At 59.3% G+C, this 57,671-nt stretch carries 39 protein-coding genes (2 of these 39 only partly in view); 21 read left to right on the top strand and 18 right to left on the bottom strand.

Annotation, left to right across the window (positions count from 1 at the left end; all coding sequences use genetic code 11):
• Positions 1–1,734, top strand: partial view of a pyruvate dehydrogenase (acetyl-transferring), homodimeric type gene (gene aceE, locus AC56DI_RS16750; protein WP_496347162.1) — the 3' portion only. 912 nt of this gene lie to the left of the window's left edge; only the last 1,734 of its 2,646 coding nucleotides appear in the window; its start codon lies beyond the left edge, outside the window; the stop codon is at positions 1,732–1,734.
• Positions 1,735–1,745: 11 nt separating this feature from the next.
• Positions 1,746–3,416 carry a dihydrolipoyllysine-residue acetyltransferase gene (gene aceF, locus AC56DI_RS16745; RefSeq protein ID WP_496347161.1) on the top strand — a complete coding sequence of 557 codons (1,671 nt, stop codon included), beginning with the start codon at positions 1,746–1,748 and terminating at the stop codon, positions 3,414–3,416.
• A 202-nt stretch (positions 3,417–3,618) separates the two neighbouring features.
• Here the strand turns inward: aceF and AC56DI_RS16740 are convergent, their stop codons facing one another.
• Positions 3,619–4,110 (bottom strand): hypothetical protein, encoded by a 492-nt coding sequence (locus tag AC56DI_RS16740; protein ID WP_496347160.1) that lies wholly within the window; start codon positions 4,108–4,110, stop codon positions 3,619–3,621.
• Between the two features lie 141 nt (positions 4,111–4,251).
• Here AC56DI_RS16740 and AC56DI_RS16735 point away from each other — a divergent pair, with 141 nt between their 5' ends.
• The 4 genes from AC56DI_RS16735 (at position 4,252) to AC56DI_RS16720 (ending at position 11,371) form a co-directional block, all read left to right on the top strand.
• Entirely contained in the window at positions 4,252–6,945 is a 2,694-nt protein-coding gene (locus AC56DI_RS16735) for a putative bifunctional diguanylate cyclase/phosphodiesterase (protein ID WP_496347159.1), read from the top strand.
• Between the two features lie 100 nt (positions 6,946–7,045).
• Positions 7,046–7,693, top strand: coding sequence for a peptide-methionine (S)-S-oxide reductase MsrA (gene msrA, locus AC56DI_RS16730; RefSeq protein ID WP_496347158.1), 648 nt, complete (start codon positions 7,046–7,048; stop codon positions 7,691–7,693).
• Between the two features lie 106 nt (positions 7,694–7,799).
• Positions 7,800–9,074, top strand: coding sequence for a cyclic di-GMP phosphodiesterase (locus tag AC56DI_RS16725; RefSeq protein ID WP_496347157.1), 1,275 nt, complete (start codon positions 7,800–7,802; stop codon positions 9,072–9,074).
• Complete coding sequence (locus AC56DI_RS16720; RefSeq protein WP_496347156.1) at positions 9,071–11,371, top strand: response regulator; 2,301 nt, start codon at positions 9,071–9,073, stop codon at positions 11,369–11,371. Before AC56DI_RS16725 ends, AC56DI_RS16720 begins: the two co-directional genes overlap by 4 nt.
• Here the strand turns inward: AC56DI_RS16720 and AC56DI_RS16715 are convergent.
• Positions 11,368–12,219 carry a 23S rRNA (adenine(2030)-N(6))-methyltransferase RlmJ gene (locus AC56DI_RS16715; protein WP_496347155.1) on the bottom strand — a complete coding sequence of 284 codons (852 nt, stop codon included), beginning with the start codon at positions 12,217–12,219 and terminating at the stop codon, positions 11,368–11,370. The two genes, AC56DI_RS16720 and AC56DI_RS16715, sit on opposite strands and share 4 nt — an antisense overlap.
• 163 nt (positions 12,220–12,382) lie before the next feature.
• Here AC56DI_RS16715 and AC56DI_RS16710 point away from each other — a divergent pair, with 163 nt between their 5' ends.
• Positions 12,383–14,200, top strand: a complete 1,818-nt coding sequence (locus AC56DI_RS16710) for an acyl-CoA dehydrogenase (RefSeq protein WP_496347154.1) — start codon at positions 12,383–12,385, stop codon at positions 14,198–14,200.
• A 298-nt stretch (positions 14,201–14,498) separates the two neighbouring features.
• On the opposite strand, the gene AC56DI_RS16705 is transcribed toward AC56DI_RS16710, so the two are convergent.
• Positions 14,499–15,374, bottom strand: a complete 876-nt coding sequence (locus tag AC56DI_RS16705) for a LysR family transcriptional regulator (RefSeq protein ID WP_496347153.1) — start codon at positions 15,372–15,374, stop codon at positions 14,499–14,501.
• Between the two features lie 118 nt (positions 15,375–15,492).
• On the opposite strand from AC56DI_RS16705, the gene AC56DI_RS16700 reads away from it, so the two are divergent.
• From AC56DI_RS16700 to AC56DI_RS16655, 10 genes are all read left to right on the top strand, one after another.
• Complete coding sequence (locus AC56DI_RS16700) at positions 15,493–16,683, top strand: tetratricopeptide repeat protein (protein WP_496347152.1); 1,191 nt, start codon at positions 15,493–15,495, stop codon at positions 16,681–16,683.
• A 15-nt stretch (positions 16,684–16,698) separates the two neighbouring features.
• Positions 16,699–17,661, top strand: a complete 963-nt coding sequence (locus AC56DI_RS16695; protein WP_496347151.1) for a DMT family transporter — start codon at positions 16,699–16,701, stop codon at positions 17,659–17,661.
• Between the two features lie 244 nt (positions 17,662–17,905).
• Entirely contained in the window at positions 17,906–19,651 is a 1,746-nt protein-coding gene (locus tag AC56DI_RS16690) for a potassium/proton antiporter (RefSeq protein WP_496347150.1), read from the top strand.
• A gap of 37 nt (positions 19,652–19,688) precedes the next feature.
• Positions 19,689–23,033 carry a mechanosensitive channel MscK gene (mscK, locus tag AC56DI_RS16685; RefSeq protein ID WP_496347149.1) on the top strand — a complete coding sequence of 1,115 codons (3,345 nt, stop codon included), beginning with the start codon at positions 19,689–19,691 and terminating at the stop codon, positions 23,031–23,033.
• Positions 23,034–23,090: 57 nt separating this feature from the next.
• The gene (selO, locus tag AC56DI_RS16680) at positions 23,091–24,551 is read left to right on the top strand and encodes a protein adenylyltransferase SelO (protein ID WP_496347148.1); all 1,461 of its coding nucleotides are present in this window, start codon (positions 23,091–23,093) and stop codon (positions 24,549–24,551) included.
• Positions 24,552–24,746: 195 nt separating this feature from the next.
• A complete protein-coding gene (locus tag AC56DI_RS16675) occupies positions 24,747–25,724 on the top strand; it encodes a sulfite exporter TauE/SafE family protein (protein WP_496347147.1) in 978 nt (325 codons plus the stop codon).
• A 178-nt stretch (positions 25,725–25,902) separates the two neighbouring features.
• Positions 25,903–27,180 carry a bifunctional O-acetylhomoserine aminocarboxypropyltransferase/cysteine synthase gene (locus tag AC56DI_RS16670; protein ID WP_496347146.1) on the top strand — a complete coding sequence of 426 codons (1,278 nt, stop codon included), beginning with the start codon at positions 25,903–25,905 and terminating at the stop codon, positions 27,178–27,180.
• A 66-nt stretch (positions 27,181–27,246) separates the two neighbouring features.
• Positions 27,247–27,681 carry a thioredoxin TrxC gene (trxC, locus tag AC56DI_RS16665; protein WP_324517091.1) on the top strand — a complete coding sequence of 145 codons (435 nt, stop codon included), beginning with the start codon at positions 27,247–27,249 and terminating at the stop codon, positions 27,679–27,681.
• An 89-nt stretch (positions 27,682–27,770) separates the two neighbouring features.
• Positions 27,771–28,214, top strand: coding sequence for a YiiD C-terminal domain-containing protein (locus tag AC56DI_RS16660; protein WP_496347145.1), 444 nt, complete (start codon positions 27,771–27,773; stop codon positions 28,212–28,214).
• Positions 28,215–28,290: 76 nt separating this feature from the next.
• Positions 28,291–29,106: a universal stress protein gene (locus AC56DI_RS16655; protein ID WP_496347144.1), complete on the top strand. Its 816-nt coding sequence runs from the start codon at positions 28,291–28,293 to the stop codon at positions 29,104–29,106.
• A 63-nt stretch (positions 29,107–29,169) separates the two neighbouring features.
• Here the strand turns inward: AC56DI_RS16655 and AC56DI_RS16650 are convergent, their stop codons facing one another.
• The 12 genes from AC56DI_RS16650 to AC56DI_RS16595 all read right to left on the bottom strand — a co-directional run bounded on the left by AC56DI_RS16650 (position 29,170) and on the right by AC56DI_RS16595 (position 45,749).
• Positions 29,170–29,943, bottom strand: coding sequence for a ParA family protein (locus AC56DI_RS16650; RefSeq protein WP_496347143.1), 774 nt, complete (start codon positions 29,941–29,943; stop codon positions 29,170–29,172).
• Between the two features lie 150 nt (positions 29,944–30,093).
• Positions 30,094–31,161 carry a uroporphyrinogen decarboxylase gene (hemE, locus tag AC56DI_RS16645; RefSeq protein ID WP_496347142.1) on the bottom strand — a complete coding sequence of 356 codons (1,068 nt, stop codon included), beginning with the start codon at positions 31,159–31,161 and terminating at the stop codon, positions 30,094–30,096.
• A 218-nt stretch (positions 31,162–31,379) separates the two neighbouring features.
• A complete protein-coding gene (locus AC56DI_RS16640) occupies positions 31,380–32,798 on the bottom strand; it encodes an FAD-dependent oxidoreductase (RefSeq protein WP_324517086.1) in 1,419 nt (472 codons plus the stop codon).
• Positions 32,799–32,912: 114 nt separating this feature from the next.
• Positions 32,913–37,358, bottom strand: coding sequence for a glutamate synthase large subunit (gene gltB / locus AC56DI_RS16635; RefSeq protein WP_496347141.1), 4,446 nt, complete (start codon positions 37,356–37,358; stop codon positions 32,913–32,915).
• A gap of 238 nt (positions 37,359–37,596) precedes the next feature.
• The gene (locus AC56DI_RS16630; RefSeq protein WP_496347140.1) at positions 37,597–39,198 is read right to left on the bottom strand and encodes an SPOR domain-containing protein; all 1,602 of its coding nucleotides are present in this window, start codon (positions 39,196–39,198) and stop codon (positions 37,597–37,599) included.
• A gap of 10 nt (positions 39,199–39,208) precedes the next feature.
• Positions 39,209–40,312 carry a 3-dehydroquinate synthase gene (gene aroB / locus AC56DI_RS16625; RefSeq protein ID WP_496347537.1) on the bottom strand — a complete coding sequence of 368 codons (1,104 nt, stop codon included), beginning with the start codon at positions 40,310–40,312 and terminating at the stop codon, positions 39,209–39,211.
• 49 nt (positions 40,313–40,361) lie between these two features.
• Positions 40,362–40,880, bottom strand: a complete 519-nt coding sequence (gene aroK, locus AC56DI_RS16620) for a shikimate kinase AroK (RefSeq protein WP_496347139.1) — start codon at positions 40,878–40,880, stop codon at positions 40,362–40,364.
• A 5-nt stretch (positions 40,881–40,885) separates the two neighbouring features.
• Positions 40,886–42,916, bottom strand: a complete 2,031-nt coding sequence (locus AC56DI_RS16615; protein WP_496347138.1) for a type IV pilus secretin PilQ — start codon at positions 42,914–42,916, stop codon at positions 40,886–40,888.
• A 52-nt stretch (positions 42,917–42,968) separates the two neighbouring features.
• A complete protein-coding gene (gene pilP / locus AC56DI_RS16610; RefSeq protein ID WP_496347536.1) occupies positions 42,969–43,493 on the bottom strand; it encodes a type 4a pilus biogenesis lipoprotein PilP in 525 nt (174 codons plus the stop codon).
• Positions 43,493–44,116: a type 4a pilus biogenesis protein PilO gene (gene pilO, locus AC56DI_RS16605; RefSeq protein ID WP_496347137.1), complete on the bottom strand. Its 624-nt coding sequence runs from the start codon at positions 44,114–44,116 to the stop codon at positions 43,493–43,495. The genes pilP and pilO overlap by 1 nt, the downstream gene beginning before the upstream one ends.
• Positions 44,113–44,685, bottom strand: coding sequence for a PilN domain-containing protein (locus AC56DI_RS16600; RefSeq protein ID WP_496347136.1), 573 nt, complete (start codon positions 44,683–44,685; stop codon positions 44,113–44,115). The genes pilO and AC56DI_RS16600 overlap by 4 nt, the downstream gene beginning before the upstream one ends.
• Positions 44,685–45,749: a pilus assembly protein PilM gene (locus AC56DI_RS16595; RefSeq protein WP_496347135.1), complete on the bottom strand. Its 1,065-nt coding sequence runs from the start codon at positions 45,747–45,749 to the stop codon at positions 44,685–44,687. The genes AC56DI_RS16600 and AC56DI_RS16595 overlap by 1 nt, the downstream gene beginning before the upstream one ends.
• Positions 45,750–45,933: 184 nt before the next feature.
• Between AC56DI_RS16595 and AC56DI_RS16590 the strand changes: the two genes are divergently transcribed.
• The 4 genes from AC56DI_RS16590 to AC56DI_RS16575 all read left to right on the top strand — a co-directional run bounded on the left by AC56DI_RS16590 (position 45,934) and on the right by AC56DI_RS16575 (position 52,954).
• On the top strand, positions 45,934–48,351 hold the full coding sequence (locus tag AC56DI_RS16590) for a penicillin-binding protein 1A (protein WP_496347134.1): 2,418 nt from the start codon (positions 45,934–45,936) through the stop codon (positions 48,349–48,351).
• A gap of 223 nt (positions 48,352–48,574) precedes the next feature.
• A complete protein-coding gene (locus AC56DI_RS16585; protein ID WP_496347133.1) occupies positions 48,575–50,305 on the top strand; it encodes a type I secretion system permease/ATPase in 1,731 nt (576 codons plus the stop codon).
• Between the two features lies 1 nt (position 50,306).
• Complete coding sequence (locus AC56DI_RS16580; protein WP_496347132.1) at positions 50,307–51,632, top strand: HlyD family type I secretion periplasmic adaptor subunit; 1,326 nt, start codon at positions 50,307–50,309, stop codon at positions 51,630–51,632.
• A complete protein-coding gene (locus AC56DI_RS16575) occupies positions 51,629–52,954 on the top strand; it encodes a TolC family outer membrane protein (protein ID WP_496347131.1) in 1,326 nt (441 codons plus the stop codon). Before AC56DI_RS16580 ends, AC56DI_RS16575 begins: the two co-directional genes overlap by 4 nt.
• Before the next feature lie 10 nt (positions 52,955–52,964).
• On the opposite strand, the gene AC56DI_RS16570 is transcribed toward AC56DI_RS16575, so the two are convergent.
• The 3 genes from AC56DI_RS16570 to AC56DI_RS16560 form a co-directional block, all read right to left on the bottom strand.
• Positions 52,965–53,804, bottom strand: coding sequence for a hypothetical protein (locus tag AC56DI_RS16570; RefSeq protein ID WP_496347130.1), 840 nt, complete (start codon positions 53,802–53,804; stop codon positions 52,965–52,967).
• 84 nt (positions 53,805–53,888) lie between these two features.
• On the bottom strand, positions 53,889–55,727 hold the full coding sequence (locus AC56DI_RS16565) for an O-linked N-acetylglucosamine transferase, SPINDLY family protein (protein ID WP_496347129.1): 1,839 nt from the start codon (positions 55,725–55,727) through the stop codon (positions 53,889–53,891).
• Positions 55,728–55,810: 83 nt separating this feature from the next.
• Positions 55,811–57,671, bottom strand: partial view of an SPM autocatalytic domain-containing protein gene (locus AC56DI_RS16560; RefSeq protein ID WP_496347128.1) — the final stretch only. 17,399 nt of this gene lie beyond the right edge of the window; the window shows 1,861 of its 19,260 coding nt (coding positions 17,400–19,260); its start codon lies beyond the right edge, outside the window — the gene reads right to left on this strand; it ends in the stop codon at positions 55,811–55,813.

Here is a 57,671-nt window from a genome sequence, read left to right as displayed (position 1 = left end):
CTGCAACGGCGTATGGACGAAGTCATCGACGGCGAATACCAGAACTACAAGGCCAAGGACGGCGCGTTCGTCCGTGAGCACTTCTTCAACTCGCCAGAACTCAAGGCCATGGTTGCCGATCTGTCCGACGACGAGATATGGAAGCTCAACCGTGGCGGCCACGACCCCTACAAGATGTATGCGGCCTATCATCAGGCGGTCAACCATAAAGAGCAGCCGACCGTGATCCTGGCCAAAACCGTCAAAGGTTATGGCACGGGTGCGGGTGAAGCGAAGAACACCGCGCACAACACCAAAAAGGTGGATGTCGACAGCCTCAAGCAGTTCCGCGACCGTTTCGACATTCCGGTACAAGACGAGGAACTGGAAAACCTGCCGTTCCTCAAGCCGGAAGAAGGCAGCGCCGAAGCGCGCTACCTGAGTGAACGCCGCGCCGCGCTGGGCGGTTTCGTACCGCAGCGCCGCACCAAGAGTTTCAGTATCCCGACGCCACCGCTGGAGACCCTCAAAGCCATCCTCGATGGCTCCGGTGACCGCGAAATCTCCACCACCATGGCCTTCGTGCGCATTCTCGCGCAGCTGGTCAAGGACAAGGACATCGGCTCACGCATCGTGCCGATCATCCCGGACGAAGCCCGTACCTTCGGTATGGAAGGCATGTTCCGCCAACTCGGCATCTACTCCTCGGTCGGCCAGCTGTATGAGCCGGTTGATAAAGATCAGGTGATGTTCTACCGCGAGGACAAGAAGGGCCAGATCCTCGAAGAAGGCATCAACGAAGCTGGCGCCATGAGTTCGTTCATTGCGGCGGGTACCTCGTACTCCAGCCACAACCAGCCGATGCTGCCGTTCTATATCTTCTATTCGATGTTCGGCTTCCAGCGCATTGGCGACCTGGCCTGGGCTGCTGGCGACAGCCGCACCCGTGGTTTCCTGATCGGCGGCACCGCCGGCCGTACCACGCTGAACGGCGAAGGCCTACAGCACGAAGACGGCCACAGCCACATGCTGGCCGCCACTATCCCGAACTGCCGCACCTTCGATCCAACCTACGGCTATGAGCTGGCGGTGATCATTCAGGACGGCATGAAGAAGATGACCGAGCAGCAACAGGACGTCTTCTACTACATCACCGTGATGAACGAGTCCTACCAGCAGCCGGCGATGCCGGCCGGTATCGAGGAAGGCATCATCAAGGGCATGTACCTGCTCGAAGAGGACAAGAAGGAAGCCGCGCACCACGTGCAGCTCCTCGGTTCCGGCACAATCCTGCGTGAAGTGCGCGAGGCGGCGAAGATTCTGCGTGACGAGTTCAATGTCGCTGCAGACGTATGGAGCGTCACCAGCTTCAACGAACTGCGCCGCGACGGCCTGGCCGTGGAGCGCAGCAACCGCCTGCACCCGGGTCAGAAGCCCAAGCAGACTTACGTGGAAGAGTGCCTGAGCGGCCGCAAAGGCCCAGTGATTGCCTCCACCGACTATATGAAGCTGTTCGCCGAACAGATTCGTCAGTGGGTACCGAGCAAGGAATTCAAAGTTCTGGGTACCGACGGCTTCGGCCGCAGCGACAGCCGCAAGAAGCTGCGCCACTTCTTCGAAGTGGACCGCAACTGGGTTGTTCTGGCTGCCCTGGAAGCACTCGCCGACCGTGGTGATATCGAACCTAAGGTGGTGGCTGAAGCCATCGTCAAGTTCGGCATCAACCCGGAAAAAACCAACCCACTGGACTGCTAAGGAGCGAAACGATGAGTGAATTGATTCGCGTACCCGACATCGGCAGCGGTGAGGGTGAAGTAATCGAGCTGTTCGTCAAGGTTGGCGATCGCATCGAAGCTGATCAGAGCCTGCTGACCCTCGAGTCGGACAAGGCCAGCATGGAAATCCCAGCGCCAAAAACCGGCGTGGTAAAAAGTCTGAAAGTGAAACTGGGCGACCGCCTGAAAGAAGGCGACGAACTGCTGGAGCTGGAAGTAGAAGGCGCTGCCGACGCAGCACCAACACCCGCTGCGGCACCCGCTGCGGCACCCGCTGAAGCACCCAAAGCGGCTGCGGCTCCCGCGCCAGTAGCAGCGCCGGCACCCGCCGCACAGGCCTCCAGTAGCGTGCAGGACGTGCATGTGCCGGATATCGGCTCGTCGGGCAAAGCCAAGGTCATCGAAATCCTGATCAAGGTCGGCGATACGGTCGAAGCCGACCAGTCGCTGATCACTCTGGAGTCGGACAAGGCCAGCATGGAAATCCCCTCGCCGGCTGCCGGCGTGGTGGAAAGCATCCGCGTCAAACTGGAAGACGAAGTCGGCACCGGCGATTTCATCCTCACGCTAAAAGTCGCAGGCGCAGCTGCTCCGGCCGCGGAACCCACCGCTGCCGCACCAACTGCAGCAAGTGATGTGCACAAGGTCCCGGCCGGCGCGCATCCGGCGGTCGCAGCTGAAGTCAGCGCAATTGCCTCTCTGGCGGCAGCCGCCGCCAAGGTCGTAGACGCCCCTGTTCGCCCTGGCAGCAAAGTGCACGCAGGCCCAGCGGTGCGCCTGCTGGCGCGCGAGTTTGGTGTCGAGCTGTCCGCTGTAACGGGCTCCGGGCCGAAAGGTCGCATCCTCAAAGAAGACGTGCAGATTTACGTCAAAGCGATGATGCAGAAGGCCAAGGAAGCCCCGACTGCCGGCGCAACCGGTGGCGCAGGTATTCCACCGATCCCGGTGGTGGACTTCAGCAAGTTTGGCGAAGTCGAAGAAGTGCCGATGACTCGCCTGATGCAGGTCGGTGCCAGCAACCTGCATCGCAGCTGGCTCAACGTGCCCCACGTGACCCAGTTCGACAGTGCCGACATCACCGAGCTGGAAGCCTTCCGCATCGCGCAAAAAGGCGCGGCGGAAAAAGCCGGGGTCAAGTTGACCGTCTTGCCGCTGTTGCTCAAAGCCTGCGCCCACCTGCTCAAAGAGCTGCCGGACTTCAACAGTTCGCTGGCGCCTTCAGGCAAGGCGCTGATCCGCAAGAAGTACGTGCACATCGGCTTCGCGGTCGACACCCCGGACGGCTTGCTGGTGCCGGTGCTGAAAAACGTCGAGCAGAAGAGCCTGCTGCAACTGGCTGCAGAGGCGGCGGCCCTGGCGGAAAAAGCCCGGACCAAAAAGCTCTCGGCGGACGACATGCAGGGTGCCTGTTTCACCATCTCCAGCCTCGGCCACATTGGCGGCACCGGCTTCACGCCGATCGTCAACGCACCGGAAGTTGCGATCCTTGGGGTCAGCAAGGCAACCATCCAGCCGGTCTGGGATGGTCAGGCGTTCCAGCCAAAACTGATGCTGCCGCTGTCGCTGTCCTACGACCACCGGGTCATCAACGGCGCCGCCGCTGCACGCTTTACCAAGCGTCTGGGGGAAGTGCTGGGGGATATCCGTACGTTGCTGCTCTAAGGCTGGCGGGCCTTCGGCCCACGCCTGTGCAACCGAACGCCCCGCCTTGCGCGGGGCGTTTTGTATGCGCTAGACAACCGTAGGTTGGGTTGAGGCGCAACGCGACGAAGCCCAACAAACCCTGCTACCTGCTGTTGGGCTTCGCTGCGCTCAACGCCAACCTAATCGTGCGGGTCGCACGCCGCGAGGCATACCGCAAGGACTAGTTCTGCTGCAGGTTACGCAGCAAAAACGACAACGCCTTGGCCAACTCCTCGGCACCCTGCTGGTCGCGCAAGACGCTCAGCAGGGGCGAGCCATCCGCCGGATTGTTCAAGACACAACGAATGCCGCTAAGGGGGCAGTCATAACGAATATAAGGGTCCAGACCAAACACCGAGAGACGACGGTTACGCACACTGACATCGGTGCCCTGCTGAGCGCGAGACTCTTCGCGCAGCAACAATTCGCCCGGCCCGCCGATACTCAGCTGATAAAGCAGATCCCGCGGTGCGGCCTGCCCCACCTGGTAGCCGGCGCGCAAGGCGTAGGTCTGCAGCAGCTGGTTGCAGTGTTCCAGCAACGCCTCGCGCTCGCTCTTGGCCAAATAAAGACGCTTGATTCCAGACAGGTAACGAGCCTGTTCGCTACCGCTCAGACCACTGTCCGAAACGCCCTCAGCGGGTGCTGCCACGGCACTGCCCAGCAGCGCCATCAAGATTATCCCGCTCAGTTGCCTTGTCAGTCTGATCCGCATCATGCACCCTTGCGCAGCGCTAATAAGAGGTGGGTTTAGGCGCCTGTCGGCCAGGCTCTTAAACCCAACTCGGTCAGCATACTTGAAGCGAGTCATTCGATGAAAATCCATACCGATACCGCCAGCCGTTCGGCGGTCGAGGTTGTGACCCAGTTGCCAGTCCCCGGCAAGCTGGGACTATTGCGTTTCGAGCGGCTGGACGAAGCCAGTTGGGCCTTGCTGTACCTGGACCCTGCCTGCGCGCAGGCCTTCGGCCAGCCGGCCACTGAACTCTGCGCGCTGATCGGCGCGCCCTATGCCAGCCTGATGGAACCCCAGGCGCGCTATCAACTGCATGCCCAGATCCAGCAGCAACTGAGCAAAGCGCCTCAGTATCAAGTGCGCTACACCCTGCATACCGAGGTCGGGCCGTTGCAAATCCTCGAATGCGGCGAGCGCTTTCAGCAGCGCCAGCGAGCCTTGCTGCGTGGCTACCTGCTGATCGACCAGCACCCCGCCGAGCACCAGGACAGCGCCCAACTCAGTGAACTAAAAGCGCAAAACGCCCGCCTGCAAACGTCCCTGGAACTGCATGAGGACGCCCAGGAAGAACACCTGCAGCACCTGCTGCGCTCACGCACCCAACAGAGCCTGATCGTACGTTTGGCGCGCCATCGCTACGCCTCGGGCAACCCGCTGCAAGAGGCCGCCGAACTGATCACCCAGGCGGCCTGCGAGGCCTACGGTGTGGCCCGTGCCGGCATCTGGCTGCTGCAAGGCGAACACCTGCAGCCGCTGGCCCTGTATCGCCGCGACCTCGACCAATACGAAAGCCTGGCCGCCATCGAAACCCGCCAGTTCCCGGCGTACCTGGAAGCCCTGCAAAGCAGTCGTGCCATCGATGCCGACAACGCTCAACAGGACCCGCGCACCCGTGAACTGAGCAGTCACTACCTGCAACCCGTGGGTATTCAGGCGCTGCTGGACGCCAGCATCCGCGTTAACGGCGACATGGTCGGCGTACTGTGCCTGGAACATACCGCCGGCCTGCGCACCTGGCAGGCCGATGAAATCGCCTTTGCCGGCGAGCTGGCCGACCAGTTCGCCCAGGTCATGATCAACCAGCAACGACGCACGGCCACCAGTGCCCTGCACCTGTTTCAGCGCGCGGTCGAACAAAGCGCCAGTGCCTTCTTGCTGATCGACCGCGACGGCCGGGTGGAGTACGTCAACCCGAGTTTTACCGCCATCACCCTGTACAGCGCCGAAGAAGTCTGCGGCCAACGAATTGCCGACTTACCGGCGCTGGAAAACCTCGCCGACATGCTCTTCGATGCGCAATCCAGCCTCGGCCACAGCAACAGCTGGCAAGGTGAATTCAAAAGCCGCCGCAAGAACTTCGACCCTTACTGGGGCCAACTGTCGATCTCCAAGGTGCATGGTGAAAACGGCGAGCTGACTCACTACATCGGCATCTACGAAGACATCAGCGAGAGCAAACGCGCCCAGCAACGCATCGAGCGTCTGGCGTTTCGCGACAGCCTCACCGGCCTGGGTAACCGCCTGGCCTTTATCCGCGGCCTGGAGCAGCACTTTGAACAGCAAAGCAGCGCGCCCCTGAGCCTGCTGCTGGTCGACATCGATAACTTCAAGCGGATCAACGACAGCCTCGGTCACACCACTGGCGACAAACTGCTGGTCAGCCTGGCCCTGCGCCTGCGCAACACCCTGAGCCCGACCGGCATCCTGGCGCGCCTGGCCAGCAACGAATTTGCCGTGCAGCTCGACGGTGTCGACCAAGCCGAGGGCCTGCGCCTGGCTGAACAGGTGCTACTGACCCTGAGCAAACCGCTGTTCGTCGACAATCAGTTAATCAACATTAGCGGCTCGGTTGGCCTGGCGTGCGCGCCCGCCCACGGTAACGACCCGCAAGCCCTGCTGAAAAGCGCAGGCCTGGCCCTGCACAAGGCCAAGGCCAATGGCAAACACCAGGTACAGGTGTTCAACGAAGCCCTGAATGCCGAGGCCAACTACCGCCTGTTCGTGGAAAACAACCTGCGCCGCGCCCTGATGCAGAACGAGCTGGAGGTTTACTACCAGCCCAAACTGAGCCTGAAAAACGGCCAGCTGCAAGGCCTGGAGGCGCTGCTGCGCTGGAGCCATCCCGAGCGCGGGATGATCTACCCCGACCAGTTCATCAGCGTGGCGGAAGAAACCGGGCTGATCATTCCGATCGGCAAATGGGTCGCCCGCCAGGCCTGCCGCATGAGCAAACAACTGCTCGCCGTGGGCCTGGGCGAATGCCCGATTGCCATCAACCTGTCGCCCAAACAGTTCTCCGACCCGGAGCTGGTGCAGTCGATTCGCGACATCCTCCGCGAAGAAGACCTGCCCGCCCACTTGCTGGAATTGGAGCTGACCGAAAGCCTGCTGCTGGAAGCCAGCGAGGCCACGCGCCAGCAACTGGACGACCTCAAAGCCTTGGGCCTGAGCCTGGCCATGGACGACTTTGGCACCGGCTATTCGTCCCTCAGCTACCTGAAGAAATTCCCCATTGATGTGATCAAGATTGATCGCAGTTTTATCAAGGATATTCCCGACAACCAGGACGACATGGAAATCACCTCGGCGGTGATCGCCATGGCCCACAAGCTGAAACTCAAGGTGGTCGCCGAAGGCATCGAGACGAATGCCCAGGTCGCGTTCCTGCGCAGCCAGCACTGCGACATCGGCCAGGGATACCTGTTCGACCGGCCCATTGCCGGCCGTGACCTGATCCAGCGCCTACGCCGCTACCCCGCCGCGCCGCGCTAACCCGCACACTAAATACCTGCCTGTCGGTAACGTCAGCGCAGTGACGCGGTCTACTCTGTACCGCGGCCCCAGATACAGGGCCCACCCTTGAGGAATACCCATGGTCTTGCGCTCGCAGATTCTCGTGCACAAACAGGCACTGCCCACCGCCGAACAGGCCCTACCAGGGCGTGACACGGCCGTCGCGGTGCCCGCCCACCACGCCGTCAACAGCCATCCATTGCAGCCGCCGTTCCCGGCAGGCATGCAACAGGCAGTATTTGCCATGGGTTGTTTCTGGGGGGCCGAGCGGCGCTTCTGGCAGCAGGCAGGGGTTTACAGCACCGCCGTTGGTTATGCCGGCGGCCATACACCCAACCCCACGTACGAGGAAGTCTGCTCGGGGCTTACCGGCCATACCGAGGTGGTGCTAGTGGTTTTTGATCCGCAGGTCACCGGTTATGCGGCGCTACTGAAAGTTTTCTGGGAGGCCCACAACCCAACCCAGGGCATGCGCCAGGGCAACGACAGCGGCACCCAGTACCGCTCAGCCATCTATTGCCACGGCAGCGAACAACTGACGGCGGCCCTGGCCAGTCAGGAAGCCTTTCAGCAGGCGCTGACGGCAGCTGGTCAGGGCCTGATCACCACAGAAATCGCCGCCGCACCGGCCTTCTACTATGCCGAGGCCTATCACCAGCAATACCTGGCCAAGAACCCTGGTGGTTACTGCGGCCTGGGCGGCACTGGGGTGTGCCTGCCGGCGTAAGCGCCAGCGGAAATCGACCGCTGCCTGGCACAGTCGCAAACCTGACGACTAGACTCTGCAGGACGGGTAAACAAGCCCCCCTGCAGTGACTGGCGTTGAGGAAGGCATGCCCGAAGACACCCTGTACATCACCCCTGAACAGCTGTGCATCGGCCTGTACATCCATCTGGACCGGGGCTGGATGGAACATTCGTTTACCTTCAGCAGCTTCAAGATCAAGGAACAGGCGCAGATCGACGCGATCCACGCGCTCAACCTGCCGCGCCTGCGTTACGACCCCAAGCGCAGCGACGGCCGGCCCCTCGCCGTGGTCGCCCAGGCGGTTGCCGCGGCCCCAACCATCCCAACCGCGCCTAGCGCCGAAGAGCTGGCCGCCATCCAGGCCAAGCAGGCACGGGCCGAACAGCTCAAGGCCCTGCGCAAAAACCTCGCCGAGGTCGATAAGCAATTTCAGCAAGCCAGCAAAACGGTCAAGAACATCACCCGCACCCTGCGCAGCCAACCTCGGGAGACCCTGCAGCAGGCCGAAGAGCTGGTCGGGCAGATGGTCAGCGCCATGCTCGGCGAGCACACCGTGCTCATGCATGCCCTCAACGGCAAGGCCGGCGAAGACGCCTATTTCCACTCGCTGAATGTCACCGTGTTGTCGATCATGCTCGCGCGGATTCTCAACTTCAGCCGTGAAGACAGCCTGCAGCTTGGCCTCGGCGCACTGCTCCACGACATCGGCAAACTGGATATCCCAAGCAAGATCCTGCTCAAGACCGAGCCACTGAACAAAGCCGAGCAGAGCTTCCTGCAGCTGCACTGCGAATACGGCATCAAGCTGGCCAAACCCATGGAGCTGGACGAGGCCGCGCAACGGATCATCCGTGAGCACCATGAGTTCTGCGACGGCACCGGCTACCCCAAGCAGCTCTCGGGCGATCAACTCAGTCCGTTGAGCCGGGTGGTGTCGATCGCCAACCAGTACGACAACCTGTGCAACCCGCTGAACCTGGCCGACGCCCTGACACCCCATGAGGCCCTGTCGAAAATGTTCGCCCAGCAGCGCACGCGCTTCGACGCCGTAGCCCTGAAGGCGTTTATCCGCTGTCTTGGCGTGTACCCGCCGGGCTGCATCGTGCAGTTGTCCAACGAGATGGTCGGCCTGGTCCTGGCGGTCAACCCGAACAAACCCCTGCGCCCGACCGTCATCGTGCATGACCCGGACGTGCCCAAGGAGGAGGCGATCATCCTCAACCTGGAGCGCGACACCGAACTGAACATCAGCAAGAGCCTGCGCCCTGGCCAGCTGCCACGGGAGATCTACAACTACCTCAGCCCGCGCCAGCACGTGACCTACTACTTCGACCCTCAGCAAGGCGGTGCCAACGGATGAGCACAGCATCGACCGCCAGCATTGCCCAGGCCATTCTCGAGCATTACGAGCATGCCCTGCTGGTGGTCGACCCTATCAGTCTGCTGATCGTCGAAGCCAACCCGCTGGCCTGCCAGGCCCTGGGCTACAGCCGGGAAGCACTGCTGCAACTGCCCATCAGCAGCATTGAAGTGTCAATCCAAGACCTGTTCTTCTGGGACGAAGTCAGCGCCGGTCAGATCAGCGATCTGCAAGCCGTCGAAGGCCAATACCAGCGCCACGATGGCAGCCTGCTGAATGTAGAGAAATCCCTGCGGCAAATGCGCGTCGGCGAACAATGCCTGCTGCTTTTGAGCTTTCGCGATGCCAGCCCGCAACAAGCGGTCAGCGAGGCCCTGGAGCACTCCACCTCGCTGCTGGCGGCAACCCTTGAAGCCACCGCCGATGGCATTCTGGTGACGCGACTGGATGCCGGTATCAGCAGCATGAACCGCCACTTTGCACGCATGTGGCAGATTCCCGAGGCCCTGCTGGTGGCCGGCGTCGACGCCGAGATTCTGGCCTTTCTCGACAGCCAGCTGCACCCTGGCCAGCAGGCCCTGGTGGACCTCAGCCAGCACGCCAGTGACGACCCCCATCATTTCGCCACCCTGCGCCTGGCTGACGGCCGCTACTTCGAACGCCACCGCATTCCGCTGTACATCAGTCGGCAGCTACAGGGCCAGGTGTTCAGCTTTCGTGACGTCACTCAGCGCACGCTCAAGGAGGCCGAACTGGAGCAGGCGATCCAGGCAGCCGAGGCGGCCAACCGGGCCAAAAGTGCGTTCCTGGCGGTGATGAGCCACGAGATCCGCACGCCGATGAACGGCATTCTGGGCATGCTCGACCTCACCCTCGACAGCGGCCTGAGCGTCGAGCAGCGCCGCTACCTGGACATGGCCAAGTTCTCCGCCGACGCCCTGCTGAGCATCATCAACGACATCCTCGATTTTTCTAAAATCGAGGCCGGCAAAATGGAGCTGGCCGAGGAACCCTTCGACCTCTCCAAGACCTGCCACGAGGTGATCCAATTACTGGCCGTGCGTGCCGAGGAGAAAGGCCTGACGCTGCTGCTGGACATCGACCCGCGGGTACCGGCCCAGCTGTGCGGCGATCCAGGACGACTGCGGCAGATCCTTATCAACCTGGTCGGCAACGCGATCAAGTTCACCGCCAAGGGCAGCGTGCGCCTGAGCCTGCAGCAGGTCAGCAGCGATGCTCAAGGCTGCGAGCTGCACGGCCAGGTCATTGACACCGGGATCGGTATTGCACCACACGCTCAGGCCGGGATTTTCGACGCGTTCAGCCAGGCCGACAGCTCAATCTCGCGCAAATTCGGCGGCACCGGCCTGGGCCTTTCCATCGTCACCCGCATGCTCGAACTGATGCACGGCCGCCTGTGGCTGGAGAGCGAACTGGGCCACGGCTCAACCTTCCACTTCAGCCTGCGCCTGCGTCACAGCCACGCGGCAACGGCCTCGCGACATGCGGCCGTGGAACACACCGCCCTGCCCTCGCTGCAGGTGCTGCTGGTGGAGGACAACGAGATCAACGCCATCCTCGCCCGCAAGTTGCTGGAGCGGCAGCAGCATCAGGTGACATGGGCACGCAACGGCCAGGAGGCCCTCGATCTGCTGCAGCAGCAACGGTTCGACCTGGCGTTTATGGACATGTACATGCCGGAGATGGGCGGCCTGCAAGCCACCGAGCAGATTCGCCAGCGCGAGGCCGGCAGTGACCAACACCTGCCGATTATCGCCATGACCGCCAATGCCATGGCCAGCGACCGCGACGCCTGCCTGGCCGCCGGCATGGACGGCTACGTCAGCAAACCGATCAACCGCCAGCAGTTGCTGGACGAAATGCAGCGGGTGTTGGCTAGCCATTTACCGGCGGCCAAGCCGCCAATGGCAGCGGGTGTACCGCCGCCCCAAGCCGACCTCGAGTACCTCGATGCCTTCAAGCACGCCGATCCATTTATCCTGCAGGTCATCGGTGCGCCCTTTGTTGCCAGTTGCCGCAGCGACTACCTGGAGAAGATGCAGCACGCCCTGCAACAGGGCGACAGCCAGACCCTGTGCCTCACTGCACATTCATTCAAGGCCTTGCTCGGCAGCTTCGAACTGAGCAAGGCTCAGGCCCTGACCGAACAGCTGGAGCAGTGCGGCAAGCACGGCGAACTGACCCAGGCCGCCGTCTTGCTGGAGCAACTGACCGCTCAGGCCGACTGCTTCCTGCCGCTACTGGCCGCACACCTGGCCGCTCAGCCTGGCAATTAACCGGCGGATTGTTCTTCAATCAGCCAATCCAACTTCCAGCCACCCTGGGTCTGGCCGAGGTTCTGGCCGAGCCACGGCAGCACCGAGCGCAGTTCGTCTTCCAAGCCCCAAGGCGGGTTGGCGATGGCCAGGCCGGAACCGTTCAGGCCAACATCAGCGTTGTCGGCGGCATGCACCAGCAGTTCAACCCGCAGCAGCTTGGGCGCGCCCGTGCCTTGCAGGTCCTGATAGAAGCGCTTGAGCTGACGCTGGTCCTTGATCGGATACCAGATCGCCACCACCGCCTGACGCATGCGCGCGATGCTTTCCTTCATGGCCTGAGCGCAACGCTGCAGCTCGTCGGCCTGCTCGAACGGCGGGTCGATCAGCAGCACCGCGCGTTTTTGCGCAGTCGGCAGCAAGGCGCGCGGCACATGCCAGCCCTCGCCCAAGTGCACGGCCACGCGGCGGTCGTACTTCATGTTGGCTTTCAGCAGCTGGCCGTCTTCCGGGTGCTTCTCATTGAGCTGCAGACGGTCCTGCTCGCGGCTCAGCTCGCGGGCCACTTCCGGCGAGCCGGGGTAGTAACGCAGTTGGCCGTCCGGGTTGAGGGCGCGAATCACCCCGAGGTAATCGTCGAACAGCGCCGGCACGTCGTCGGCCTGCCAGACACGCTGGATGCCCTCCAGCCATTCGCCGGTGCGGCTGGCCTGATCGCCGCGCAGGTCATAAAGACCAATGCCGGCATGGCTGTCGAGATAGGCATAGGGCGCGTCCTTCTTGGCCAACAGAGCCAGCAGGCGGGACAGCACCAGGTGTTTGAGCACATCGGCGTGGTTGCCGGCGTGATAGGCGTGACGGTAGTTCATGATCGGTTCCCCATGGGCAAGGCCTTGCCAGCCGCGCAGTTTAACAGGGCCAGAGACTGTTGCCGCCGATTCGGTTCTGGCGCCGTATCACTGCGCCCTATGGTGCTAGGCGACCGACCGTCTCGCCCCTAGACTCGACCAATCGCCACCGAGGTATGCCCCAATGTCCGAGACCCTGCTCAGCTCCCGTAACCTGGCCTTCGAACTCTATGAAGTGCTGGATGCCGAAGGCCTGACCCAGCGCGAACGCTTTGCCGAACACAGCCGCGAAACCTTCGATGCTGCCATCGGCACGGCCCGCAGCATCGCCGAGAACCTGTTCGCCCCGCACAACCGCAAGAACGACGAGCACGAGCCGCAGTACGTGGACGGCGCCGCAGTGCTGATCCCCGAGGTCAAGCCGGCGGTGGACGCGTTCCTCGAAGCCGGTTTCCTGAATGCCACCCGCGAGTTTGAAGTGGGCGGAATGCAGCTACCGAACTTGCTGTCCCAGGCCTGCTTTGCGCACTTTCAGTCGGCCAACGCGGCGACCACCTCGTACCCATTCCTGACCATGGGCGCGGCCAACCTGATCGAGAGCTTCGGCAGCGCCGAGCAAAAGGCGCGCTTTCTGCAGCCAATGATCGATGGCCGCTTCTTCGGCACCATGGCCCTGACCGAGCCCCATGCCGGTTCATCGTTGTCGGACCTGCGCACCAAGGCCGAGCCGGCCAGCGACGGTAGCTACCGGATCAAGGGCAACAAGATCTTTATCTCCGGCGGCGATCACCCGCTCAGCGAAAACATCGTGCACATGGTGCTCGCCCGTCTGCCGGACGCACCGCCCGGCGTGAAGGGCATCAGCCTGTTTATCGTGCCCAAGTTTCTGGTCAACGATGACGGTTCCCTGGGCGAGCGCAACGACGTGATCCTCGCCGGCCTGTTCCACAAGATGGGCTGGCGCGGCACCACCTCGACGGCGCTGAACTTCGGCGACAAGGGCGAGTGCGTAGGTTACCTGGTCGGCAAGCCCCACGCGGGCCTGAGCTACATGTTCCAGATGATGAACGAGGCGCGTATCGGCGTCGGCATGGGCGCGGTGATGCTCGGCTACGCCGGCTACCTGTACTCCCTGGAATACGCCCGCCAGCGCCCACAAGGCCGCCTGCCGGACGGCAAGGACGCCACCAGCCCGCAAGTGGCGATCATCGAGCACGCCGATGTGCGGCGCATGCTGCTGACCCAGAAGGCCTATGTCGAAGGTTCATTCGACCTCGGCCTGTACGCCGCACGGCTGTTCGACGACACCCAGACCCTGGAAACCGAAGAAGAGCGCAAAACGGCGCTGGAGCTGCTGGACCTGCTCACCCCGATCGTCAAATCCTGGCCGTCGGAGTTCTGCCTCAAGGCCAACGAACTGGCGATCCAGATTCTCGGCGGCCATGGCTACACCCGCGAATACCCGGTGGAGCAGTACTACCGCGACAATCGCCTCAACCCGATCCACGAAGGCACCCACGGCATCCAGTCCCTCGACCTGCTGGGACGCAAGGTGTCGATGAACAACGGCGCGGCGCTCAAGCAACTGGTCAAGTTGATCCAAGGCAGCTGCCAACGCGCCAGCCAGTACGACAGCCTCAGCCCCCTGCGTCAGCCACTGGAACAACTGCTGGCGCGCGTATCGACTGTCACCCTGGCGCTGCTGGGCGACCTGCTGAGCGGCAAGGTCAACCAGGGCCTGGCCAACTCGGCGCTGTACCTCAAGGTGTTTGGCCACCTGGTCATCGGCTGGCGCTGGCTGGAACAGGCGATCCGCGCCGAGGAAGGCCTGGCACTGATCAGCAACGGTCAGGGCAACCCGGCCGATGTGGCGTTCTACCAGGGCAAACTGCAGGCCGCGCGCTACTTCCTGACCTGGGAAGTGCCGAGCTGCCACCACGACCTGGCTATCCTCGAAGCCCGCGACGACACCTGCCTGAACATGCAGGACGCCTGGTTCTAGCCGCCAGGGAAGAGTCTAGAACCAGGGTTTCGAGGCGCCTGCTCGGGTTGTGGGAGCGGTCTTGACCGCGAAGCGTTTAAACCCAGACCGCCGCCCGCTTTGGGTAAACGCAACCATCTGGCCCACACCGGACTTAGCTCGATATAGCGGGAGGGATATGTGGGGGATAAATAAATCTGTCCCCTTTCCCTTTTCCCCGCCAGACACAACCTCCTGAAAATAGATATTGTTCCGGCGGATACGGTTTACGGCGCACTTACATTGACGACGCACCGGGCGAGTGATTCTTCAACTTACGCTAACGCCCGCGGAAAATTTTTTCCGCCAACCCCAGAAATGCTTGAGCCGCAGCAGTAACCTGACTGCGGTCAAGCACCGCAATTCCAACCTGACGTTTGACTGCCGGATTGAGCGCCTTAACCACGTAAAGTGCATCACCAACTTCAGGCAAGGAAGACTCAGCTACTACAGTTACCCCATCCCCGCGGCTTACCGCAGCCAAGGTACTCATCAACTGAGAAGTTCTGTAACGAACTCGCGGCTGCAACTTGTAGGCAGCAAAGAGCTGAGAGACCAGCTCGGAGGAGCCGGCCTCCGTCAGCACAAACGGATCAAAACACAAGTCGCCCAAGGTCACGCTTTCGCTGGAAGCGAGAAAATGCGTGATCGGCAGCAGGGCCACCATTTGATCCTCGATCAGAGGCCAGGTGTCGAACTGGGTTTCGGGCAAGGTGACGAATCCGACGTCCACCTTTCTGTCCAACAGCCACTCCATCACCTGCCGATCAGGCCCCTCGCTCACATGAATTTCAATACCGGGATAAAGGCGCCGGTAATCCTTAAGAATCCGGGGCAGCAGGCGTTGGGATGAGGTCGGACCAAATGAACCAATGCGCAAGGTGCCTAGTTTCATGCCGAGGGCATCGCTGGCGTCCTGCCGGATGGCGGCCGCCAGACCAAGCATCGGTTGCACGCGCTGGAGGAGTCGCGCCCCTATGTCTGTCAGCTCGATCTGACCTTGATGCCGACGCAGTATCTCAACGCCCCACTCCTGTTCCAGCGCTCTAATGGCATGAGAAACCGCTGACTGGGATATCTTCAGTTGAGCAGCTGCGAGGGTGAAACCACGCCGCTCAGCAACAGCGACAAATATTTCCAATTGAGTCAGCGTCATTGCTCAACCATGAGTAATCACTCATTTCCATATGGTCACAATTTTGCGTAAGCATAGACCAGACAAGCATAACGAGATATGCCCGCTCCACTTTGCTAACTGAGATCAAGGACTTTGTATGCCTACCCCATGGAAGACTGACGGCGTATCTGCACTGTGGCCGGAAATCAACGGCCCATTCCTATCTCTTCGGGGAATACCCGACCACCTAATTCCGACCACCGAGAGTCAAGCGCTATACAAAGAGCTACTGCAGGGGTTCGATGCAATAACAAGCTGTGAGCTGAAAGAACTTTACAAGTTCAAACTGTTTCTCATTCGAATGCAGAGACAATTGGCCATGCCCCCGGAACTGGTACTAATCCACCAGGCGTTCACAGCTTGGGTAAATTTTGAATATAAGTTGGCACGCACCTTGTTTACGCAACACCTTAAAGCGTATCCGTCCGACATTATCACGCTTTTCTTCGCGCACATGCTCGACTTCTGTACAGGTAAAACGCCGAAATTGACGGCAGAACTTTCATTTTGCGAACCGCACATACACCACACCCACTCCTTGTATTCCTATTACCTGGCAATGAAATCCTTCGTCTTGTGTGAAGGTCAGTGTTTCCAGGAGGCCCTTGAAGTGGGCCTTGAGTCGGTCAGGCTGATTCCCCATAACATCTATGGCATCCATGCCACCGCGCATGCTTTGCATGAGATGGGCCACTGGCAGGAACTATCAAGCCTTCTGATCGACTGCAAGCCTGCATGGGTCGAAAATGAAGGCATGCGAATGCACGTCTATTGGCACCTGGCTATTGCTCACGAGCGATGCAACGAAGTCGAACAGGCGCTCCAGGCATTCGCGGAGCTATGTGAACTGAAGGACAGCACCTTCGCGAAACAAGATCTGGACGCGGTAGGCTTTCTCTGGCGCCTGCGTCTGAAAGACACGGACAGCAAGTTCGATGCTATGTGGAAACGCCTCGCTCTTTTGTGGACCGGCAGTGTCTATGAATCAACCTCTTACTTTCACAAAATACACGCTGCGCTTGCTTTTTCCGCCACCAATCAGACTTTCCTCATTGAGAAGCAGATCGCCGAAAGCGATGGCTTCGGGATCGAACCCGAAGCGCATCGAACCGGCCTGGAAGTACTCAAAGGTATTCTGCTGTTCACCTTGGAGCGTTACCACGAAAGCCTCGAACTCTTGCTTACCAGTCGAGACCAGTGGCCGTTGCTAGGAGGAAGCCGAGCCCAGCGCGAAATCCTCGATCTCACTCTTGAATACGCAGCGTTCAAGACCATCCCTCATAGTTGAAATAGGGCTACCAGCATGACCAGCAACCCAAAGGGAGCAGTCCTTACTTCAGTTAGCCTTACCTATTTCAAGCTTTCTCTGGTGGCAATAATCTGGGGGGGGACATTTGTCGCCGGCCGTTATCTGTCCGCCGACACACCGGCGCTCTTAGCCGCCAGCCTCAGATTTATACTCGCCGGAATCACCCTTGCACTATTTCTGGTACTTTCAAAGAAGAGCTTCATCAAACTTAATCAGTCGCAACTAATCAAGATCGCAGGATTGGGGTTTTGTGGAATTTATACCTATAACCTCTGCTTCTTTTATGGACTGCAGTACACGGAAGCCTCCCGCGCTTCATTGATTGTCGCATTGAACCCCCCCATCATGGCGCTCTTCACCTATGTATTTATTCGAGAAAAACTGTCCAGTATGAGAGCCGCAGGTATTTTCCTCTGCCTAATAGGAGCCGCGGTGGTAATCCTCAACAAATCATCTAGCGCCTTGATAGTGAATAAAAGCGACTGGCGAGGGGATCTTTTGATATTTGGTTGCGTACTCAGTTGGGTAGCTTACAGCGTATTTGGTAAATCCGTGGTCAAGGAGATCGGCGCTCTGTACACGGTGACCTACTCCATTTTCGCAGGGTCCGTGATGCTGACGGCGACCGCTATCGCTACGGGCCAATTCAATCAGGCGTCGCTGCGGGCGGTTACGCTTGGCGAGTTTTATAGCTTGTTGTATCTGGGCGCCATCGGCTCGGCGCTGGCATACATTCTGTATTACAAGGGCATCGAGCAAATAGGTGCCACCCGTGCTGGAGTATTCATTGCACTTAATCCGCTGACGGCGGTGTTACTAGGCGCGCTGCTGCTGGATGAGCGGATCAGCACCCCCACATGCATTGGGGGCGCTCTGATTATTGCGGGAATCATGATTTGCAACAGGCCAGCCTATCCCCACTACAACGGGGTGACTAAGACCGTTCGCGTACTGTGATAAAGACGGTCAGTATTTTGATCTGCTGTGGGAAAAGGGGACCGCTTTATTTTTCCGGTAACCACCGGCCGACAAATAAATCCGCCCCCATTTTTCCGCGGCTCTAAACACCTCGGCCGGACTCTCAATACGCCTCGCCCTGTTGCGGGGCGTTTTTTTGCCTGCGAACTAAAGCTGCGGGTTAGAATCCGGCATGGGTTCTGCTAGGCAGGACTAATCCCGCCTTTTATTCCGGAGTACGCCTGTGGACGCCAGCGCCATCAACAGCCTGTTTTTGATCGGCGCGTTGCTGGTGGCTATCAGTATTCTGGTAAGCGCCTTCGGTTCGCGCTTCGGCATCCCCATTCTGGTGGTTTTTCTCGGTGTCGGCATGCTGGCCGGCAACGACGGCCCCGGCGGCATCAATTTCAGCAACTATTCCACCGCCTATCTGGTGGGCAACCTGGCGCTGGCGATCATTCTGCTGGACGGCGGCATGCGTACGCGGGTGGAGAGTTTCCGCGTGGCGCTGTGGCCATCGCTGTCGCTGGCCACCCTCGGCGTACTGGTGACCGCCGGGCTGACTGGCGTGGCCGCCGCCTGGCTGTTTGACCTAAGCCTGCTGGAAGGCATGCTGATCGGCGCCATCGTTGGCTCCACCGACGCCGCCGCGGTTTTCAGCCTGCTGGGTGGTCGCGGCCTCAATCAGCGGGTCACCGCGACCCTGGAGATCGAGTCCGGCAGCAACGACCCGATGGCGGTGTTTCTCACCGTCACCCTGATCGAGATTCTCGCCAGCCCCGGCCAGGGCATCGGCTGGCAGCTGGGCCTGCACCTGATCAGCGATTTCTCCATCGGCGCGGTGTTCGGCCTCGGCGGCGGCTGGCTGCTGCTGCAGATCATCAACCGCCTGCAACTGGCCAACGGCCTGTACCCGTTGCTGGTGGTCAGCGGCGGCCTGGTGATTTTCGCCAGCACCAACGCCGTCGGTGGCAGCGGCATCCTGGCCATCTACCTGTGTGGCCTGCTACTGGGCAACCAGGCAATCCGCTCGCGGCACGGCATCCTGCACATCCTCGACGGCCTCACCTGGCTGGCGCAGATCGGCATGTTCCTGGTCCTCGGCCTGCTGGTCACCCCCCATGAACTGCTGCCGATTGCCTTGCCGGCCCTAGGCCTGGCGCTGTGGATGATCCTCTTCGCCCGGCCGCTGTCGGTGTTCCTCGGCCTGATGCCGTTTGCCGCCTTCCATGACCGCGAGAAAGCCTTTATTGCTTGGGTTGGCCTGCGCGGCGCAGTGCCGATCATCCTCGCGGTATTCCCGCTGATGGCTGGCCTGCCCAACGCCCAACTGTTCTTCAACGTGGCGTTCTTTATCGTCCTGGTATCGCTGGTGCTGCAGGGCACCAGCCTGCCGTGGATGGCCAAGTTGCTGCGCGTGACCGTACCGCCAGACCCGGCACCGATCTCCCGCGCGGGCCTGGAAATCCACCCCACCAGCGAGTGGGAGCTGTTCGTTTATCGCCTGGGGGCCGAGAAGTGGTGCATCGGCGCGCCGCTGCGCGACCTGAAGATGCCCGAAGGCACGCGCATCGCCGCCCTGTTCCGCGGCCGTGAATTGCTGCACACCTCCGGTAGCACCAAGTTGGAAGCCGGTGACGTGCTCTGCGTGGTCGGCCACGAACACGACCTGCCGACCCTGGGCAAACTCTTTATCGAGGCACCAACCCGAGGCCTGGACCTGCGCTTCTTCGGTGATTTCGTCCTTGAAGGTGATGCCCAGTTGGCCGCCATCGCGGCCCTCTACGGCCTCAAACTGCAAGGTGCAGAGGGCCAATTGCACCTGGGGCGCTTTATTGCCCACCAGATTGGCGGCCAACCCGTAGTCGGCGACCAGGTGGAGTGGAACGGCCTGACCTGGACCGTGGCACTGATGGACGGGAACAAAATCCGCAAAGTAGGGGTCAAGTTCCCCGAAGGCGGGCGCCCCGGCCCCGGCCTATTCCTCTAAACTCCCCTCTCTTTCACCAGCCGTACGAAAATCGACTATGCCTTCTTTGCGTACTTTGTTTGCCGCCACCCTGCTCGGGCTTTGCCTGCTGACCCAACCGACCCTGGCTGCCGAGCTGCCGGCGCGTAGCGAGGTACAACGCAGCCTCGACGGCCTGGCCGATCGCAAGCTGCCGGAGGCCGAGCAAAAGGCCCTGCAAAAAACCTATGAGCAGACGCTTGGGTTTCTTGAGCAGAGCGACAACAGCAAGAAAGCCCTGACCCAGCTGAAAACGCAGCTGGCGGCGGCGCCACGGCAAATCAGTGAGGCCCAGCGCGAACTGCTGCGCCTTAAGGCAAGCCCGGCCGTTGCCGCCGCCCAGCGCTATGCCAAGGCCCCAACCAGCCAGCTGGAGCAGATGCTCGGCGAACGCGCGGTAGAGCTGGCCGACCTGCAAGCAGCACTGAGTGAAGCCAACAGCCTGATCATTACCGCCCAGACTCGCCCAGAGCGCGCCCAGGCCGAGATCAGCAGCAGCCAGATTCGCCTGCAGGAGCTGGGCAACCTGCTGAAGAGCGGCAAGGACAACAGCAAGCCCAGCAGCCCCGAACAACGCGATTTACTGCTCGCCGAACAGGCCGCCCTGAATGCCCTGCTGCAATTGCGCCGCAGCGAACTGGCCGGCAACAGCCTGCTGCAGGACATCGGCGGCAGCCAGCGCGATTTGTTGGTGGAACGCATCGCCCGCATGGAGCAGGAAACCCGCGAGCTGCAAGCCCTGATCAACGACAAGCGCCGGCAGCAATCGGAGCAAACCGTCGCTGCACTGGCTATCGAAGTGGAAAAGGCCGGCTCCGACAGCCTGTTGGCCAAGGAAAGCGCCACCAACCTGAAACTGTCCGACTACCTGCTGCGCACCACCACCCGCCTCAACGAGCTGACCGAGCAGAACCTCAAGACCAAACAGCTGCAGGACAACATCAACCAGAGCGACCAGGCGCTGGAGGAGCAGATCAGCGTTCTCAAGGGCAGCCTGCTGCTGGCCAGGATTCTCAACCAGCAGAAACAGGCCTTGCCGCAGATCAGCCTGGAAAAGAACCTCGCGGACGAAATTGCCGACATCCGCCTGTACCAATTCGAGCTCGGCCAGCAACGGGAAAAAGTCAGCAACCCCACCGCCTATGTCGAACAACTGCTGACTACCCAGAGCGCCGAGCAAGACACCCCGGAGCTGCGCAAAGCCCTGCTGGAGCTGATGATCAGTCGCGCCGAGCTGCTCGAGCGGCTGAACCGTGAGCTTAACGAGCTACTCAACCAGTCGATCACCCTGCAACTGAACCAGAAGCAACTGCAGAGCACTGCACAAACCTTGCGCACCACCCTCGACGAACAGCTGTTCTGGATTCCCAGCAACAAGCCGCTCGACCTCGGCTGGGTGAAGCAGTTGCCACAGCAATTGGAACGCCAGCTCGGCGCCATGCCCTGGGGCTCGGCCGTCAAACAACTGTGGGCCGGCCTGACCAATCAGCCGCTTCTATTCCTGCCACTGTTGCTGCTGATCCTGACCCTGCTATGGAAGCGCAGCTACCTGTACCACAAGCTCGACGAACTGCATCAGGACATCGGCCACTTCAAACGTGACAGCCAACTGCACACGCCCATGGCCCTGCTGCTCAACCTGCTGCTGGCCTTGCCGGTGGGGCTGTTTCTGGCGCTCTGTGGCTTTGCCCTGCAACTCGACGCCCGTGGCCAGAACGCCAGCCTCGGCGCCGCACTGATGCAGATGGCCGAGGTGTGGATGCTGTTCTACACCACCTATCGCATCCTAAGCCCCGGCGGTGTGGCCGAGCTGCACTTCCGCTGGAACCGCCCACAAGTGGCCTTCCTGCATTCCCAGGTGCGCAAACTCGGGCTGCTGGTGATGGCCCTGGTGGCCGTCAGCACGGTGGCCGAGCATCAACAGGACGTGCTGGACCGGGACGTGCTCGGCATCGGTATCGTCTTGTTCTGTTTCCTGACCATGGCCTGGCTGCTGGCCAAGCTGGTGTTCAGCGAGCCGATCCGCGAACACGCCTCGCCGCTACGCCAGGCCATCGGTGTGGGCTTTATCGCCTTGCCCCTGGGCCTCAGCGTGGCCGTCGGCCTGGGCTATTTTTACACCGCTCTGAAGCTCAGTGACCGCCTGATCGAAACCCTCTACCTGCTGGTGGTCTGGCTGATGGTCGAAGCCACCTTCGTCCGCGGCCTGGCCGTAGCTGCCCGCCGTCTGGCCTATCAGCGCGCCCAGAGCAAACGCCAAACCCAAACCAAGGAAGGCGTCGACGGCAGCGACATCAGCGAAGAACCCGCCCTGCACATCGACCAGGTCAACGAGCAGTCCTTGCGCCTGATCAACATGGCCTTATTCGGCCTGTTCCTTGGCGGCTTGTACTGGGTCTGGGCCGACCTGATCAGCGTGTTCGCCTACCTCGACAACGTCACCCTGTACGAATACGCCAGCGGTGCCGGCGATGCCATCACCATGGTGCCCATCAGCCTCAGCGATCTGCTCGGTGCCCTGGTAATCGTCGTCATCTCCACCGCCCTGGCGCGCAACCTGCCAGGTCTGCTCGAGGTGCTGGTGCTGTCGCGCCTGAACCTCGGCCAGGGCAGCGCCTATGCCACCACCACCCTGCTGTCCTATGCGATTGCCGCACTGGGCTTTGTCGCCACTCTGTCGACCCTCGGCGTCAGCTGGGACAAGCTGCAATGGCTGGTGGCGGCCTTGTCCCTGGGTATCGGTTTCGGTATGCAGGAGATCTTCGCCAACTTTATCTCCGGCCTGATCATCCTGTTCGAGCGACCGGTGCGCATCGGCGACACGGTGACCATCGGCCCGCTGTCCGGCACCGTCAGTCGCATCCAGATCCGCGCCACCACCATCACCGATTTCGACCGTAAAGAAATCATCGTGCCGAACAAGACCTTCGTTACCGATCAGTTGATCAACTGGTCGCTGACCGACACTGTGACGCGGGTGGTGATCAAACTCGGCCTGGCCTATGAAACCGACCTGGAGCTGGCGCGCAAGCTGGTTATGCAGGCCCTGGAAGAAAACCCACGGGTTCTGCGTGAACCTGCGGCTCAGGTGTTTTTCATGGCCATTGGTGCCAGCACCTTCGATTTCGAGATTCGCTTCCATGTCCGCGAATTGGGTGATCGCCTGCCGGCCACCGATGAGCTGCTGACCAGCATTGCCATGAGCTTTCGCGAGCACAACGTGGAAATGGCCTTCAACCAGATGGACGTCTACGTCAAAAACCTGCACGGCCAGGAAGCGCAACTGGGCAGCACCCAGCAAGCGCCAGGGACCGGCGCAAGCGCGCGGGAACCACTGGACGCCGAACCCGGCGATAACGTCTGAGTCTGGACGCACCCCGGCTATTCCGAGCAAAATACTCGGAATAGCCGGAGACGCCCCTTGAAGTCCCTCACCGACCTGACCTTCGATAACCGCTTCGCCCGCCTGGGCGACGCCTTCTCTTCCCCTGTGCTGCCCGAGCCCATCGACGCGCCACGCCTGGTGGTGGCCAGCGCCCAAGCCATGGCCTTGCTTGACCTCGACCCGGCGCAGGCCGAAGAGCCGGTGTTTGCAGAGTTGTTCGGCGGCCACAAGCTGTGGAGCGAGGCCGAACCGCGGGCCATGGTTTATTCCGGACACCAGTTCGGCGGCTACAGCCCGCGCCTCGGCGACGGCCGTGGCCTGCTGCTGGGCGAAGTGCGCAATGCGGCCGGCGAGCACTGGGACCTGCACCTCAAAGGCGCCGGGCAGACGCCCTACTCGCGCTCAGGCGATGGCCGTGCAGTGCTGCGCAGCTCGATCCGTGAATTTCTCGCCAGCGAATACCTGCACGCGCTCGGCATCCCCAGCTCGCGGGCCTTGTGCGTGGTGGGTTCCAGCACCCCGGTCTGGCGCGAGCGCCAAGAGTCGGCGGCGATGGTCCTGCGCCTGGCGCCAAGCCATATCCGCTTCGGCCACTTCGAGTACTTCTACTACAGCAAGCAGCCCGAGCAGCTAAACACGCTGATCGAGCACGCGCTGACCTGCCACTTTCCCGAGTGTCGCGAGCAGGAGCAGCCGTACCTGGCGCTGTTTCGCACGGTGGTCGAGCGCAACGCCGAGCTGATCGCCCATTGGCAAGCCTACGGCTTCTGCCACGGGGTGATGAACAGCGACAACATGTCGATCCTCGGTATCACCTTCGACTTCGGCCCCTACGCCTTTCTCGACGACTTCGACGCCCAGCACATCTGCAACCACTCCGACGACAGCGGCCGTTACAGCTTCAGCAATCAGGTGCCCATCGCGCACTGGAACCTCAGCGCCCTGGCCCAGGCCCTCACGCCGTTTATCGAGGTCGACGCACTGCGGGAAACCCTCGGCCTGTTCCTGCCGCTGTACCAGGCCCATTACCTCGACCTGATGCGCCGCCGCTTGGGCCTGACCCGCGCCAACGAACACGACCAGACGTTGATCGAGCGCCTGCTGCAATTGATGCAAGGCAGCGCCGTCGACTACCACCTGTTCTTCCGCCGTCTCGGCGAGGAGGCACCGGCGCAGGCCGTGGCCAGTCTGCGTGACGATTTTGTCGACCTGGCAGGCTTCGACCAGTGGGCCAGCGACTACTGCGCCCGCGCCGCCGAGGGTGACGACGACCAAGACGCGCGGCGCACGCGCATGCACGCGGTCAACCCGCTGTATGTGCTGCGCAACTACCTGGCCCAGCAAGCCATCGAAGCCGCCGAGCAGGGCGACTACGGCCCGGTGCGCGAGCTGCACCAATTGCTTAGCCAACCTTTCGAGGCACAAGCCGGGATGGCGCGTTACGCCGAACGCCCACCGCAGTGGGGCAAGCACCTGGAAATCAGCTGTTCATCCTGAGTCGCCCCTCACGGCGCGAAGTCGCCCTGAGGGCAAAGCGCAGCCGCACCTGCTGACGCAGAGTACGACCATCGATAAAACAAAAAAGCATATAAACCAAAATAACCATTCTTAGACTATATAAGCAAAGCCACTTATTGTCCCCAGCGTTGAACTCCAGCCTGTTCTACCACCCGCTGTCAGGCGCCTTAGTGCATGAAAATTCGCGATCTCGATCTCAGCTCCAGCCCGCTCAACGCCGAGCACGAAGCACTCGGCTTGCCACCCGTAGAAGACTACGTCAGCCATCCGGACAACCATCCGATCCTACGCTCGGCCATGTGGTTCGCCATCCTGGTGCTGGCGGGTCTGCTGCTGTTCATTACCTGGCGGCTGTTCTTCGGCGACAACGGCGGCCACAGCGGTCTGCACATTATCGAAAGCACCCTGAGCAGCCAAACCTTCTGGAGCGCAGTTGCGGTTGGCTTCTTCGCCCAGATGATCGATGGTGCCCTCGGCATGGCCTACGGCATCACCGCCACCACCTTCCTGCTCAGTGCTGGCGCCTCGCCGGCGGCCGCCAGTGCCAGCGTGCATATCGCCGAAGTATTCACCACAGGGCTGTCGGGGATTTCCCATGTGAAGCTGGGCAACGTCAACAAGTCGTTGTTTCTGCGCCTGCTGTTGCCAGGCATCATTGGCGCCATTCTCGGTGCCGTGCTGATCACCCAATTCGATGGCAAGGTGCTTAAGCCCTTCATTTCCGCCTACCTGCTGCTGATGGGCCTGTACATCCTGAGCAAGGCCTACCGCCATGTGAAGCAACGCAAGGAGCCCAAACATATTGCCAAGCTCGCACTATTTGGCGGCTTCGTTGATGCCGCCGGTGGCGGTGGTTGGGGGCCAGTGGTAACCAGTAGCCTGCTCGGCTCCGGCAGCGATCCGCGCACCACTATCGGCTCGGTTAACTTCGCCGAATTCTTCCTGACCATTACCAGCGCTACCTCGTTCATCCTCCTCGCGGGCGAGCCCAGCACGTGGATGATGGTGGCCGGGCTGGTCTTCGGTGGCCTCTTCGCCGCGCCGTTCGCTGCGCTGCTGTGTAAAAAGCTGCCCGCACGCACCCTGCTGACGATTGTTGGATGCCTGATTACCCTCATCAGCGCTTACAACATCTACATGGCCCTGAGCTAAGCGGGCCTGGCTGATTCACATGCACGCCGATGAAACAGGACCATCCCGGCTCGGCGCTGCATAAGCCTCTGCCCTAACGGTCTAAGCCAAGCCCTGTTTCCTTGCTCTGGAGCATTGACCAGGGCGACAGATTTCCCGATGCTGCGGGCTTTCCCTGCCGCCCTGAAGGAACGTCTCCATGAAACTGGAAACCCTGGCCATCCACGCCGGTTACAGCCCCGACCCGACCACCAAGGCGGTGGCCGTGCCGATTTACCAGACTACCTCGTTCGCCTTCGACAACACCCAGCATGGTGCCGACCTGTTTGACCTAAAGGTGCCGGGCAACATCTACTCGCGGATCATGAACCCCACCAACGACGTGCTGGAAAAGCGCGTTGCGGCGCTGGAAGGCGGCGTCGGTGCCCTGGCCGTGGCCAGCGGCATGGCGGCCATCACCTATGCGGTGCAGACCATTGCCGAAGTCGGCGACAACATCGTCTCGGTGGCCAAGCTCTACGGCGGCACCTACAACCTGTTCGCCCACACCCTGCCGCGCTCCGGCATCGAAGTGCGCTTCGCCGCCCATGACGATATCGCCGGCCTGGAAGCGCTGATCGACAGCCGCACCAAGGCGGTGTTCTGCGAATCGATCGGCAACCCAGCCGGCAATATTGTCGACCTCAAAGCCCTGGCCGATGCCGCCCACCGCCATGGCGTGCCGCTGATCGTCGACAACACCGTGGCCACGCCGATCCTCTGCCGGCCGTTCGAGCACGGCGCCGACATCGTCGTACACTCGCTGACCAAATACATGGGTGGCCACGGCACCAGCATCGGCGGCATCGTGGTCGACTCGGGCACATTCCCTTGGGCAGCAAACGCTGCACGCTTCCCGCTGCTCAACACCCCGGACCCGTCCTACCACGGCGTAACCTACACCGAAGCCTTTGGCCCGGCGGCCTTTATCGGCCGTTGCCGCGTGGTGCCGCTGCGCAACATGGGCGCCGCGTTGTCGCCGTTCAACGCCTTCCTGATCCTGCAAGGCCTGGAGACCCTGGCGCTGCGCATGGAGCGCCACTGCGAGAACGCTCTCAAGGTCGCCACCTTCCTGCAAAACCACGCGCAAGTGGCCTGGGTGAAATACGCAGGTTTGGCCGATCACCCCGAGCACGAACTGGCCCAGCGCTTCACCAGCGGTGCGCCTGCAGGCATCCTGACGTTTGGCATTCACGGCGGTATCGAGGCAGGTGCGGGCTTTATCGACGCCCTGCAACTGGTGGTGCGTCTGGTGAATATCGGCGACGCCAAGTCCCTGGCCTGCCATCCGGCCTCCACCACCCACCGCCAACTGAATGAAGAAGAACTGGCCAAGGCCGGCGTTAGCCAGGACATGATTCGCCTGTCGATCGGTATTGAGCACATCGACGACATCCTTGCCGACCTCGAACAGTCACTGCAGGCCGCCAAAGGCTAAATACGCGCCCGACTTGATATCCGCGACAATGACTCCAGATAGGACTGATCCCTACTGGAGTCCTCCATGCACAATCCGCTGACCCTCCCCTGCCCCCACTGCAACGGCCTCAACCGCATCCCCAGCGAACGTCTGGGCGATACACCCCGCTGTGGCCGCTGTAAAAACCCACTGCTGCTCAGCCAGCCGTTCGACCTCAGCGCCAACAACTACGCCAGCCAGATCAAGGGCGACCTGCCGCTGCTGGTGGATGTGTGGGCCAGTTGGTGCGGCCCGTGCCAGGCCTTTGCGCCGACCTTCAGCCAAGCCGCCGCACAACTAACGGGCCGCTGCCGCCTGGCCAAGCTCGACAGCGAGGCCAACCAGCAACTGGCCGGACAATTGGGCATCCGCTCAATCCCCAGCCTGATCCTGTTCAAGAATGGCCAGGAAGTGGCGCGCCAGAGCGGCGCCATGGCCTTGCCACAGCTGCTGGCCTGGCTGCGTCAGCAAGGCATTTGAGCATTTCCGTCAGTACCGACGAGCACCGAGGTCATTGCTCACGCCCCTCTAGCGACTAGGCTGGAGAGCCATAAAACAAGGAGCAGGTCATGGCTTTTCCCGCTGAAATCGCCCGGCAGTTCACCGAAGACAAGATCGCCTTCGTCAAACGCATGAACCTCAAGGCCGAGGTTCTGGAACCGGGCTTCGTGCGCTTGCGGGTGCCGCTGGCCGGCAACGAAAACCATATCGGCAGCATGTATGCCGGCGCCCTGTTTACCCTGGCGGAAATCCCCGGCGGCGCGCTGTTTCTCACCAGCTTCGATGCCAGCAAGTTCTACCCGATCGTCAAGGAAATGAACCTGCGCTTTCGCCGCCCGGCCACCGGCGACATCGTCGTCGAGGCACGCCTGAGCGCCGAGGAGATTGAGCGCCTGCAAAGCGAGGCGCAGGCCAACGGCAAGGCCGAGTATGTGCTGGAGCTGCAACTGACGGACGGCAGCGGTGAAGTCGTGGCGCTGAGTCGCGGAATCTATCAGTTGCGTAAACACTGATAGGGGCGAGTTGTCATAGATCAAAGCGGTCCGCGCCAGTTCCATCACACTAAATCGGTTAATGGAGGGTTTTGCTTTGTTCACTCATATCCTGATCGCCCACGACCTCAGCCATGAAGCGGATGTCGCCTTGCGCCGCGCCGCCCAGTTGGCCACGCAATACCAAGCCAAGCTGACCTTGCTGCATGTCGCCGAAGGCCAACAGTCCAGCAGCGCAGTGGCCAGCCTGCGTGCGGCCGCCGAACAGGTGCTGGGCGAGCGCCTGGCGACTTACTGTCATAGCAATGCTGAAGTGCGCCTGGAAGCCGGCAAACCCAGCGAGGTGATTCACCAGATACTCGGTGAAGGGGATGTCGACCTACTGGTACTCGGCGCACACCACAAGGGTCGCCCAGAGCTGTTCACCGGCACCAACCTCGACCGCCTGGCCCGGCAAAGCCCAGTGCCGGTGCTGTTGGCGGTGAGCGAAGACAACAGCCCGTACCAGCAAGGCATTGTCGCCCTCGACTCCTCGTTATGCTCATGCAACGCCCTGCGCCATGCTTACTCATTACTGCCCGCCAGCGGGCATCTGCAGGCCGTGAACATCTTCACCCTCAGCGGCCGCCTGGCGAAAAAGGAAGCCGACGAGCGCCTGGCCATGCAGCAGCAACTGATCGCTCAGATGCTTGATGACGAAGCCTGCACCCTGCCCCAACCCGGACCGCAGTTGGAACATCTGGTGGTGGCCGGCACCTTATCCGCAAGCCTCGACGAGGTGATCGCCAAACGCCAGCCGCAGCTGCTGGCCATCGGTCGCCACAACCGCGGCGTGCTGGCCCAGACCCTGCTCAGTAGCTTGGCCCAGCACTACCTGACCAAACCACCCTGCGATGTGCTGGTGGTGCGCTGATGTCAGCGCCATAAACGACAAGGGCGCCAAATGGCGCCCTTGTCGTTGGTAGGTCTGGCGTTCTCAGCTGCGCTCTTCGAGCAACTGGTACAGCTCGACGAACTGCTGGGTGAGCTTGTGCTTGGGTTCGAGAAAGATCAGCGGCGTACAGGCCTGGTGCGACTCGCGCATCTTCACTGAACTGCTCAAATACACCGGCAACACCGGCAAGCCCTCGCTGATCAGCTCGTCCAGCAACTGCTGCGGCAGGCTGGCGCGAGGCTGGAACTGATTGACCACGATGCCTTCGACTTCAAGGTCTTCGTTATGGTCTTCCTTGATCTCCTCAATCTCGCGCAGCAGGCCGTACAGGGCCTGACGAGAGAAGCTGTCGCAATCGAAAGGGATCAGGCAGCGGTCGGCGGCGATCATCGCCGACACGGTGTAGAAGTTCAGCGCCGGCGGCGTATCCAGGTAAATCCGGTCGTAATCCTCAGCCAACTCATCAAGCAACTTACGCAGCTTGTTGATCTTGTGCTTGGCCTCCAGCTTGGGCTGCAGGTCAGCCAGCTCGGCGGTGGCCGTGATCAGATGCAGGTTGTCGAACGGCGTCTCGTAGATATCGACCTTGCCCTTCTTGGCAAAGGGGCCGGACGACAGGGTCTGTTTGAAGAAGTCGGCGATGCCCGTCGGCACCTCGTCGCCAGTCAAGCCGGTGAGATAGTGGGTGGAATTACCCTGGGCATCGAGGTCGATCAGCAGGGTGCGATGCCCCTCTGCTGCACTGACCGCTGCCAGATTGCAGGCAATGCTGGATTTACCCACGCCACCTTTTTGATTGAACACCACGCGCCGCATGCCACACCTCCCTGAGCCGGTCGAGTTACCGATTCTATGCAAAGCGCGTGACAAGGGCGAGGCATTCAGCGCGACAGCGCCGGGTAAATCGCCGAATGAGCGGCAAACGGCCGGCTACCCGGCAGTTTGCCGACTCACTGGAGCCCGCCATCAGACGTGATATTGGGCCGACAACTCGTGCACCGCCTCGAAGAACGCACCGGCATGGGCCGGGTCGACTTCAGGGGTGATGCCATGACCCAGATTGAACACCTGGCCCGTGCCGTGGCCGTAGCTGGCGAGAATGCGCGCTACTTCGGCACGAATAGCCGCCGGGCTGGCGTACAGCACGCTTGGGTCCATGTTGCCTTGCAGGGCCACTTTGCTGCCAACCCGGGCGCGGGCGCTGCCGATGTCGCAGGTCCAATCCAGGCCCAGGGCTTCGGCGCCGGAGTCAGCCATCGACTCCAGCCACAGACCTCCGCCCTTGGTGAACAGGATCACCGGCACGCGGCGACCGTCGTGTTCGCGGATCAGGCCGTCGACGATCTTCTGCATATAGGCCAGGGAGAATTCCTGGTACGCCGCTGCCGACAGACTGCCGCCCCAGGAGTCGAAAATCTGGACCGCTTGGGCGCCCGCCAGGATCTGCCCATTGAGGTAGGCAGTAACCGACTGCGCCAGCTTGTCGAGCAGTGCGTGCATGGCCTTCGGGTCGTTGTAGAGCATGGCCTTGGACTTGCGGAAGTCCTTCGACGAGCCGCCTTCGACCATGTAGGTGGCCAAGGTCCAAGGGCTGCCGGAAAAGCCAATCAGCGGTACGCGGCCATTAAGCTCGCGGCGGATGGTGCGCACGGCGTCCATCACATAACCCAGGTCCTTTTCCGGATCGGGGATCGGCAAAGCTTCGATGTCAGCCATGCTCGCGACCACTTTCTTGAAGCGCGGGCCTTCGCCCGTCTCGAAGTACAGCCCCTGGCCCATGGCATCCGGGATGGTCAGGATGTCGGAAAACAGGATCGCCGCGTCCAGCTGCGGGTAGCGATCCAGTGGCTGGATGGTGACCTCGCAGGCCAACTCAGGGTTCTTCATCAGGTTGACGAAGTTGCCGGCCTGGGCGCGGGTGGCGCGGTACTCCGGCAAGTAGCGACCGGCCTGACGCATCATCCACACCGGGGTGACATCCACCGGCTGTTTGAGCAGGGCACGCAGAAAACGGTCGTTCTTCAAGACGGTCATGGCAGGTTCCGAACTAATGAGCAGGAAAAAAGTGCGGGCATTTTCGCAGAGCCCAATGCAAAAGGCACGGCGAGTGCCGTGCCTTTTGTCTATCCCATGACCTGAGTCAGCCGTAGGATGGGTTAGCCGAAGGCGTTACCCATCACCGTGGCCGATGGGTATCGCTACGCTCAACCCATCCTACGACCCTAGGCCCCTACGTCCAGCGTAGGTTTGGATCAGACGCCGAGGTAGTCGAGGATGCCTTCGGCAGCCGTACGACCTTCGAAAATCGCCGTTACCACGAGGTCAGAACCGCGCACCATGTCGCCACCGGCGAAGATTTTCGGGTTGCTGGTCTGGTGCTTGAACTGGCTCTGCGCCGGCGCAATCACGCGACCCTGGCTGTCGATCTGGATCTGCGTCGGTTCAAACCAGTCGGCCGGGCTTGGACGAAAACCGAAGGCGATGACCACGGCGTCGGCCGGGATGATCTCTTCAGAACCCGGAATCGGCTCGGGGCTGCGACGGCCACGGGCATCCGGCTCGCCGAGACGGGTCTCGACCACTTTCACGCCTTCCACCTTGTCCTCGCCAACGATGGCGATGGGCTGACGGTTGTAGAGGAACTTCACGCCTTCTTCCTTGGCGTTCTTCACCTCTTTGCGCGAACCGGGCATGTTCTCTTCGTCACGGCGGTAGGCGCAGGTCACGGCCTTGGCACCCTGACGGATCGAGGTGCGGTTGCAGTCCATGGCGGTGTCGCCACCACCGAGCACCACGACCTTCTTGCCCTTCATGTCGATGAAATCTTCAGCCGACTTCTCGAAACCAAGGTTGCGATTGACGTTGGCGATGAGGAAATCCAGGGCGTCATACACGCCAGGCAGGTCTTCACCGGGGAAGCCGCCCTTCATGTAGGTGTAGGTGCCCATGCCCATAAACACGGCATCGTACTCAGCCAGCAGCTGGTCGATGGTCACGTCCTTGCCAATTTCGGTATTCAGGCGGAACTCGATGCCCATGCCGGTGAACACTTCACGGCGGTTGCTGAGTACGGTTTTTTCCAGCTTGAACTCGGGAATACCGAAGGTCAGCAGACCGCCGATTTCCGGGTTCTTGTCGAACACCACCGGGGTCACGCCGTTACGCACCAGCACGTCGGCACAACCAAGGCCAGCAGGGCCGGCGCCGATGATGGCGACGCGCTTGCCGGTCGACTTGACCTTGGACATGTCCGGACGCCAGCCCATAGCAAAGGCCGTGTCGGTAATGTACTTCTCGACCGAACCGATGGTCACCGCGCCGAAGCCGTCGTTGAGGGTGCAGGCACCTTCACACAGACGATCCTGCGGGCACACGCGGCCGCAGACTTCCGGCAGGGTGTTGGTCTGGTGCGACAGCTCGGCGGCGGCGAGGATGTTGCCCTCGGACACCAGCTTCAACCAGTTGGGAATGAAGTTGTGCACCGGGCACTTCCACTCACAATACGGGTTGCCGCAACCCAGGCAGCGGTGTGCCTGGTCGCACGCCTGAGCCGGTTTGAAGGGTTCGTAGATTTCCACGAACTCCTTCTTGCGCTGGCGCAGCAGCTTCTTCTTCGGATCCTTGCGGCCGACCTCGATGAACTGGAAGTCGTTATTCAGACGTTCAGTCATTTCAAAACCTCTTAACAGCAGTCACGAGCCATGGGCTTCACGCTGCAGGACAATCACGGTTAGCAGGCCGACCTGACGCCACACTGGGCGCCGGGTCGGCCGCTGGCAGCGGCTTTATTGCGGGTTGGCGCGGGTGCTGGAGAGCAACGACCCGAGGCTCGCGGCCTTCGGCTTGACCAGCCAGAATTTGCGCAGGTAGTCGTCCAGGTTGTCCAGCAGGTTACGCCCCCACTCGCTGGCAGTCTCGGCCACGTACTCGGCGAGCACGCGCTGCAGATGGCTGCGATAGGCTTCCATGGCCTCGTTATTGATCCGCTGGATTTCCACCAACTCGTGGTTCACGCGGTCAACAAAGGTGTTGTCCAGATCCAGCACGTAGGCGAAACCGCCGGTCATGCCCGAACCGAAGTTGTAGCCGGTCTTGCCCAGTACACAGACGAAACCGCCGGTCATGTACTCGCAGCAGTGATCGCCAGTGCCTTCCACAACAGTGTGGGCACCGGAGTTACGCACGGCAAAACGCTCACCCGCCGTACCGGCCGCAAACAACTTGCCGCCCGTGGCGCCGTACAGACAGGTGTTGCCGATGATGGCACTGTCCTGGGTCTTGAACGGACTGCCCGCAGGCGGCACAACCACCAGCTTACCGCCGGTCATGCCCTTACCGACGTAGTCGTTGGCATCGCCTTCGAGGTACATATTCAGGCCGCCAGCGTTCCATACGCCAAAGCTCTGACCGGCCGAACCTTTGAAGCGGAAGGTGATCGGCGCCTTGGCCATACCTTGGTTGCCGTGAGCACGGGCAATTTCACCCGAAATCCGCGCACCAATGGAACGGTCACAGTTGCAGATATCCAGAGCGAACTCGGCACCGCTCTTGTCAGCGATGGCCGCACTGGCCAGCTCAACCATCTTCTCGGCCAGCAAGCCTTTATCGAACGGCGGGTTGCGCTCAACACCACAGAACTGCGGCTTGTCGGCTGGAATGTGGTCGCTGCCCAGCAGCGGGCTGAGGTCCAGGTGCTGCTGCTTGGCGGTTTCACCTGGCAGCATGTCGAGCAGATCGGTGCGGCCGATCAGCTCTTCCAGGCTACGAACGCCCAGCTTGGCCAGCCATTCGCGGGTTTCTTCGGCGACGAAGGTGAAGAAGTTCATCACCATTTCGACGGTGCCGATGAAGTGATCCTTGCGCAGTTTTTCGTTCTGCGTGGCTACACCGGTCGCACAGTTGTTCAGGTGGCAGATGCGCAGGAACTTGCAACCCAGGGCGATCATTGGCGCGGTACCGAAGCCGAAGCTCTCGGCGCCGAGGATCGCAGCCTTGACCACGTCCAAGCCGGTTTTCAGGCCGCCGTCAGTCTGCACCCGGACCTTGCCGCGCAGGTCATTGCCGCGCAGGGTCTGGTGAGTCTCAGCCAGGCCGAGCTCCCACGGTGCGCCCGCATACTTGATCGAACTAATCGGCGAAGCACCGGTACCACCGTCGTAACCGGAGATGGTGATCAAGTCGGCGTAAGCCTTGGCCACGCCAGCGGCGATGGTGCCAACGCCCGCTTCCGCAACCAGCTTGACCGACACCAGCGCCTTGGGATTGACCTGCTTGAGGTCAAAAATCAGCTGCGACAAGTCTTCAATCGAGTAGATGTCGTGGTGCGGCGGCGGCGAAATCAGGGTCACGCCCGGCACGGCATAACGCAGACGCGCGATCAGACCGTTGACCTTGCCACCGGGTAACTGACCACCTTCGCCAGGCTTGGCGCCTTGGGCGACTTTGATCTGCAGCACTTCGGCATTCACCAGGTATTCCGGCGTAACACCGAAACGGCCGGTAGCCACTTGCTTGATCTTCGAGCTCTTCACCGTGCCGTAACGGGCCGGATCTTCGCCGCCCTCACCGGAGTTGGAGCGCGCGCCTAGACGGTTCATCGCCTCGGCGATGGCTTCGTGGGCTTCCGGCGACAAGGCACCGAGGGAAATCCCGGCGGAATCGAAGCGCTTGAGGATCATCTCCAGCGGCTCGACCTGATCCAGCGCCAGCGGCTGTTCGGCCAGCTTGACCTGCAACAGGTCGCGGATCATCGACACAGGACGGGTGTCGACCAGCGTGGTGTATTCCTTGAATTTCTCGTAGCTGCCCTGCTGCACAGCGGCCTGCAGGGTATTGACCACGTCCGGGTTGTAGGCGTGGTACTCGCCACCGTAGACAAACTTGAGCAAACCACCCTGTTGGATCGGCTTGCGGTTGTTCCAGGCTTCGGCGGCCAGCAGCTTCTGCTCGGCTTCAATGTCGACGAAACGCGCACCCTTGATGCGGCTAGCCACACCACGGAAGCTCAGCTCGACCACTTCGTCGGCCAGGCCCACGGCTTCGAACAACTGCGCACCGCGGTACGAGGCGATGGTGGAGATGCCCATCTTCGACAGGATCTTCAGCAGGCCCTTGGAAATGCCCTTGCGGTAGTGCTTGAACACTTCATCCAGATCGCCCAGCACTTCGCCGGTGCGAATCAAGTCGGCCAGTACTTCGTAGGCCAGGAACGGGTACACGGCAGAAGCACCGAAACCCACCAGCACGGCGAAGTGATGCGGATCGCGAGCGGTGGCGGTTTCTACCAGGATGTTGCAGTCGCAACGCAGACCTTTCTCGGTCAGGCGATGGTGCACAGCACCGGTCACCAGCGAGGCATGTGCCGGCAGTTTGCCTGGAGCAATGTGGCGGTCGGTCAGAACCAGCAAGGCCTTGCCAGCGCGCACAGCCTCTTCAGCCTGATCAGCCATAGCGCGTACGGCAGCTTCCAGACCCAGGGTTTCGTCGTAGTTCATGTCGATGACATGACGCTCGAAGCCGGGCTCGGCGAGGTTCATCAGCGCGCGCCACTTGGCCGGCGAAATCACCGGCGAGGTGAGGATCACGCGGCTGGCGTGGGCTGGCGACTCTTCGAAGATATTGCGTTCGGCACCCAGGCAGATTTCCAACGACATCACGATCGCTTCACGCAGCGGATCGATCGGCGGGTTGGTGACCTGGGCAAATTGCTGGCGGAAGTAGTCGAACGTCGAGCGCACGCGCTGCGACAGCACAGCCATCGGCGTGTCATCGCCCATCGAGCCAACGGCCTCCTGGCCCTGCTCGGCCAATGGCCGCAGCACCTGATCACGCTCTTCGAAGGTGACCTGGAACATTTTCATGAAGTGCTTAAGCTGGTCAGCATCGTAGCTGGCCACGCCCTGATCATCGTCCAGCGACGCCTGAATGCGCACCGCGCCCTGACGCAGCCACTGCTTGTAGGGGTGGCGCGATTTCAGGCGATTGTCGATATCTTCAGTGCTCAGCACCTGGCCGGTTTCGGTATCCACGGCGAGGATCTGCCCCGGACCCACACGGCCTTTGGCCAGCACGTCTTCGGGCTGGTAGTTCCACACGCCGATTTCCGAGGCGAGGGTGATGTAGCCATTTTTGGTGGTGACCCAACGCGCCGGGCGCAGACCGTTACGGTCGAGCAGGCACACGGCATAGCGACCATCGGTCAATACCACGCCGGCCGGACCATCCCATGGCTCCATATGCATGGAGTTGTACTCATAGAACGCGCGCAAATCGGCGTCCATGGTCTCGACGTTCTGCCAGGCTGGCGGAATGATCATGCGCACGCCACGGAACAGGTCCATGCCGCCGGTGACCATCAGTTCCAGCATGTTGTCCATGCTCGAGGAGTCGGAACCCACGCGATTAACCAGCGGGCCCAACTCATCAAGGTCCGGCAGCTGGTCGTTGGCAAACTTGGTACGCCGAGCTTGAGCCCAGTTACGGTTGCCGGTGATGGTGTTGATTTCACCGTTGTGCGCCAGGAAGCGGAATGGCTGGGCCAGCGGCCACTTCGGCAGGGTGTTGGTGGAGAAGCGCTGGTGGAACACGCAGATCGCGGTTTGCAGGCGCTCGTCACCCAGGTCCGGGTAGAACTGCTGCAAGTCCGCCGGCATCATCAAACCTTTGTAGATGATGGTCTTCGACGAAAAGCTGCAGATGTAATGCTCGGTGTCAGCCGCGTTGGCCACCGAAGAGCGACGACGGGCGCTGAACAGCTTGATGGCGAAATCCTGGTCGCCCAGACCTTCACCACCGATGAACACTTGTTCAATCTGCGGCAAACGCTCAAGCGCCAGACGGCCGAGCACGCTGGTATCCACCGGCACTTTGCGCCAGCCGATCAGCTGCAAGCCGGCGGCGAGGATTTCGCGATTCATGTTCTCGCGGGCCGCGCTGGCTTTGCTCTCGTCTTGGTTGAGGAAAACCATGCCGACTGCGTATTGCGCTGGCAATTCGACCGCAAACGCCTGTTGCGCCGCGGCACGCAGGAACACATCCGGCTTCTGCATCAGCAGCCCGCAGCCGTCACCTGTCTTACCGTCGGCGTTAATACCGCCGCGGTGGGTCATGCAGGTCAGGGCTTCAATGGCTGTCTGCAGCAGGTGATGGCTTGCCTCGCCCTGCATATGGGCAATCAGGCCGAAGCCGCAGTTATCCTTGAACTCATCAGGATGGTACAGACCTGCTTTCATAGACATTCTCACCAGACAAACTTGTACTAAATCAAGCACTTACCATGCGCGCAGGTCAATGCGCCAGCTTTGCGCAGGCAAAAGGGAGGTCATTGTACACATCCACCCTAGGGGTCACAAATCGGCATGGCGAAGCCTTGCACGCTTATGTCGCCTTGCAGAAGGAAACGACCGGCCAGCCATGTTAACGACTCACCAGTCAGCTGGCGAACCATAGGCCCGCCAGCCAGACACCCAGTTACTTCATTTCCTGCCGCACGCTGGCAATGGTGCGCGGCCACGGCTTAGCAACCTGAACTTTGGCGGGCAACGCCTTGATCGACGCCTGAGCGGCTGCACGGGTCGCAAAACTGCCATAGGTCACCACATACAGCGGCTTACCTTGCAGAACCTTTTTGAAGTAGTGGTATTCACTGCCGTGCTGGCGCACAAACGCCTGGGCATTGGCCTCAACGCCAGTTCCCAGCACCTGAACCACATAGCGATTGGATGCCTGGGCGGCATACCAACCCGAACCGGCTGCCGGCTTGACGACCGGCACCGGCGGTTTAACAACCGCCTTAACCACAGGCTTAGGCGCCGGCTGTGGCTGCGGCTTAACCGCAGGAGCCACAGCCACCGCAGCTGGCTTGACCGGCACGGGAGCGGCGACCGGAGCAACAGCTGGTACGACCGACAAAACAGGCTTGGCAGGCTGGACCACCGGCGCCGCAACTGGTGCAACGGCAGTGGCTGGCGCAATCGCCGGCAATGAGTCCAGCGCCCCGCCGTCTTCACTCTCCGCCAGCCCTGCAGCTTGCGCCAGGGGCTCACGAATGACTGGCTGTGCCTCGCCCACCAACGGCAACGGCAATGGTTGGCTTGAGCCAGCAAAATCGATCTTTGGACCTGCAGCATCCGCCGCCACGTTTGGCGCCACAGCATCTACCGCAACAGGCTCCTGCCCCAACGGCAATTGCGCACTGATCGGCGCCACAGGCACGCTTTCGGTACGTTCTTGCATCATCCAGGCCGCCGCTACGCCGCCAGCCACCACCAGCAAGGCGACCAGGTGCTTGACGGGTAATTTGAAGCCAAAAGACGCGTTTTTTCCCGCGCTTCGCTGTGCCAGCATCGCGTCAATCAACGCCTCGCGAGCCAGCAGATTGATGGCACCCGGCCAGCCGCCAGAAGCCAGATGAATATCAGCGATCTGCTCAGCGGTGAACAACTCGATACCCTGCCCAGCACCCTCTAATCGTTGCGCCAGGTACTCCTGAGTTTCAGCCTCATCGTAAGGCTGCAACTCAATGGCATGAAAACACTCAGCGCCATCCGCAAACAGCTCAAGGCGAGCAATCAGGCTGTGCTCGGCAAACAGGAAGACATGCGCTCGCCCTTCGGCATTGCCGGCAGCCAACGCAAGCATCGCCTCCAAGCCCGCATCATCCAACTGCTCGGCATCATCAACCAGCAGATAGACTTCCTGACCGGTTGCGGTTAACTGTGCAACCCGCGACAGCACGGCACGCACATCGGCTTGGGGCACATTCAGACCCTGGCTCAGCAGACGCAACACGCCCCCAGCCTCGACCGCACCGCGCGCCGAGACCACCACGCTCTGCACTGCCTGCTTGTTAGTGCTGGCCACAAGCGCCTGGCGCAACAGCGTCTTGCCGCTGCCCTTGGGACCGGTTACGGCTAACAACAGCTGACTGTAACGCGCCAAATGATGCAACTGGCCCAGCACTGGCTTGCGTTGCGCCGGGAAAAACTTGAACCCGGGCACCCGCGCAGCAAAGGGATCATGGCTGAGTTGGTAATGGCCGAGGAAGGCCTCGTCGGCATGCAAACTGGTCATAGAGTTCTCATCAATCGCTGAGCTGATTAACCAAGGCGCGGTAATCTGCGCGCAAGGTGGCATCTAAAATTTCGCGAGGAAACTCGCTGGTTACCACGGCCGCGCCCAGGCCTTTCAACAGCACCAAACGCAGGCGTCCATCGAGCACTTTTTTATCCACCGCCATATGCTCGAGAAAATCATCTGGCGTCATTTCTTCCGGCGGCACAACCGGCAGCCCCGCCTGCAGCAAGAGGCGCACGCCCCGATCACGCTCAGCCGCGGTAATCCAACCCAAACGGCAGGACATCTCCAGCGCCATCACCGTACCGGCCGAAACCGCCTCGCCGTGCAACCACACGCCGTAGCCCATATGGGTTTCGATGGCATGGCCGAAGGTGTGGCCAAGGTTCAGGGTCGCTCGCAGGCCAGACTCACGCTCATCCTGGCCGACAACATAGGCCTTGGCCGCACAGGAGCGCGCCACAGCCTCTGCCAAAAGCGCCTGATCGAGACCGCGCAAGCCCGCCATATTGAGCTCAAGCCAACCCAGAAATGGCTCATCACAAATCAGGCCATACTTAATGACCTCAGCCAAACCTGCCGACAACTCACGGGCAGGCAAGGTATTCAAACTGGATATATCAATGATCACTGCCTTGGGCTGATAGAACGCACCGACCATATTCTTACCAAGCGGATGATTGATTCCCGTCTTGCCGCCAACGGATGAGTCAACCTGAGACAACAGCGTGGTAGGCACTTGAATAAAATCGACGCCGCGCTGGTAACAAGCGGCAGCAAAACCTGCCATATCACCGATGACCCCGCCGCCCAGAGCAATAACCGTCGTCCGACGATCATGGCGCGCAGTCAGCAAGCCATCAAAAATCAGCTGCAGGGTTTCCCAGGTTTTGAAGGCTTCGCCATCAGGCAAAATCACCGAGGTGACATCGTGCCCCACCAGTGTCGTCAGCAGCGACTGCAGATACAGCGGCGCAATGGTTTCATTGGTAACAATCGCTACTTGCCGACCTGCGATATGCGGCTCGAACAAGCAAGCCTGAGCAAGCAAGCCAGCCCCGATATAAATGGGATAGCTACGCTCGGCGAGTTCAACCTGAAGTGTTTGCATGAGGCCCCCACATAAAAGGGCTCTAGGATAGCGCAGATCAGCCTGCGCTTTAACGGGGAGCAAGCGCCTCAAGACGCTCAATGATCTCCAACACGACCATTCGCGGCGGACGCTCGTCGGTTTCGATCACAACATCGGCAATTTCGCGATACAGCGGATCACGAATCGCCATCAGCTCAGACAGCACTCGAGCCGGATCGGCCGTACGCAACAGAGGACGATTGCGATCACGGGAGGTTCGATCAATTTGCTGTTCCACAGTCGCATGCAAGTAAACAACACGCCCACCTGAACGTAGCGCACGACGATTTTCTTCTCGAAGAACCGCCCCGCCACCGGTAGCCAGTACCAGCCCATCAGCAGCACACAGATCGACGATCACCGCCTGCTCACGCTCACGAAAGCCTTGCTCCCCCTCCACATCAAATATCCAGGGAATATCGGCACCAGTACGCTGCTCGATTTCCTTGTCTGAATCCTTGAACGGTAAGCGCAGTTCTTTCGCAAGCAAGCGCCCGATAGTGCTTTTACCGGCACCCATCGGGCCAACCAAGATCAAGTTACTCACGAATATCAACGACCCACAGTTACAGCCTGACCGCTCATGATGCGTGGAGTAAGGAAAATAAGCAGCTCAGTCTTGCTATCAGTTACAACATCACGCCTAAACATCCGACCCAAATATGGGAGATCACCCAGAAACGGGACCTTACTAACTGAATTAAACTGATTATTTGTAAAAACACCACCAATAACAATCGTTTCACCATCAGACACTAACACCTTGGCATTAACTTCGTTCTTTTGAATAGTTGGAACGCCGTTAACTTTTGCCGCCTCAGAAAAATCTGGCGCATCTTTGGTAACCTTGACCTCCATAATAACCCTGTTATCAGGAGTGATTTGAGGTGTAACCTCCAAAGATAGCGCCGCCTCTTTGAAAGAAGTGGTGGTAGCACCACTAGAGCTAGCCTCCTGATACGGGATCTCAGAACCTTTCAGAATCTTCGCCGTCTCTTTATCAGAGGTTACAACCTTAGGCTGAGAAATAACCTCACCATTACCAGTACTCTCCATAGCGGAAAGCTCAAGATCCAAAATAGTATTGTCTGTAATAAACCCAATACCAATAGACGATGTTGGCGCCGAAGCCCCCAGATCAACGTAAGTACCTCGACCTTCAGCGCCACCCAGCGTGAAGTTACCCACACCAGTTGTAACACCCCGCCAATTGACACCCAACTCCTTGCTAAAATTAACCTGTGCCTCAACAATACGCGCCTCGATCATCACCTGGCGCACCGGAATATCCAACTGAGCAACTATACGCCGCAGCTCGTCAAGATTAGTTTGCGTTTGATAGGCAATAATACTGTTAGTCCTATCATCCACAGTAACTGAACCGCGCTCATCAGAAGCTGTAGCCATACCCTCTGTACTAGTGACAGATTGGAAAAGCTTGGCTATGTCTGCAGCTTTCGCGTAGTTAACCTGCATCAACTCACGACGCAGAGGTTCTAGATCAGCAATTTGTTTTTGCGACTCAAGCTCCTGACGCTCACGGGCAGCAATTTCATCCGCCGGCGCAACCAGCAGCACATTGCCGATTTTACGTTTGTCCAAACCTTTGGTTTTCAGCACCAAATCCAATGCCTGATCCCAAGGGACATTCTGCAAGCGCAGGGTAATATTGCCCTGAACGGTATCACTGGCAACCAAGTTAAGATCGGTAAAATCGGCAATCAACTGCAGCACTGATCGCACATCAATATCCTGGAAGTTCAGCGACAGCTTTTCACCGGTATAGGCAAACTTCTCAGCTTTGCGTTTATCTGCATCCTGCTGGGTTAACGGCTTGATGCTGACAGTCAGTTTATTGTCGGTCTGATAAGCCATGTAGTCATACAAGCCAGTTGGCTCAATACTGATACTGGCCTTGTCACCCTGACTGACCGCACTCACAAATTGCACTGGCGTCGCGAAGTCCTTCACATCCAGACGAACGCGCAGCGACTCAGGCAACTGAGTCTTGGCAAAATCCAAACGAATCTTTCCACCCTGATCTTGAATATCCGGACTGACTGCGGCATCCGAAAGTTCGATAACCACATTACCGGCGCCTTGCTCGCCTCGTTGAAAATCGATCCCTTTAATCGCTTTACCGGCAGCCACATAGGGCTTCACCACCGGCTTAACCGCCGCAACCGGACTGGCCGCACGCGCCGCGCCGTCACCCACCACGACAAACAAGGCATTACCTTCGACTCGCGCACTGTAAGGCGCCAGGGTCGAGAGGTTGACGATCAAACGGGTACGGTCACCCGCCTCAACCACGGTCACGCTACGCGCATTACCAACACCCAGCTCACGGTTTTTTGCACCCAGCTTGTTGACGACCCCCGGCAAGTCCAACGCGATGCGCGCGGGCTGTTCAATTGTGTAGCCGCGCGGAACCGCCACCGGCTCATCAAAGGTCAACTTAAGCTCGACCTTGTCGCCAGGTAGCGCAGCAACATCAAGAGATTGGAGGTCGGCCGCGAGGGACGTCTGCGACATCAGCGCGAGACAGAGAGAGATGCCAATAGGTGAAAGGCTGCTTTTCATTATTTGGTTCCGTTTTGCCGACCGGTAATTTTTGTTCATAGTAACCCACCCACTAAGAGCGCTCTCTAAGGGCCAGGCTACGCGGACGCTCAAGCCATCCCCCCTCGCCATCTGGCACGATTTCGACCACATCGATCTTCGACTCAGTCACCGACACGATGCGTCCATGGTTACGTCCAAGGTAATCGCCAACCTTGACCCGGTAGACGCCACCGGCCCCTTGAAGCAAGCCGAAAACACCGACATCGTCCGAAAGCGTGCCAGCCATTTCGAACACTTCGATATTGAACCCCTCAAGAAACTGCTTAACCCGACTCTCGTCTGGCTTGATGTCTTTCGATCCCTTTTGCTGAGTGGCAACATCAATCTTCACAGGCTTTTGAAAGGGGCTACGCATGCCGCTTGCGTTATAAGTAAAAGCTTCATACGGTTGAAATTTAGGCATCGGTTCTATTGAGCCTTTAGGACGCGCACGCACCTCGTCCATATACCCCTGAAGATCAACAAACTCATCACTGCCATTGCATCCAACAAGGCTAAGAAAAAGTGAAAAAATCAGAATTCCGCGAGAGCCCATCATTTTTTAAGCCCTTTATCGTTATATCGATAAGTTTTAGCAAGAACACTCATTCGCAAAATTGAGGACTCATCGGTAGCGGCTGGCTTTATTTCGAAATCATGCAAAGTAACGATGCGCGGCAAGCTTGCGACCCCGCTAGCAAAGGTCGCGAGATCCTCGTAACGACCCAACACGCTAATTTGAATAGGCAACTCAATATAAAATTGCTGCGTAACCTCAGGCAACAACTTGATTTGCTCAAACTCCAAACCACTGCCAAGACCCGTGCGCGTTATATCCTCAAGCAGGCCCGGAACTTCAGTATCACTCGGCAGCTGCCTCAACAACGCACCGAAGGATTCCTCCATCTCCTTCATTTGGTCCTTGTAAGCCTCCAAGTTGGCAGCCTGAAAGGCCTTAGTCGCAAACTGCTGCTTGAGCGTCTCCTCCTCGGCGTGGCGCTGATCCAGATCAGTCTCCAAATCTTTCAAGTGAAAGTTATAGCCGAGAGCCAAAACCACTATGAGAAGCAAGAAGCAGGCAATTACTTTTATTGCCGCAGGCCAAGAGCCCAAGTTGTTAAGATCGAGATCCGCAAGGTCGACCTTGCGCAAGCCTTCAAGAGATTCGGCCAAACTCATTTTTTAGCCCCTTCTGCTTCAATTGCAGGCTGTGTTTGCTGCACCGTAAGTTGGAAGACATTTGCCTGCCCCCACTCACCGGCTGTTAGAGCCTTTACCTCTGTCAAGTTGGGTGCATCCAACCACTCGGAGCCGTCTAAATTCCGCATCAGGTTAGAAACCCGATTATTCGACTCTGCCGCGCCAATGATGGCGATATTTTTACCGGTCATTTTCAACCCAGTAAAATAAACGCCGTCTGGCAGCGTGCGTACGAGCTGGTCAAAAACCCGGCCGATAATTGGGCGATTGCCTTGAAGGTCCTGAATGATCTTCATCCGCTCCAGCAACTGCTGACGACGGGTTTTTAGCTCGCTAATTTCTTTGATCCGGGCGTCCAGAACAGCAATTTCTTTACGCACATAATCATTGCGAGCGGTTTGCTGTTCAATCGCACCATTAAGGTATTGATCACCCAGAAATACTGCGCCGCCAGCCACAACCAACACGCCAGCCAGGGTCACTAAAAAACGCTGTTTGCGCTCTTCACGCAGCTGCTCCCGCCAGGGAAGTAGGTTAATCCGCGCCATTAGTCAAAACTCCTCATGGCCAAACCGCAAGCGATCATCAATGCTGGCGCATCACTGGCCAAAGCCCCTGCATTAACCTTGCTACTTAAGGCCATGTCAGCAAACGGGTTGGCTACCAAGGTGGGCGTGCCAATTTTCTGCTGAATCAAACGATCGAGATCGGGGATGGAAGCTGTACCGCCCGCCAACAGGATGTAATCCACATCATTGAACTGGCCAGCCGCAAAGAAGAACTGCAATGAGCGCGAAACCTGCTGAACAACCGCTTCTTTAAACGGCTGCAACACCTCACTGTCGTAGTCATCCGGCAGGCCGCCCTGTTTTTTAGCCAGACCAGCCTCCTCAACGGACAGCCCGTAGCGACGCTGAACCTCTTCGGTCAGTTGCTTGCCACCAAAAAGCTGTTCGCGGGTATAAATCGTCCGACCGTTATGCAGAACACTTAAGGTTGTCATGGTGGCGCCGATGTCGACCACAGCGACTGTCAGGTCATCTTGACCGTTACTCAACTGAGCGGCCAACAACCCGTAGGCCCGCTCCAGCGCGTAAGCCTCAACATCCACAACCTTGGCGGTCAAGCCCGCAAGCGCGAGAGCCGCTTCGCGAACCTCGACATTCTCCTTGCGACACGCCGCCAACAGCACTTCGACTCGTTCGGGATTGCGCGCAGAAGGCCCCTGCTCTTCGAAATCAATCGCGACCTCTTCGAGCGGGTAAGGAATGTACTGATCAGCCTCAATTTTCAGCTGGTTTTCCAGCTCGTCGTCAGAAAGGCCCGCTTCCATCTCGATGGTTTTGGTAATCACCGCCGAGCCCGCTACCGCGACAGCAACAGACTTAACACCAGTCTTGGCCTTAGCTAAAACTCGCGCAAGCGCTTGCCCGACGCCCTCAAGCTCGGCGATATTTTTCTCAACCACAGCATTAGGTGGGAGCGGCTCAACAGCGTAGGCCTCTACCTTGTAGCGGCTTCCTGAGCGACTCAATTCGAGGAGCTTGACCGAGGTCGAACTGATATCGATCCCCAGCAGCGTGTTCGCTTTCTTATTGAAGAGCCCTAGCACGACCGATTTCCTATCTGCATCCGCGACTTACGGACTGTTTATGTTTTTTCACATTAAATATCAGTCTTGACAGAAGCGCAAATGGCTACCTAGCAAAAAAACCGCTTATAATGTGACCAGTTTTCCTCTTTTCGCGTTGCCTTCCGCTTAACTCTTTCTTTTATTTGGAAATCCACAAATCTTGATGCGTCTGCTGAAGTTTTTATGCTGGTCAGCGCTTGCCGTTTTTTGTGGGCTGCTCCTCAGCCTGAGCGGAGCTTACCTCTATCTTAGTCCCGGCCTGCCATCCGTCGAGTCACTGCGCAGCATCCAACTGCAAATCCCCCTGAGGGTATACAGCAGTGACAGCAAACTGATCGCTGAATTTGGCGAAATGCGCCGCAGCCCGATTCGCTTCCAAGACATCCCTCCCGACTTCATCAGCGCCATTTTGTCCGCTGAAGACGACAATTTTGCCAACCATTATGGCGTTGACCCTGCAAGCCTGATGCGGGCCGCCTCGCAATTATTGCAAAGCGGCCACATTCAGTCGGGCGGCAGCACCATCACCATGCAGGTGGCAAAGAATTTCTTTCTCAGCAGCGAGCGCAGTTTCTCGCGCAAAATCAATGAAATACTTTTGGCACTGCAAATTGAACGCGAGCTGAGCAAGAACGAGATCCTTGAGCTCTACGTCAACAAGATCTACCTCGGCAATCGCGCCTACGGCATTGAGGCGGCCTCACAGGTTTACTACGGCAAGTCCATTCGTGATGCCAGCCTGGCACAGCTGGCAATGATTGCAGGCCTGCCGAAAGCGCCCTCGCGCTTCAATCCATTGGCCAACCCTGCCCGCAGCAAAGAGCGCCGTGACTGGATTCTGGGCCGCATGCTGAAGCTGGGGAAAATCGACCAAGCACGTTATCAAAGCGCCCTCGATGAGCCGTTGAATGCGGCATACCATGGTTCTACGCCCGAACTGGAAGCACCTTATATCGCCGAAATGGCGCGCGCAGAAATGGTTGGCCGCTACGGCAGCGACGCCTACACCGAGGGCTTCCGGGTAACGACTAGCGTCTCCAGCGAACTCCAACAGGCTGCCAGCCTGGCAGTTCGAAACGGCCTGCTGAGCTACGACCAGCGCCACGGCTACCGGGGCCCACAAACTCGCCTGCCAGGCATGAGCCGCGAGACCTGGCTGCAGGAATTAAGCAAACATCGCTCAATCGGCGGCTTAGAGCCTGCTGTTGTCAGTCAAATCGAAAAAAGCGGCATTCTGGTGCTGATCCGCAGCGGCCAGGAAGAAACAGTCACGTGGAGCAGCATGAAGTGGGCTCGCCCGTTTCTGGGTCCTGACAGCATGGGCCCCCGCCCGCAACAGCCCGCCGACGTGGTGCAACTCGGCGATCTTGTCCGCGTACAACGGCAGGAAGACGGCAGCCTGAACTTCAGCCAAATTCCAACCGCGCAAGCCGCACTCGCGTCCCTAGACCCGCAAAATGGAGCCATCCGCGCCCTAGTTGGTGGCTTCTCGTTTGAACAAAGCAACTACAACCGAGCGATCCAGGCCAAGCGCCAGCCTGGCTCAAGCTTCAAACCTTTTATCTACAGCGCAGCGCTGGATAACGGCTTCACGGCCAGCAGCCTAGTAAATGACGCCCCGATTGTGTTCCAGGAAGCCGGCATGGAAGAAGCCTGGCGTCCGAAGAATGACAACAACACCTTCCTCGGCCCCATCCGCCTACGGGAAGCGCTGTATAAATCGCGCAACCTGGTGTCCATCCGCGTCCTGCAAGCCATTGGTATCGATTACGCCCGCGACTATGTCGCCCGCTTCGGCTTCAACAAACAGGATTTACCACGCAACCTCTCCCTTGCACTGGGTACCGCCAATCTGACCCCCATGGAAGTTGCCACTGGCTGGTCCACCTTCGCCAATGGTGGCTACAAAATTCAGCCCTACCTGATCGACCGCATAGAAAGTCGCGACGGCCAGCCGCTCTTTATCGCCAACCCGGCCAGCGTGCCGCAAAACAGCCCCCAGAGCATTGATAGCCAAGACCTGCCAGACACCATCGATACCGATGCCAACGCGATAGCCATTGAACCGGCCGCCGCAGAACGCATTATTGATGAGCGCACCGCCTTCATCCTCACCAGCATGCTCCAGGACGTCATCAAGCGCGGCACCGGGCGGCGCGCCCTGGCCATGGGCCGTAGCGACCTGGCTGGCAAGACCGGCACCACCAACGAGTCGAAAGACAGCTGGTTCTCCGGCTACAACGCCGACTACACCACCACCGTCTGGAGCGGCTTCGACCAGCCGGAAAGCCTGGGCCGAATGGAGTTTGGCGGCACCGTTGCACTGCCCATCTGGATGAATTACATGAGCGTCGCCCTGAAAGACAAGCCCGCTCACCTGTTGCCCGAACCCGCCGGGATATTAACCCTGCGCGTCGACCCCATTACTGGCCGGGCCGCCTCACCGGGCAACGCCAACGCCTATTTCGAACTGTTCAAGAGTGAAGACTCGCCCCCCTCAATGGGCGAACTCGACCCAAGCCAAAGCACCCTAGGCAGCCCGCTGCCGGCGGATGAAGCAGCGCCTATAGACTTGTTCTGATCAATAGCGGAATAAAAAGCGCATGGGTACGACTACTTAAGGGCAGCCCCAGCCAGACCCCAGCATATCTATAGAAGCGCCATGATCACGTGCGAACAACGCTATATCGTGTGCAATCAAGTACGACTAAGCGCAGGCAAAGGCTTACACTCAATCGCGAACAGACTAATAATTAGAAGCAAGCGCAGCAGCGCTGTCCGTTAAGAGAGCATCCAGGTCATCCATGCGCTTACGCCTTGATCCCGCCCGCGATATAGACGCAGCCCTCCTACGCTATCGCAGCCTGTTTTGGGTCATTGCCCTATTCAGTGGGGTGATCAACCTGCTGACCATCGTTCCCGCCATCTACATGATGCAAGTCTTCGACCGCGTGATGGCCAGCCGCAATGAAACCACCTTGCTCATGCTCACCATCCTTGCATTGGGGCTCTTTCTACTGAGTTCATTGGTGGAATGGGTGCGTGGCCAGGTGATGATTAAAATGAGCGCCGGCATAGACCTTGATTTAGGTGAGCGCTTGTTCGGCGTTGCCTTTCAGAAAAGCCTGAAAGAGCAAAATGCCAACCCGGCCCAGGTACTCAGCGACCTCACAGCACTGCGCCAATTTGTAACGGGCTCAGCGCTGATCGCCCTGTTGGATCTGCCGTGGATGCCAATCTTCCTGATTGCCACCGGATTACTGCACCCATGGCTTGGAATGTTCACCTTGCTGGGCGCCCTGATCATGTTTGCACTTGCACTGTGGAATGAACACGCCACGCGCAAAGGCTTGGCGGAAGCCAATCAAATTTCCGTGCAGTCTGCCAAGTACGTCAACAGCACTCTGCAAAATGCCGAAGTGATTCAAGCCATGGGCATGCTAGACAATCTTCGCCAGCGCTGGTCTGCCATGCAGCGCAAGCTGATCATGGCCCAGGCGGTTTCCAGCGATAAAGGTGCAATGATTGCCACCAGCACACGATTTGTCCGCACAGCCTGGCAGTCTCTGGCCATGGGTCTGGCGATGCTGCTCATTCTTGACGGCCAGATTTCAGGCGGCGTGATGATGGCAGTGGGGTTTCTGATCAGTAAAGCCATGCAGCCAGCAGAGCAGGCCATCAGCTCCTGGAAGCAGCTCGACGGAGCCAAAGCGAGCTATCAACGCCTGTGCACATTGTTAGATGAGTTTCCCAAACGCGCTGCACCGATGGCACTGCCCAAGCCCACTGGAGCAATACGCATTGAGCGCCTGATGGTCACCCCTCCCGGCAGCAAGCAGGCAGTTGTAAACGGTATTGATCTGGTGCTGAACAAGGGCGAGGTTCTTGCCATCATCGGTCCTAGCGCATCAGGCAAGTCATCACTGGCGCGAGCCATGGTCGGCGTTTGGCCGGCAGCCCACGGTTCAGTGAGACTGGATGGCGCTGAAATCACTCAATGGGCGCGCGAAGCGATTGGTCCACACCTGGGTTATTTACCACAGGATATTGAGCTGTTCGCCGGCAGTGTGGCGGACAACATTGCCCGATTTGGCGACGTAGACTCAGAACACATTATCAAGGCCGCCACTCTGGCCGGCATTCATCAAATGATTCTGCGCTTCCCGAATGGCTACGACACGTTGCTGGGCCCAGGGGGTATGGGGCTTTCCGGCGGGCAAAAACAACGCATCGGTCTGGCCCGTGCGCTCTATGGCGAGCCCTCCCTGGTGGTACTGGATGAGCCCAACTCCAACCTTGACGATGCCGGCGAAGCCGCATTGGTCAAAGCCATCGGTGAGCTACGGGCAAACGGCACAACAGTAATAGTGGTTACCCACAGACCGAACGTATTGGCAGTGGTCGACAAACTCCTAGTGCTGCAGGACGGCACTCAAAAACTTTTTGGGCCACGCGACGCGGTGCTCAAAGCACTGCTTCCGACCACACAGAACAGCACGCCATCCACTACCAGCAGCCAGACGAGCCAATCCTAGAATGCAGCCTTCCGCCGAATCGCCGCGCGCTGACGCAGTCCGGGACGCGACTGGCACTGCCCGTATTGGTCTTTGGATAATCGCCATAGGCCTGGGAGGTTTCCTTCTCTGGGCCAGTCTGGCACCGCTGGCCCAAGGTATTGCCGGCAACGGCACAGTGGTGGTGGCTGGCGAACGCAAAACCGTGCAATCGCTATCGGGCGGGGCAATCAACAAAATTCTTGTCCGCGAAGGTGATCACGTAAGCGAAGGGCAACTCCTTCTTCAACTCAACACCGTGCAAGCGCAGTCTCAGCTAGACGTCGCGCTTGGCCAGTGGTTCAGTGCTAGCTGCGTCGAAGCACGCCTGGCCGCTGAGAGTCAGACACTCGACAGCATTCAATGGCCCCAAGAGCTGCTGCGCCGCAGCTCCGATCCGCGTGCCAAGGCCGACATGGCTCAGCAAGCCACCATGTTCGAGACCCGCCGCGCCGAACTGGAAAGTCGCCTGCAAATCATGCACAACGCCAGCGAATCACTGCAGGAGCAGTTGGCTTCCTATAAGGAAATCAAAAAGCATCTGGAAACCCAACTGAGTTTTCAGCACAAAGAGCTGGAAGGTCTGCGGGCCCTAGCCGCAGAAGGCTATGTACCGCGCAATCGTTTGTTTGAAGCCGAACGGAATGCTTCGCAGATCAGCGCCCAGCTCACATCCGGAATCGCGGATATTGGTAAAACCCGCCAAGCCATCAACGACAGCAAGCTGCAAATCCTCCAATTACGCCAAGCTTTCAGGATTGATGCCGAAGCGCAGTTAACCGCCGCGTCCAATGAAGCCTCTGGGCTGGCAGAACGGATCAAGGCACTGGAATTTGAAGTCAATAATGCCAGCATACGCGCCCCGGTCTCCGGCCAAGTCATAGGCCTCAGCGTACACACCGTCGGCGGCGTCATCCCCCCAGCACAGCGCCTGATGGACATCGTCCCTAAAGGCTCTGCGTGGATTATCAAGGCGCGCTTTGACCCCATGGTCGCAGACCGGTTGAAACCCGGCTTACCCGTCAATTTGAGGTTTTCATCACTAACAAGCGCCACCTTGCCGGTGGTGGTCGGAGAAGTGCTGAACGTATCACCCGACCAACTGTTGGATGAGCAGAGTCGTATGCCCTATTTCTCTGTCGAAGTTGAAGTGGGTACAGAGGCCGTAGCAGAACTACTGGCCCACGACCTAGACGTAAAGCCCGGCATGCAAGCTGAGGTTATGGTGCAGACCGGTGAGCGTACTTTTATGAACTACCTACTCAAGCCCCTTGCCCAACGCCTGCGCGGAGCGATGACCGAAGAATGATCAGGCGCGCCTTGCTGCTAGCAATGCTAAGTACCCTCCCCGCATGGGCCGAAGAAAGGGCGCCGCTGTCCCTACTCCAGGCCTATGACAGTTCGCTGCATAACGATCCAGCCTTCCAGAAAGCCACCTTCGACTACCAGGCCTCGCAAGAGGAAGAGGCCATTGGGCTCTCGGGCTTATTGCCGCAAATCAGCGCAGGCTCGCGCTATGGCCAGAACAAGCAGCTCAGTGGCCAAACCGCCAACAGCAGCAATGATGAGAGCCGCTCGACCAGCAGCACACTTAACCTATCTGCTCGTCAGGTGCTCTACAGCCAAGCGCAAATGGCCGTCTACGAACAGTCGCAGGCGCGTGACGAGGCAGGCTCGGCACTCTATGACGACTCGGCACAGGAGTTATTCAATCGAGTGACGGAGGCTTACTTCGATGTTGCACGGCAGGATAACGAACTAAAGCTCGCAACCCAGCAAAAAGCGGCCATTGAGGGACTGGTCAAACAGACCCGACGACTGCTAGAGGCCGGAGACGGCACTATCACTGATACTGAAGAGGCCCAAGCCCGACTCGACCTCATCAAAGCGCAGGAGATTGAGTATCAAGCACGTATGCAGGCCGCCTTGCGCAAGCTCTCCGGCCGCGCAGGCCTGCCGGTTAGTGCCATAACACCGATGCAGGAAAACCTGCCGCAAAGCGTGCCCTTAGAAGCCACTCAGGACATGTCCTACTGGCAAAAAGTTGCCAGCACGGCCGCTCCGAGACTGGAGGCTCAAGGCGCTGTTATCAAGCTTGCCGAGGCCGAACTAAAAACACAGCGCGCCGGCCACACCCCCTCCCTGTCACTGGTTAGCGAACTGTCAAAGACCGATCAGAGCAACCTGGAAACCGACCTGCGCCGGCAATCCGCCTACTACGTTGGCCTGTCGTTGGACGTGCCGCTGTACTCGGGAGGCGGGGTCTCGGCAAATGTGAGAAGGTCCCAGTACGCGCTGTCGGGGGCCATGGCCCAGTATGATGCTGAACGCCAGCAGATCGCAGAAGACATCGAGCGCGAGTACCTTGGCGTGGTGAGCGGCTATGCCAAATGCAAGGCCCTGCAGACTGCTGTACGTTCCAACCAGCGAGCCCTTGAGTCAGCCGAAAAGGGCTATCAGGCCGGAGTTCGATCTACTGTTGACATCCTCAATGCCCAGCAAGTGCTCTACACCGCTCGCAGAGACCTGCTCAACACCAAATTGCTCATGCTGCAGAGTTATGTCGGCCTGCATGCGCGCACGGGGAAAATGCACCGCGGCACGCTGCAGCAAGTACAAGAACTGTTCTGATCGTATGGCATTAAACCCCGGGAACGTAACTTTGCTCTCCGGGTTCAACCAGTAAATTCAACTGCCCGGTATGCGTACTCAACCAGTCCGCGCCGGTCAGCGCCTGGGCGCGCAGCTGGCGAAGCAAGAAGTAGCTACCAAGGCGCTCGCCACAAAAAGCCCAGATTCGAGCCTGCGCTCCAGGTCGTGTGGTGGCATACCGCTCAACGCAGGCGCGTACCACTGACTCAATCGCACTGATATGCCGAATCCAAAACTCAGCCGGCATGACCCCCAACTCTATGCCGCCTGGGAAGAAAATCTTCTCATCAAAAAATGGGCACACCTCTTGTTTGCTCAGCACCCCAAGCTCCACGGCAATGGCAGTGAAGCGTAGGAAATCCTCAACAAAGTGGACATCCTTGTACTGGTACAGATAGCCATGATTCTCGCCGTTCAGCGTGAACTGCCCAGGTTTACCTACGAGATAGTCCGAAGTCTGCGGCAACATCAACTGCGCAAGATCAACGTCTGCAAGTTGCGCGGCGCTCACCACATCCATTACCTGATAGTTGTCCGCCGGGACTCCAATACGCTTATGAGAAAGAAATTTCCGGTACTGACAAATGCCCACATGCGTTATGTCGCCAGGCAAGGTCAGCAAATAATTTTTCATCGCAAATGCGCCAGCAGTTGAACCCAACACGGGATGATAGGGTTCCCACTCTGGAGCCAGGTCGCGAAGATTAAGCTTGCCCGCTCCTTGCGCCTCGCCCATGTACAGCGGAGTTACGTACCCCGGGTACTCCACTTGCAGGGGCACATGAGTCAAACAGACATAGAAAAGGCTTTCTGGCGAACAAGCGGACATGCATAACTTCCTAGGCAAGCATCGGGCAGATGCATATTTTCTCAGAACAACGCACGCAAGCGCCGTAAACGTCTATAGAGCAGCTCAGACCTGTGCTTTATGTCTATAAGCTGTCAACACACCCTCTTCAAAGCTGCGCACAAAGCGGGGCATGTCAAACAGTGGGGAGTTCTCTCGCCCCTGAACCAGGCGGGCTTTTAGCTGTGCCAACAACGGCCGATCATTGGCCAAATCAATAGCTCGCTGCTCGTACTGCTCTTGAGTGATAGTAATCAGCTCGGGCAATTGCAATGCAGTGAGCAGGCTCCCAGCCATACGTGAAGCGAAGGTACGACCGGAGCGAGTAAGCACCGGCAACCCCATCCACAGGGCGTCATTGGCAGTGGTCCCGCCATTGAACGGATAGGCATCGAGAAACAGATCCGCCGCTGTGTAACGGGCCAAATACAGCTCCGGCGCCACCCGCGGGGCGAAAATCAGGCGCTCTGCAGCAACCCCATGGCGTTCTGCGCATTCGCGCAAATTAGCTTGTGACCACTGATTATCTGCCAGCAGCCAAAAAACACTGCCAGGCACCTGCGCAAGAATGCGCATCCAGCTGCTGAACATCTCTTCGGTGAACTTATAGTTGTTGTTGAAACAACAGAAGACGAAGCAATCCTCCGGCAAACCGCACTCGCTACGACTCGGCAACGCCGCAACAGGGCGTTGCCGGTCACTGCATTGAAAAACCGGGAGATAGAGCGGCCGCTCACTGTAAAAGGGCTTCTCTGCATCTGGAATTAAGTACTGGTCGGCGATCACATAATCAATGCACGGCAGCCCTGTAGGACCAGGAAACCCCAGATAAGTAATCTGCAACGGTGCTGGACGATAAGCCAAAATATTCGGCCGCGCGCCAGATGTCAGCCCTTGCAGATCAACCAGCACATCAATTTCCTGCTGGCGGATCGACTCGGCTGCCGCGGCATCATCCATTCCCCCAATGGCGATGAAATGATCCATTGCCGCCTTTACCCGTGCACGCAACGCAGAGCCATCTTCACGGCTCCAACAAAAACCAAAAACCTCGAAATGCTGGCGATCCAGTAACTCAAACAGCTCAACCATCAGCAACGAGACCGCGTGCAGACAGAAGTCCGACGACAAGAAACCGATACGCAAGCGCTGATGTTGATAGCCCTGGGGCGGTGCCAATTCAGGAACCCGCTGATTGACTCGCTCACTGACGAAACGCAATGCCGTCGCGAGCTGCAATCCGGGATCATCACTGGCGGACAACATGGCGAGAGGGGACGTGGCTTTAAGCATGTCGCCCAGAGGTAGTTTCTCCAGCGGCGTATACACAGGCCACTCACACTGTTTCTGACGCAGGTGAACCCAGTGCTGGATGACCTTGGGTTGCTGAGGATCAGCGTGCAAGCTCGCCAGCAATTTGGCTTCGGCCGAATTCAGCTGGCGGACTTCCTCCATCAAGCGGCCCATACTATTGAGCAACATAATGTAAAGCTCTGGATTGAGCTCGGGGCCAACCAACGGGTGATCCAGCATTGACTGCCAAATCACCAAGGCATTGTCCGCGCGCCCTTGGCGCTCAATAACAGCCCCAAGGTTAAACCAGGCCTGAGCAAAGTCGGGCTTGCGCATGATCGCGGCCCGATAAGCCGCTTCTGCTGCAGGCAACTGCTCTAACTGGGAGAAAGTAACCCCAAGGTTGAACTGCACGATGTAATCGGCATTTGAGCTGCTGCAGGACAACCAGCGCTGATACAGATGCACGACATCAGCGTACCGCCGAGCCTGACCTAGGCGATCAGCAACGGCAATCAACTGCATGGGTTCCAGAGCCGCCTGCTCAGACAACTGCAAGGCGCTGGTGAAGGTTATATCGAGGTTCGGACTATCGATCAGCTGCTCAGGCATGCACACGCCTTATTGGAGAATATCCAGTTTCCGTGACTGCCCATCCCGTACAGGCTAGATACCTACACGGGATGGGCAAACTGCTACGAATAGAAGCTGGTATTGACGCTGCTTGCAACAAGCAGTTGTATTTCTCCATCGTTGTAGACGTTGTAAGTGGTGCCGTCGATCTGAGTGCTACCCGCCTCTTGCCAGGCGTTGGCAGGATCGCTGATCACCACACTGTCTCCGGCCTCACCATTGACGACCATCTGAATCGGGGCAGATGCACCCAGACCGGTTTCAACCAACCCCGCACGGCCAAACTGGCTGATGCTTTCAGCATCCACCGTCAGACGTGTAGCCAGACCACCATCGGCGCCCAAGTTGATCTGACTCAGGCTGTGCTCCGTCACTACCTGTGGATTCAGCGCGGTCAAGTCGATCGACTGGCCATCGCTGCTACCGGTACGGAACCAGGCATCGACAATGCTGTGCACCTGGCCATCCAGCGTCTCGTAGGTGGAGTTCATACCTATCCAGTTGGCATTGTTCAGCTCGCCAGTCTGTGTGGCGTCCAGGTTGATACTGGCAATGCCCAGAGACGACAGGTTGAACAGCTCTGCGTTCTGGCTGACGCCATCCTGATTACCATCGACCCAGACACGCAGCGAACTGAAGCTGCTGTCATCGGCACTGATCCGACCGTCATGATTGCTGTCCAACTCTCCCAGAGCGCTGAAGCCGTCAGTCGCGCGAGTACCGTCGGCAAGGCTCGAAGCATTACCAAACAACTCGCCACCATCATTGATCAGACCGTCGCCATTCAGATCAATAGCCAGCAGACCGTCGCCCTCACCGACCCAACCGGTACTCACCTTTTCACCGGTGGCAGCGATATCGAAGTAGACATTGGATGCCCAATGCAGGGTCTGTACGCCATCACCATTCAGATCCAGCACCAGTGGCGACACACTGAGTACTGCTTGCTGCTCGGCACTCATGGCGTTGAACTGTGCCAACGTAAAGGCATCCGCCTGCGCCATGCTAAGCGCCGTCAGCTGATCGGTAGTCAGTGCCGGAATATCCGCCACATCGATTGCGATCAACTGCGCAGTGCCTAGCGCGGCAAAGTCAGAAACCTGCAGAGCGCCGATCTGCGCCGAAGTCAGCGCCGAAATATCAGCAGCCTCCAAGGCTTTAACCTGATCCGTCGTCAGCGCCACAATCTGGTCAGTGGTCAGCGCCTTGACCTGCGAAGTGGTCAACGCCACCACTTGATCGGTGGTCAGTGCCGCGACTTGATCCGAGGTCAAAACCGCCAGATCCGTGTTTTGCATAGCCTGAATCTGGGCAGTTGTGAGGGCAGCCACATCGCGGGTCTCAAGAGCTTCTACCTGTGCGGTAGTCAAGCCGGAAATCTGCGCCGTCGTCAGTGCCTGCACCTGGGCTGTGCTCAGTGCCACAATCTGCGCGGTGGTCAATGCCGCCACATCGGATATCTGCATCGCCTGAATCTGCGCGGTGCCCAATGCAGCGACATCGGCGGTTTCCAACGCGGCCACCTGCGCCGTGGTCAACGCCACAACTTGCGAAGTCGTGAGGGCCGCAACCTGAGCACTGGTCAGTGCCACGATTTGCGCCGTGCTCAAGGCTGCCAAGTCAGATGCCTGCAGCGCGGCTATCTGAGCCGTACTAAGCGCAGCCAAGTCTTCAGTCTGTACGGCAACGAACTGACTGGTTGTCAACGCAACTATTTGCGCCGTGGTCAATGCCTTCATCTGAGCGGTGGTCAATGCCTGCACCTGATCCGTCGTCAAGGCTGCCACATCAGCCCCTTGCATGGCCGCGATCTGTTCGGTCGTCAGCTTCTGCAACTGCGCTGTTGCAATCGACGCGACCTGCTCAGTCGTCAACTTGACGATCTGCTCAGTCGTCAGTGCCGCAATCTGCACCGACGTCAAC

It is taken from the genome of Pseudomonas sp. BGA-UO-ETr-WB11 (assembly GCF_059567785.1).
This window is presented reverse-complemented; position numbering and strand designations above follow the sequence as displayed.

What these genes read in the sequence shown, in the direction of transcription:
- AC56DI_RS16695 (WP_496347151.1), top strand. Translation starts at nt 16,699, where the DNA reads ATGACCAGCAACCCAAAGGGAGCAGTCCTTACTTCAGTTAGCCTTACC.
- AC56DI_RS16700 (WP_496347152.1), top strand. Translation starts at nt 15,493, where the DNA reads ATGCCTACCCCATGGAAGACTGACGGCGTATCTGCACTGTGGCCGGAA.
- AC56DI_RS16735 (WP_496347159.1), top strand. Translation starts at nt 4,252, where the DNA reads ATGAAAATCCATACCGATACCGCCAGCCGTTCGGCGGTCGAGGTTGTG.
- gltB (WP_496347141.1), bottom strand. Translation starts at nt 37,358, where the DNA reads ATGAAAGCAGGTCTGTACCATCCTGATGAGTTCAAGGATAACTGCGGC.
- pilO (WP_496347137.1), bottom strand. Translation starts at nt 44,116, where the DNA reads ATGAGTTTGGCCGAATCTCTTGAAGGCTTGCGCAAGGTCGACCTTGCG.
- AC56DI_RS16710 (WP_496347154.1), top strand. Translation starts at nt 12,383, where the DNA reads ATGTCCGAGACCCTGCTCAGCTCCCGTAACCTGGCCTTCGAACTCTAT.
- AC56DI_RS16725 (WP_496347157.1), top strand. Translation starts at nt 7,800, where the DNA reads ATGCCCGAAGACACCCTGTACATCACCCCTGAACAGCTGTGCATCGGC.
- AC56DI_RS16615 (WP_496347138.1), bottom strand. Translation starts at nt 42,916, where the DNA reads ATGAAAAGCAGCCTTTCACCTATTGGCATCTCTCTCTGTCTCGCGCTG.
- AC56DI_RS16720 (WP_496347156.1), top strand. Translation starts at nt 9,071, where the DNA reads ATGAGCACAGCATCGACCGCCAGCATTGCCCAGGCCATTCTCGAGCAT.
- trxC (WP_324517091.1), top strand. Translation starts at nt 27,247, where the DNA reads ATGCACAATCCGCTGACCCTCCCCTGCCCCCACTGCAACGGCCTCAAC.
- AC56DI_RS16590 (WP_496347134.1), top strand. Translation starts at nt 45,934, where the DNA reads ATGCGTCTGCTGAAGTTTTTATGCTGGTCAGCGCTTGCCGTTTTTTGT.
- AC56DI_RS16660 (WP_496347145.1), top strand. Translation starts at nt 27,771, where the DNA reads ATGGCTTTTCCCGCTGAAATCGCCCGGCAGTTCACCGAAGACAAGATC.
- AC56DI_RS16670 (WP_496347146.1), top strand. Translation starts at nt 25,903, where the DNA reads ATGAAACTGGAAACCCTGGCCATCCACGCCGGTTACAGCCCCGACCCG.
- AC56DI_RS16705 (WP_496347153.1), bottom strand. Translation starts at nt 15,374, where the DNA reads ATGACGCTGACTCAATTGGAAATATTTGTCGCTGTTGCTGAGCGGCGT.
- pilP (WP_496347536.1), bottom strand. Translation starts at nt 43,493, where the DNA reads ATGGGCTCTCGCGGAATTCTGATTTTTTCACTTTTTCTTAGCCTTGTT.
- AC56DI_RS16675 (WP_496347147.1), top strand. Translation starts at nt 24,747, where the DNA reads ATGAAAATTCGCGATCTCGATCTCAGCTCCAGCCCGCTCAACGCCGAG.
- aceF (WP_496347161.1), top strand. Translation starts at nt 1,746, where the DNA reads ATGAGTGAATTGATTCGCGTACCCGACATCGGCAGCGGTGAGGGTGAA.
- AC56DI_RS16585 (WP_496347133.1), top strand. Translation starts at nt 48,575, where the DNA reads ATGCGCTTACGCCTTGATCCCGCCCGCGATATAGACGCAGCCCTCCTA.
- hemE (WP_496347142.1), bottom strand. Translation starts at nt 31,161, where the DNA reads ATGACCGTCTTGAAGAACGACCGTTTTCTGCGTGCCCTGCTCAAACAG.
- AC56DI_RS16650 (WP_496347143.1), bottom strand. Translation starts at nt 29,943, where the DNA reads ATGCGGCGCGTGGTGTTCAATCAAAAAGGTGGCGTGGGTAAATCCAGC.
- AC56DI_RS16575 (WP_496347131.1), top strand. Translation starts at nt 51,629, where the DNA reads ATGATCAGGCGCGCCTTGCTGCTAGCAATGCTAAGTACCCTCCCCGCA.
- AC56DI_RS16715 (WP_496347155.1), bottom strand. Translation starts at nt 12,219, where the DNA reads ATGAACTACCGTCACGCCTATCACGCCGGCAACCACGCCGATGTGCTC.
- AC56DI_RS16600 (WP_496347136.1), bottom strand. Translation starts at nt 44,685, where the DNA reads ATGGCGCGGATTAACCTACTTCCCTGGCGGGAGCAGCTGCGTGAAGAG.
- AC56DI_RS16565 (WP_496347129.1), bottom strand. Translation starts at nt 55,727, where the DNA reads ATGCCTGAGCAGCTGATCGATAGTCCGAACCTCGATATAACCTTCACC.
- msrA (WP_496347158.1), top strand. Translation starts at nt 7,046, where the DNA reads ATGGTCTTGCGCTCGCAGATTCTCGTGCACAAACAGGCACTGCCCACC.
- mscK (WP_496347149.1), top strand. Translation starts at nt 19,689, where the DNA reads ATGCCTTCTTTGCGTACTTTGTTTGCCGCCACCCTGCTCGGGCTTTGC.
- AC56DI_RS16740 (WP_496347160.1), bottom strand. Translation starts at nt 4,110, where the DNA reads ATGGCGCTGCTGGGCAGTGCCGTGGCAGCACCCGCTGAGGGCGTTTCG.
- AC56DI_RS16580 (WP_496347132.1), top strand. Translation starts at nt 50,307, where the DNA reads ATGCAGCCTTCCGCCGAATCGCCGCGCGCTGACGCAGTCCGGGACGCG.
- aroB (WP_496347537.1), bottom strand. Translation starts at nt 40,312, where the DNA reads ATGCAAACACTTCAGGTTGAACTCGCCGAGCGTAGCTATCCCATTTAT.
- AC56DI_RS16570 (WP_496347130.1), bottom strand. Translation starts at nt 53,804, where the DNA reads ATGTCCGCTTGTTCGCCAGAAAGCCTTTTCTATGTCTGTTTGACTCAT.
- AC56DI_RS16630 (WP_496347140.1), bottom strand. Translation starts at nt 39,198, where the DNA reads ATGACCAGTTTGCATGCCGACGAGGCCTTCCTCGGCCATTACCAACTC.
- AC56DI_RS16640 (WP_324517086.1), bottom strand. Translation starts at nt 32,798, where the DNA reads ATGACTGAACGTCTGAATAACGACTTCCAGTTCATCGAGGTCGGCCGC.